The organism is Actinomadura sp. 9N215 (assembly GCF_044326345.1).
Classification (GTDB): Bacteria; Actinomycetota; Actinomycetes; order Streptosporangiales; family Streptosporangiaceae; genus Spirillospora.
This window is the reverse complement of the sequence record NZ_JBIRBA010000034.1, coordinates 1-57671: the sequence shown is the minus strand read 5'-3', so window position 1 is coordinate 57671 and position 57671 is coordinate 1. Positions and strand designations below refer to the sequence as shown.

50 protein-coding genes and 1 tRNA gene are annotated in these 57671 nt (G+C 70.1%); 30 read left to right on the top strand and 21 right to left on the bottom strand.

Annotated features, from left to right (window positions below; all coding sequences use genetic code 11):
* The first annotated feature begins 526 nt into the window (after positions 1–526).
* Entirely contained in the window at positions 527–1120 is a 594-nt protein-coding gene (locus ACH34T_RS38310) for an RDD family protein (RefSeq protein ID WP_396025891.1), read from the top strand.
* A 226-nt stretch (positions 1121–1346) separates the two neighbouring features.
* Here ACH34T_RS38310 and ACH34T_RS38305 read toward each other — a convergent pair.
* The 3 genes from ACH34T_RS38305 to ACH34T_RS38295 all read right to left on the bottom strand — a co-directional run bounded on the left by ACH34T_RS38305 (position 1347) and on the right by ACH34T_RS38295 (position 3009).
* Positions 1347–1420: transfer RNA gene (locus tag ACH34T_RS38305), tRNA-Pro, on the bottom strand.
* A gap of 75 nt (positions 1421–1495) precedes the next feature.
* Positions 1496–2113 (bottom strand): class I SAM-dependent methyltransferase, encoded by a 618-nt coding sequence (locus ACH34T_RS38300; protein ID WP_396025890.1) that lies wholly within the window; start codon positions 2111–2113, stop codon positions 1496–1498.
* Positions 2110–3009 (bottom strand): metallophosphoesterase, encoded by a 900-nt coding sequence (locus ACH34T_RS38295; RefSeq protein ID WP_396025889.1) that lies wholly within the window; start codon positions 3007–3009, stop codon positions 2110–2112. Before ACH34T_RS38295 ends, ACH34T_RS38300 begins: the two co-directional genes overlap by 4 nt.
* A 78-nt stretch (positions 3010–3087) precedes the next feature.
* On the opposite strand from ACH34T_RS38295, the gene ACH34T_RS38290 reads away from it, so the two are divergent.
* Entirely contained in the window at positions 3088–3540 is a 453-nt protein-coding gene (locus ACH34T_RS38290) for a GatB/YqeY domain-containing protein (RefSeq protein ID WP_396025888.1), read from the top strand.
* A 56-nt stretch (positions 3541–3596) separates the two neighbouring features.
* On the opposite strand, the gene ACH34T_RS38285 is transcribed toward ACH34T_RS38290, so the two are convergent.
* Complete coding sequence (locus ACH34T_RS38285; protein WP_396025887.1) at positions 3597–5930, bottom strand: penicillin-binding protein; 2334 nt, start codon at positions 5928–5930, stop codon at positions 3597–3599.
* 328 nt (positions 5931–6258) lie between these two features.
* Between ACH34T_RS38285 and ACH34T_RS38280 the strand changes: the two genes are divergently transcribed.
* Together ACH34T_RS38280 and ACH34T_RS38275 are read left to right on the top strand one after the other, a co-directional pair.
* Positions 6259–6570, top strand: coding sequence for a WhiB family transcriptional regulator (locus ACH34T_RS38280; RefSeq protein WP_396025886.1), 312 nt, complete (start codon positions 6259–6261; stop codon positions 6568–6570).
* A gap of 876 nt (positions 6571–7446) precedes the next feature.
* Complete coding sequence (locus ACH34T_RS38275; RefSeq protein WP_396025885.1) at positions 7447–8448, top strand: DUF418 domain-containing protein; 1002 nt, start codon at positions 7447–7449, stop codon at positions 8446–8448.
* Positions 8449–8477: 29 nt separating this feature from the next.
* On the opposite strand, the gene ACH34T_RS38270 is transcribed toward ACH34T_RS38275, so the two are convergent.
* Both ACH34T_RS38270 and ACH34T_RS38265 read right to left on the bottom strand, forming a co-directional pair.
* The gene (locus ACH34T_RS38270) at positions 8478–9680 is read right to left on the bottom strand and encodes an ArsA family ATPase (protein WP_396025884.1); all 1203 of its coding nucleotides are present in this window, start codon (positions 9678–9680) and stop codon (positions 8478–8480) included.
* A gap of 181 nt (positions 9681–9861) precedes the next feature.
* Complete coding sequence (locus tag ACH34T_RS38265) at positions 9862–10857, bottom strand: ArsA-related P-loop ATPase (RefSeq protein WP_396025883.1); 996 nt, start codon at positions 10855–10857, stop codon at positions 9862–9864.
* 242 nt (positions 10858–11099) lie between these two features.
* Between ACH34T_RS38265 and ACH34T_RS38260 the strand changes: the two genes are divergently transcribed.
* Positions 11100–12242: an SPFH domain-containing protein gene (locus tag ACH34T_RS38260; RefSeq protein ID WP_396025882.1), complete on the top strand. Its 1143-nt coding sequence runs from the start codon at positions 11100–11102 to the stop codon at positions 12240–12242.
* Positions 12243–12380: 138 nt separating this feature from the next.
* Here ACH34T_RS38260 and ACH34T_RS38255 read toward each other — a convergent pair whose 3' ends face one another.
* Positions 12381–13706 carry an MFS transporter gene (locus tag ACH34T_RS38255; protein WP_396025881.1) on the bottom strand — a complete coding sequence of 442 codons (1326 nt, stop codon included), beginning with the start codon at positions 13704–13706 and terminating at the stop codon, positions 12381–12383.
* A gap of 86 nt (positions 13707–13792) precedes the next feature.
* Between ACH34T_RS38255 and ACH34T_RS38250 the strand changes: the two genes are divergently transcribed.
* The 5 genes from ACH34T_RS38250 to ACH34T_RS38230 all read left to right on the top strand — a co-directional run bounded on the left by ACH34T_RS38250 (position 13793) and on the right by ACH34T_RS38230 (position 17149).
* Positions 13793–14293, top strand: a complete 501-nt coding sequence (locus tag ACH34T_RS38250; protein WP_396025880.1) for a MarR family winged helix-turn-helix transcriptional regulator — start codon at positions 13793–13795, stop codon at positions 14291–14293.
* Between the two features lie 136 nt (positions 14294–14429).
* Entirely contained in the window at positions 14430–14588 is a 159-nt protein-coding gene (locus tag ACH34T_RS38245) for a DUF4177 domain-containing protein (RefSeq protein WP_131969724.1), read from the top strand.
* Positions 14589–14640: 52 nt separating this feature from the next.
* Positions 14641–15102: a RidA family protein gene (locus ACH34T_RS38240; protein ID WP_396025879.1), complete on the top strand. Its 462-nt coding sequence runs from the start codon at positions 14641–14643 to the stop codon at positions 15100–15102.
* A 221-nt stretch (positions 15103–15323) separates the two neighbouring features.
* Positions 15324–16169, top strand: coding sequence for an NUDIX hydrolase (locus ACH34T_RS38235; protein ID WP_396025878.1), 846 nt, complete (start codon positions 15324–15326; stop codon positions 16167–16169).
* Between the two features lie 197 nt (positions 16170–16366).
* Complete coding sequence (locus ACH34T_RS38230) at positions 16367–17149, top strand: MBL fold metallo-hydrolase (RefSeq protein ID WP_396025877.1); 783 nt, start codon at positions 16367–16369, stop codon at positions 17147–17149.
* A 95-nt stretch (positions 17150–17244) separates the two neighbouring features.
* Here the strand turns inward: ACH34T_RS38230 and ACH34T_RS38225 are convergent, their stop codons facing one another.
* Positions 17245–17931, bottom strand: coding sequence for a Crp/Fnr family transcriptional regulator (locus ACH34T_RS38225; protein WP_067483689.1), 687 nt, complete (start codon positions 17929–17931; stop codon positions 17245–17247).
* 228 nt (positions 17932–18159) lie between these two features.
* Here ACH34T_RS38225 and ACH34T_RS38220 point away from each other — a divergent pair, with 228 nt between their 5' ends.
* A complete protein-coding gene (locus ACH34T_RS38220) occupies positions 18160–18786 on the top strand; it encodes a TetR/AcrR family transcriptional regulator (protein ID WP_396025876.1) in 627 nt (208 codons plus the stop codon).
* Between the two features lie 84 nt (positions 18787–18870).
* Here ACH34T_RS38220 and ACH34T_RS38215 read toward each other — a convergent pair whose 3' ends face one another.
* Both ACH34T_RS38215 and ACH34T_RS38210 read right to left on the bottom strand, forming a co-directional pair.
* Positions 18871–19428, bottom strand: coding sequence for a carboxymuconolactone decarboxylase family protein (locus ACH34T_RS38215; protein ID WP_396025875.1), 558 nt, complete (start codon positions 19426–19428; stop codon positions 18871–18873).
* The gene (locus tag ACH34T_RS38210) at positions 19425–20309 is read right to left on the bottom strand and encodes an SDR family NAD(P)-dependent oxidoreductase (protein WP_396025874.1); all 885 of its coding nucleotides are present in this window, start codon (positions 20307–20309) and stop codon (positions 19425–19427) included. The genes ACH34T_RS38215 and ACH34T_RS38210 overlap by 4 nt, the downstream gene beginning before the upstream one ends.
* Before the next feature lie 103 nt (positions 20310–20412).
* Here ACH34T_RS38210 and nth point away from each other — a divergent pair, with 103 nt between their 5' ends.
* The 3 genes from nth to ACH34T_RS38195 all read left to right on the top strand — a co-directional run bounded on the left by nth (position 20413) and on the right by ACH34T_RS38195 (position 23438).
* Complete coding sequence (gene nth, locus ACH34T_RS38205) at positions 20413–21153, top strand: endonuclease III (protein ID WP_396025873.1); 741 nt, start codon at positions 20413–20415, stop codon at positions 21151–21153.
* A gap of 64 nt (positions 21154–21217) precedes the next feature.
* The gene (locus tag ACH34T_RS38200) at positions 21218–21895 is read left to right on the top strand and encodes an NUDIX hydrolase (RefSeq protein WP_396025872.1); all 678 of its coding nucleotides are present in this window, start codon (positions 21218–21220) and stop codon (positions 21893–21895) included.
* Positions 21896–22241: 346 nt separating this feature from the next.
* A complete protein-coding gene (locus ACH34T_RS38195; RefSeq protein WP_396025871.1) occupies positions 22242–23438 on the top strand; it encodes a MarP family serine protease in 1197 nt (398 codons plus the stop codon).
* A gap of 17 nt (positions 23439–23455) precedes the next feature.
* On the opposite strand, the gene ACH34T_RS38190 is transcribed toward ACH34T_RS38195, so the two are convergent.
* From ACH34T_RS38190 to acs, 5 genes are all read right to left on the bottom strand, one after another.
* Entirely contained in the window at positions 23456–23827 is a 372-nt protein-coding gene (locus ACH34T_RS38190) for a DUF309 domain-containing protein (protein ID WP_396025870.1), read from the bottom strand.
* 143 nt (positions 23828–23970) lie between these two features.
* Positions 23971–24894 carry an alpha/beta fold hydrolase gene (locus ACH34T_RS38185; RefSeq protein ID WP_396025869.1) on the bottom strand — a complete coding sequence of 308 codons (924 nt, stop codon included), beginning with the start codon at positions 24892–24894 and terminating at the stop codon, positions 23971–23973.
* A 9-nt stretch (positions 24895–24903) separates the two neighbouring features.
* On the bottom strand, positions 24904–25335 hold the full coding sequence (locus ACH34T_RS38180) for a phage holin family protein (RefSeq protein WP_396025868.1): 432 nt from the start codon (positions 25333–25335) through the stop codon (positions 24904–24906).
* Between the two features lie 15 nt (positions 25336–25350).
* Positions 25351–26589, bottom strand: a complete 1239-nt coding sequence (gene nhaA, locus ACH34T_RS38175) for a Na+/H+ antiporter NhaA (protein ID WP_396025867.1) — start codon at positions 26587–26589, stop codon at positions 25351–25353.
* Positions 26590–26903: 314 nt separating this feature from the next.
* Positions 26904–28871 (bottom strand): acetate--CoA ligase, encoded by a 1968-nt coding sequence (acs, locus tag ACH34T_RS38170; protein WP_396025866.1) that lies wholly within the window; start codon positions 28869–28871, stop codon positions 26904–26906.
* 383 nt (positions 28872–29254) lie between these two features.
* Between acs and ACH34T_RS38165 the strand changes: the two genes are divergently transcribed.
* The 11 genes from ACH34T_RS38165 (at position 29255) to ACH34T_RS38115 (ending at position 41574) form a co-directional block, all read left to right on the top strand.
* Complete coding sequence (locus ACH34T_RS38165; RefSeq protein ID WP_396025865.1) at positions 29255–30046, top strand: oxidoreductase; 792 nt, start codon at positions 29255–29257, stop codon at positions 30044–30046.
* Between the two features lie 31 nt (positions 30047–30077).
* Positions 30078–30695: a pentapeptide repeat-containing protein gene (locus ACH34T_RS38160; RefSeq protein ID WP_396025864.1), complete on the top strand. Its 618-nt coding sequence runs from the start codon at positions 30078–30080 to the stop codon at positions 30693–30695.
* Between the two features lie 1123 nt (positions 30696–31818).
* Positions 31819–32901 (top strand): septum site-determining protein Ssd, encoded by a 1083-nt coding sequence (gene ssd / locus ACH34T_RS38155; RefSeq protein ID WP_396025863.1) that lies wholly within the window; start codon positions 31819–31821, stop codon positions 32899–32901.
* Entirely contained in the window at positions 32898–34046 is a 1149-nt protein-coding gene (locus ACH34T_RS38150) for a TadA family conjugal transfer-associated ATPase (protein WP_396025862.1), read from the top strand. The genes ssd and ACH34T_RS38150 overlap by 4 nt, the downstream gene beginning before the upstream one ends.
* Positions 34043–34738, top strand: a complete 696-nt coding sequence (locus ACH34T_RS38145; protein ID WP_396025861.1) for a type II secretion system F family protein — start codon at positions 34043–34045, stop codon at positions 34736–34738. The genes ACH34T_RS38150 and ACH34T_RS38145 overlap by 4 nt, the downstream gene beginning before the upstream one ends.
* 689 nt (positions 34739–35427) lie before the next feature.
* On the top strand, positions 35428–35964 hold the full coding sequence (locus ACH34T_RS38140) for a type II secretion system F family protein (protein WP_396025860.1): 537 nt from the start codon (positions 35428–35430) through the stop codon (positions 35962–35964).
* 108 nt (positions 35965–36072) lie between these two features.
* Entirely contained in the window at positions 36073–36252 is a 180-nt protein-coding gene (locus ACH34T_RS38135; protein WP_396025940.1) for a DUF4244 domain-containing protein, read from the top strand.
* 11 nt (positions 36253–36263) lie between these two features.
* Positions 36264–36623: a TadE family type IV pilus minor pilin gene (locus tag ACH34T_RS38130; protein WP_396025859.1), complete on the top strand. Its 360-nt coding sequence runs from the start codon at positions 36264–36266 to the stop codon at positions 36621–36623.
* 1399 nt (positions 36624–38022) lie between these two features.
* On the top strand, positions 38023–38421 hold the full coding sequence (locus tag ACH34T_RS38125; protein ID WP_396025939.1) for an Rv3654c family TadE-like protein: 399 nt from the start codon (positions 38023–38025) through the stop codon (positions 38419–38421).
* A 211-nt stretch (positions 38422–38632) separates the two neighbouring features.
* The gene (locus ACH34T_RS38120) at positions 38633–39985 is read left to right on the top strand and encodes a hypothetical protein (RefSeq protein WP_396025858.1); all 1353 of its coding nucleotides are present in this window, start codon (positions 38633–38635) and stop codon (positions 39983–39985) included.
* Positions 39986–41202: 1217 nt separating this feature from the next.
* The gene (locus ACH34T_RS38115; protein ID WP_396025857.1) at positions 41203–41574 is read left to right on the top strand and encodes a hypothetical protein; all 372 of its coding nucleotides are present in this window, start codon (positions 41203–41205) and stop codon (positions 41572–41574) included.
* A gap of 451 nt (positions 41575–42025) precedes the next feature.
* Here the strand turns inward: ACH34T_RS38115 and ACH34T_RS38110 are convergent, their stop codons facing one another.
* Positions 42026–42442 carry a VOC family protein gene (locus ACH34T_RS38110; protein WP_396025856.1) on the bottom strand — a complete coding sequence of 139 codons (417 nt, stop codon included), beginning with the start codon at positions 42440–42442 and terminating at the stop codon, positions 42026–42028.
* A gap of 72 nt (positions 42443–42514) precedes the next feature.
* On the opposite strand from ACH34T_RS38110, the gene ACH34T_RS38105 reads away from it, so the two are divergent.
* Positions 42515–43114, top strand: a complete 600-nt coding sequence (locus ACH34T_RS38105) for a TetR/AcrR family transcriptional regulator (RefSeq protein WP_396025855.1) — start codon at positions 42515–42517, stop codon at positions 43112–43114.
* A 209-nt stretch (positions 43115–43323) separates the two neighbouring features.
* On the opposite strand, the gene ACH34T_RS38100 is transcribed toward ACH34T_RS38105, so the two are convergent.
* Positions 43324–45645, bottom strand: a complete 2322-nt coding sequence (locus ACH34T_RS38100; protein ID WP_396025854.1) for a DEAD/DEAH box helicase — start codon at positions 45643–45645, stop codon at positions 43324–43326.
* A gap of 250 nt (positions 45646–45895) precedes the next feature.
* Between ACH34T_RS38100 and ACH34T_RS38095 the strand changes: the two genes are divergently transcribed.
* The 4 genes from ACH34T_RS38095 (at position 45896) to ACH34T_RS38080 (ending at position 51346) form a co-directional block, all read left to right on the top strand.
* Positions 45896–46249, top strand: a complete 354-nt coding sequence (locus ACH34T_RS38095) for an STAS domain-containing protein (protein WP_026402937.1) — start codon at positions 45896–45898, stop codon at positions 46247–46249.
* A gap of 16 nt (positions 46250–46265) precedes the next feature.
* Positions 46266–46706 (top strand): ATP-binding protein, encoded by a 441-nt coding sequence (locus tag ACH34T_RS38090; protein ID WP_396025853.1) that lies wholly within the window; start codon positions 46266–46268, stop codon positions 46704–46706.
* An 828-nt stretch (positions 46707–47534) separates the two neighbouring features.
* Positions 47535–49994 (top strand): sodium-translocating pyrophosphatase, encoded by a 2460-nt coding sequence (locus tag ACH34T_RS38085; RefSeq protein WP_396025852.1) that lies wholly within the window; start codon positions 47535–47537, stop codon positions 49992–49994.
* 884 nt (positions 49995–50878) lie between these two features.
* The gene (locus ACH34T_RS38080) at positions 50879–51346 is read left to right on the top strand and encodes a SixA phosphatase family protein (protein ID WP_396025851.1); all 468 of its coding nucleotides are present in this window, start codon (positions 50879–50881) and stop codon (positions 51344–51346) included.
* Between the two features lie 29 nt (positions 51347–51375).
* Here the strand turns inward: ACH34T_RS38080 and ACH34T_RS38075 are convergent, their stop codons facing one another.
* The 4 genes from ACH34T_RS38075 to ACH34T_RS38060 form a co-directional block, all read right to left on the bottom strand.
* A complete protein-coding gene (locus ACH34T_RS38075) occupies positions 51376–53622 on the bottom strand; it encodes an FUSC family protein (protein WP_396025850.1) in 2247 nt (748 codons plus the stop codon).
* A gap of 448 nt (positions 53623–54070) precedes the next feature.
* Positions 54071–55324, bottom strand: coding sequence for a phosphoserine phosphatase SerB (gene serB, locus ACH34T_RS38070; protein ID WP_396025849.1), 1254 nt, complete (start codon positions 55322–55324; stop codon positions 54071–54073).
* A 62-nt stretch (positions 55325–55386) separates the two neighbouring features.
* A complete protein-coding gene (locus ACH34T_RS38065) occupies positions 55387–56406 on the bottom strand; it encodes an S-adenosylmethionine:tRNA ribosyltransferase-isomerase (RefSeq protein WP_396025848.1) in 1020 nt (339 codons plus the stop codon).
* Positions 56403–57671: MFS transporter (locus ACH34T_RS38060; RefSeq protein ID WP_396025847.1), on the bottom strand; the 1269-nt coding region annotated here is incomplete at its 5' end. The genes ACH34T_RS38060 and ACH34T_RS38065, both read right to left, overlap by 4 nt.

The following is a 57671-nucleotide window of genomic DNA, read 5'->3' as shown; positions in this document are numbered from 1 at the left end:
ACCCTCCCGACACTCCAATCACCCACTGCATAGTCTCCTTGCCGAACGGACCGGATGAACAGTACGACCGAAGGGTCGGCGAAAGACTTCCGGACACGACTTACCCTGTTAATGACAACCCGCCTCCAAGAGCCTGTCGGGAAACCTGATTCACTCGCCGGACCCTGGCCACTGAGGTGTACGGTGGGAACGTGATCTGAGTCACCAAAGACCAAAGCGCTGCCAGTGCTGATGGCTCGATTCTCCATCAGGCGAGCCCGGGCCATGGTTCGAGTGGTTTCCTGGCGGACAACGTCGGGCGGTGGGCCAGACTTCACTCGACAAAGGTGCGCTTGGCCGACGACGTGAGTGGCGCGAGAATGGTTAGTTGGCTGAAGCGAAAGTGTTCAGTGAAACCGGCGAACAGATATCTCTGCGGCACTGGACCGAACAACACGGAGATATCGGGGAGGATTAACCTTCTCACGACTCATCTCAGGCCCGACGCGTTGACTCTTCAGACCGGTCTGGCTCTGACGGAGGCAGAATGACCGACACACCCCACCCTCAATGGCATGCTCCAGTGACGGCACCCGCCGGCCTCTCGATGCAGGGCCCTGGAGGAACTACCGTCGTCCCGGCCGACGCTGGACTTCGCCTTGGCGCCCGGTTCCTCGACGGGATCGTCACCCTGTTCATCACCCTCGCCAGCGGACTGGTGGTAACCGGTGTCTTCGCCGCGATCAATGGCGGGAACATGGACAATGTGGGGCCGGAGTACGGCGTCCCGATGCTGGTGGTCATCATAGGGACGCCGTTCCTCTACGAGTGGCTTCAGATTTCGCGGTGGGGGGCGACCCTGGGAAAACGCGCCGTCGGGATCAAGGTCGTCCGCGCTGCGGACGGCGGTCCTGTACCGAAGGGACGAGCCGTGCTAAGGGCCCTCTGCTTCTCCCCGGGCATCTACTACGCGCCGAACTATCTGCCTGTTCTTGGCCAGTTGAACATACTGTGGCTGCTCTGGGACCGTCCTCTTCGCCAATGCCTGCACGACAAGGCCGCCAAGACGATGGTGGTGCGTGGTCGAGTGACGCAAAAGGCTCCCGTCCAACTGCCAGGCTCGACAGCGTTCACCAGATAATCTCGCGGACGGTGCACCCGGATCCGCGACGACCCCAAGCCCCGCACCGCGCGCCGGACGCGCACACGCAGGCCCGCAGGCCGCTGGCGCGGCGACGTGTGCAGAGAACGAATTCCGCGCTGAGCGCACGGGGCGCGCGCATACTCACGCGCGTGAGACGCGCACGAACGATTCAGAGGCCCGGCCCCTGAACCGGAGTCGAGCCTCTGACCTGGTATTTCATCTGTCGGGGTGGCGGGATTTGAACCCACGACCTCTTCGTCCCGAACGAAGCGCGCTGCCAAGCTGCGCTACACCCCGGTGGTGGCTGCCCGGGAGTCGTACGGTCTCCCGGCGCCTAGTCCACCCTAGCGGATGTCAGGGGGTGGTGCGTCCCTATTTACCTGGCCCCCGGCGGGCGGTGAAGCCGGCCATGGCGCCGTTGGGGGACAGGTGGACGTCGGTGAGGCCGGCGGACGTCAGCCAGGAGCGGAGGTCGGCGAGGGTGCCTGAGGGGCCGAAGATGCCCTGGCGGCGCATGAAGGCGTAGAGGGCTTCGGTGCGGCGGCCCGTGTTTCGGACGAGGGTCGTGCCGCGGAGGGTGCCGCCTGGGCGGAGGACGCGGGCCAGTTCGGCGACGGCCGGGGCCGGGTCGGGGAGGCAGTGCAGGCCGTTGTAGGTGACGCAGAGGTCGAAGGTCGATGTGGGGAAGGGGAGGGCGTAGATGTCTGCCTGGAGGAGGGTCTTCGTCTTGCGGCGGGCGCGGTTGAGCATCGTCCGGGAGAGGTCGACGCCGACGTGGCGGGGGTTGTCGCGGACGGCGATGCCGCCGCCGCAGGGGATGTCGAGGGTGAGGGCGGACGGGTCCTGCGCGGCGATCGCCTGGTGGAGGTGGCGGATGTCGTAGTTCCAGAGGAGGCGCGCCGCGATGCGGCCGAGGACCGGGTTCTGGACGGCGTAGTCGTAGCCCGTGACGGAGAGGTGGCCGGTCTTCCAGCGGTCGCCGTCGGTCACGAGCGGGGGACGAGGGTGAGGAGGGACGCCTCGGGCGGGCAGCAGAAGCGCATGGGGGCCTTGGGGGACGTGCCGAGTCCGGCGGAGACGTGGAGCCAGGAGCCGCGGTGCCGGTGCAGGCCCTTGACGCGTGGACGGTCGATGCCGCAGTTGGTGGCGAGGGCGCCGTAGAACGGGACGCAGACCTGGCCGCCGTGGGTGTGCCCGGCGAGGAGGAGGTCGTAGCCGTCGGCGGTGAAGCGGTCAAGGTTGCGGGGTTCCGGGGAGTGCAGGACGCCGAGGTGGACGTCCGCCTGCGGGTCGACCGGACCGGCGATCTTGTCGTAGTGGTCGCGGTCGATGTGCGAGTCGTCGATGCCGCCGAACTCGACGTCCAGCTCGCCGACCTTGAGACGGCCGATGCGGTTGTTGAGGTCGAGCCAGCCGGCGGCCTGGAGGGACGAGCCGAGCTCGCGGTACGGGAGGTCGGGTTCGCGGCGGTGCCGGCCGTAGTCGGACTTGCTGGTCCGCCAGATGTAGCGGAGGGGGTTCTTGAAGATCGGGGAGAAGAGGTCGTTCGAGCCGTAGACGAAGACGCCGGGACGGTCGAGGAGGGGGCCGAGCGCGTCCAGGAAGGGGCCGATCGTGTCGCGGTGCGAGATGGAGTCGCCGGTGTTGACGACGAGGTCCGGTTCGAGGGCGTCCAGGGAGCGGACCCAGCTGATGAGGCGGGACCGGCCGGGCGTGAGGTGCGCGTCGGAGATGTGCAGGATCTTCACCGGCGGGCGGCCGGGCGGCAGCACGGGCACGTCCATGCGGCGGAGGCGGAACCAGTTCCGCTCGATCACCGAGGCGTACCCGAAGGTCGCGGCGCCCGCGCCCAGGAGTGCCAGGGGCACGGCGTAGAACTTTCGCACGCCTCCATGGTTCCAGAGAATTGCACCGCACGGTAATCCCGATGAGGCTTCCGGTACCGGGCGGGCATGATGTGGTGCATGACCTTGAAGGAGAAGCTGGAGACCGACCTTTCGGCTGCGATGAAGGCGCGTGACGAGGTGCGTACGCGCACCTTGCGGATGGCGCTGACGGCGGTGAAGACCGAGGAGGTCGCCGGCAAGAAGTCACGGGAGCTGTCGGACGACGACGTCGTCCGGGTGCTCACGCGGGAGGCGAAGAAGCGGCGCGAGGCGGCGGCCGCGTTCGGTGACGCCGGACGCGAGGAGCAGGCCCAGGCGGAGCGGGACGAGGGCGAGGTGCTGGAGGACTACCTGCCCGCGCAGCTCGCCGACGAGGAGCTGACGGCGTTGGTCGCGGACGCGATCGCCGAGTCGGGTGCGGCGGGCCCGCGCGCGATGGGGCAGGTCATGAAGGTCGTGAACCCGAAGGTGGCGGGACGCGCCGAGGGCGGACGCGTCGCCGCCGAGGTCAAGCGTCAACTCGCCCAATGAGCGAGACCGTCGGCGGTTAGCGGCTGGGCTGGGCTTTCGGTGGCGTGCGCGGGGGGTTAGTCGCCGCCCCAGGGGGGCCAGCCGTCGCCGGGGCCTCCGTCTCCGCCGCCTCTACCGCGGCCCTTGCCGTTGCTCACGTAGAGGATGACGGTGGTTCCGGGCGGGACCTGGCTGCCCGCGGCCGGTGAGGTGGACACGACCGTCCCCTTGGGCTGGTTCGAGCGGACCGAACCGGGCGCGACGCGGGCCTGCAGGTCGGCGCCCTGGAGCTTGGCGGTGGCGGCGGCGACCGTCGTGCCCTTCACCTGCGGGACGCGGGCGGTGTCGCCGAAGTCGCGGGTCGGGGTCCGGAAGCCGGGTGCGGGCTCGCCGGCGAGGGCGCTCCGCATGCTCTGCTGCCAGATGCCGCCGGGGATGCCCGCGCCGAACACGCCGTACACCTTGTACTGCCAGGGGCCGCGGAAGTCCCAGTAGGCGGTGGCGGCGGCGAGGTTCGGGGTGAAGCCGGCGAACACGGCGCAGGTGTGGGCCTCGCAGGTGCCGGTCTTGCCCGCGGCCGGCCGGCCGATGCCGCGTCCCGCCGCCGTCCCCTTGCTGAGGACGCCCTGCAGGATCGAGTTGACCTTGTCGGCGACGTCCACGTCGAGGGCCTGGTGGCAGTCCTGCTTGGGCAGCTTGACGTGCTTGCCCTCGGGGTCGACGACCTCCGTCACCGAGACCGGCGCGCAGTACTTGCCGCGGGCGGCGAAGCCGGCGTACGCGGCGGCGAGGTGCACCATGTCGATGTCGTTCACGCCGAGGACCTGGGACGGGAGCGGCAGCAGCGGGTTCCCGTTGCCCCGCTTCATGCCGAACTTCTCGGCCATCTTCACCGCGTTGCAGACGCCGACGCGCTTCTCCAGATGGGCGTAGAACGTGTTGACCGAGTGCCAGGTGCCGGTCTTGAGGTTGAAGTTGCCCGCTTCGCTGTCGCCGGCGTTGGACAGCGTCCAGGTGCCGCCGCCGAGCGTCGCGTCCTCGACCTTCTTGCCCTGGTACATCCCGGTGTACTTGCACGGCTGGAAGCCGCCCACGGTCGTCGTCTGCGGCGAGTTGATCGTGGTGCTGACCGGGATGCCCTGGTCGATGGCGGCGGCCAGCGTGAAGATCTTGAACGTCGAGCCCGCGGACACGCCGTTGCCGCCGCCGTGGCGCGAGTCGGCCGGGAGGTTGATGGTCGTCTTGCCCTTGCCGGGGCCGAACCGCTTGCTCAGCCCGATCGCCCTGACCTTGCCGGTGCCGGGCTCGACCATCGCCTCCGCGGCGACGCGGTTCCCGCCGGGCGGGACGGTCGAGCGGAGCGTCCTGTCGACGGCGCGCTGGTCCTGCATGTCGAGGGTGGTGCGGATCGTGTAGCCGCCCCGGTTCAGCTTGTTGACGACGTTCTGCTGCTCTTTCGCTTCGAGCTGCCAGTACTTGCCGTCCGACAGGATGTTCAGCAGGTCGTACTTCACGTATTCGCAGAAGTACGGCACGGAGCTGGTCTCGCAGCCGCCGACCGGGTCGGTGCGGTTCAGCTCGATCGGCTTCCTGGCCTCCTGGTCGGCCTGGGCCTTGCTGATGTGCCCGAGCTGCGCCATCCGGTAGAGGACGACGTCGCGCCGCTTCCGCGCGTCCTTCGGGTTGCGGATGGGGTCGAAGGCCGTCGGGTTCTGCGTGATGCCGGACAGCAGCGCGGCCTGCCCGAGCGTGAGCTCGGACGCCGGCACGCTGAAGTACCGCTTGGCCGCGGCCTGGACGCCGTACGCGCCCGCGCCGAAGTACGAGATGTTGAGGTAGCCCTCAAGGATCTGGTCCTTCGTCATGCGCTTCTCGATGTCGAGCGCGTAGCGGAGCTCGCGGAGCTTGCGGCCGACTGTGGGCGCGGTGGCCTCCTTGTACTCCTCCGGCGTCTTGGCGGCGTCGACCAGGAGGTTCTTGACGTACTGCTGGGTGAGCGTCGAGCCGCCCTGCGTCTGCTCGGACTCCACGTTGGACGCCAGCGCGCGGATCGTGCCCTTCAGGTCGAGGGCGCCGTGCTCGTAGAAGCGCGAGTCCTCGATGTCGATGATCGACTGCCGCATGATGGGCGCGACCTGGTCGAGCCGGACGGACTCGCGGTACTTGTCGAAGAACGTGGCTATCTGCTTGCCGTCCGAGTCGTACACGACCGTCTTCTCCGACGGTGGTGTCGTCTTCAGTTGGCTGTCCATGTCCTCGAAGTTGTTCGCGGCGTCGCGTGCCGTCAGGCCGGCGCTGCCGACGGCGGGCAGCGCGATGAACGCGATGAGGATCCCCGCGACGATCCCCGCGCCGAGGAGCCTGAACAGCGTGGATGCCGCCTTCACCCGATCCGTATTCGCAACGCGCACGGGGTCTAGAGTACGCGGGACGACCAGTGCATTCGGGACAGGGCTCCCGTCCCCGTACGTTCCGGGCCCCGATGACCGGGACGTTCGTCCGTTATGCCCTCAAGATGACAACCTGCGCCGTGTCTGGCGCGTCAACTACAGGTAACTAGTCCGTTCCGGTGATATGGCCCTGGTGGGCTATATCGAGAATGGGCCCATCGGGGGCTGTTGAAACGTCCCTCGCTTCCGTAAGTTCTTCCCCACGGCTTTCGTTTGGCGGCCTGACGTCCGCGCCCGTCCGGCCAAGGAGCGCAAATCGACACACAGACCCTAGGGGAGTGGGGCCAAGATGTGGATCACGGATTGGACCGCCCGCGCCGCCTGCCGTAACGCGGATCCGGACGCCCTGTTCGTGCAGGGAGCGGCGCAGAACCGGGCCAAGATGATCTGTCGCGGTTGCCCGGTACGCACGGAGTGTCTCGCCGACGCCCTCGACAACCGGATCGAATTCGGTGTTTGGGGCGGTATGACCGAGCGCGAGCGCCGTGCACTGCTACGGCGGCGGCCGGACGTACGATCATGGCGCGACCTGCTGGAGACCGCGAAGGAGGAGTACGAGCGGTCGGTCGACTTGGACGAACAGGAACTCGTCGCGAGCTGACCCGATCCGCCGGAAGGTGATCGTCCGGTTGTCACGGGCTTTGGAGAGCGGCCCGTACGGCAGAGGTCCAAAGGACCAGCACTGTTGAATAAAGCGTTGCAGCAGGCCCGTACCCGGTGGGTGCGGGCCTGTTGACGTGCTCCTGATCGTCCTCGGGCCTTTCGGCTGCTTGCGCCGCCGTCGGCGCGTGCCGCGGCGCGCGTGTGCCCCAGTGATCACGCGGCCGTTCGGCAATCCGTGATCAGCTGATCACGCATGGCGAATGTGCAGGTTGCGTGGGGCGTGGGTTTGAAGCGAGGAGACGGCACCCGCCGTCCGTGCGCGATTCCCATTCGCACGATCACCCGTCACCCATCATTTCCGCAGGTCAAGCCCATCTTCTCCCATCGACCGCCGACCGCTGCGACTCCGACCGCTGCGCTCAGAGCCGCTGCGACTCCGACCGCAGCGGCTCCGACAGTGGGGCTCCGACAGTGGGGGCCGCGACAGTGCGGGCTGCGGCAGTGGGGGCTCCGACCGCAGGGGGTGCGGCCGTGGTGGCTCCGACAGTGGGGGGCTGCGACAGTGCGGGCTGCAACCGCAGCGGCTGCGAGGGTGGGGCGGCGGCGGTGGGGCTCTGACCGCAGGGGCCTCTGAGCGCAGGGGGTGCGACCGCAGGCGTCAGGCCGTAGGGGTTATGCGGGTGGGGTTATGCCTCTGTGTGGAGGGCTGGTGGGACGGCGTTTTGGTGTTGGGCGGGGTGGGTGGCGGTCGGGCGTGGTGAGGGTCGGGCTGTTGACGTTGCGGGTCGTCTGGTCGGGCTGGACGTGATGTGGTGGGTTCTGCTGGCCCGGCTCCGAGAGGGGAGTAGTGCCGACCTCACCGCAGCCCTCCACGGTGACGTTCAAGGGGACGTCCGGGACGCGTTCACGCATTGTCGAGGTGGACGTCCTCCGTGCGGTAGCGCTCTTCGGTATTTCGATCGTGAACACCGTCGGGGTCAGCGGAATGCCTACCGTCGAGGCTGGGGGAGATCCTGGCCCGGCGTACTGGGTGTACGAGACGTTCCTGCATCAGAGATTCTTCCCGATCTTCTCGTTCCTGTTCGGGGTGAGTTTCGGGTTGTTCCTGGACGCCGCCGGGGAGAGGACGAACAATCCGCGGCTGGTCATGCTGGCCCGGCTCGGCTTCCTGGTGCCCTTTGGTGCGCTGCATCGCCTGCTCCAGCCGGACGAGGTGCTGTTGAGTTACGCGGTCGTCGGGATCGTCGTCCTGCTGCCCGCGTCGTTTCTTTCGGGACGCGCCGTCCTCGGGCTCGGCGCGGTGGCCTTGGCGGCTGCCGTGCTGGTGACGGGGGGTGGGAGCATGCTGATACCGGGGCTGTTCCTGCTCGGCTATGCGGTGCAGCGCTACGGGATAGAGAAGGTTCTGAGTCTGCCGGTGCGTCGTGTGGCCGTTGCGTGCGTGGTCGGTTTTCTGTTCGCCGTCGTGCTGAATGGTTGGCAGGTCGGTAGCGGCTCGGAGAGCGGCTCGCGATTGGCGGCGGTGGCGGGTCTGGTGACCGCCGCGACCTACATGGCTTTCATCGTGCTGCTATTGCGCTCGCGCGCTCGGGGTGCGCTGGGCGTGCTGGCGCCACTCGGAAGGATGGCGCTGACCGGGTATGTCGGCGCCACGTTGATGATCGTGGTTGCCGGTCGTTTCATGAGCCTGGAGGAGGCGCCTGAATACGGGGCGGCGGTTTCTTTGGGTGTAGGCGTGTTCGTGGTCGAGTTGGCATTCAGCTCATTGTGGCTGCGTCATGCCCGGTACGGGCCCTTGGAATGGGTGTGGCGCTGCCTGACCTGGTGGAAGGTCCTGCCGATGAGACGTAGGCGTGATCGGCCCGCTGAACGGTGACCCTGACCTTTCCTGCTCCGCGGGGTGTTTCAGGCGGCGGTCGGTGGTGAGGTGGGGGCGGCGAGGTCTTCGCCTACCTGGCGCAGGCCGTCCAGGTCGTGGACGTCCTCCGCCTGCGCGGGCACGGCCGTGACCGGCACCGTCGGGTGGGCCGACGCGAAGCTGTCGCGGAGGCGGTGTTCGCGGGCGGCGAGTTGCATGCGGTCGGTGTGGAGGCGGAGCAGCGCCGCGGTGAGCGTGTGCTCGCCGCGTTCCTCCAGCGTTTCGGCGGCGGCCTGGCTGCGGGCGGCGGACAGCGAGTCGTTCCGGGGGGTGTGTGGGGTCGTCCCCCCGCGAGAGAGCGTGTCCGCCGCGGACTCGTGGACGCGGTTGACCACGAGCCCGGCGAGCGGCATGCGCTCTTCTGCGAGGCGTTCGACGAAGTAGGACGCCTCGCGGAGCGCGTCCGGCTCGGGCGCGGCGACGACGAGGAACGCGGTGCCGGGAGTCTGCAACAGCCTGAACGTTTTCTCGGCCCGCTCCCGGAACCCGCCGAACATCGTGTCGAACGCGGCGACGAACGTCTGCACGTCCCGGAGGAGCTGGACGCCGATGACCTTGTTGATGACGCCGGTGAACATGCCGAACCCGGCGCTGATCACCTTGACGCCGAAGCGGCCGCCGGTCTTGGCCGGGGCGGCGAGGATCTTCATGAAGCGGCCGTCGAGGAAGCGTCCCATCCGCTCGGGCGCGTCCAGGAAGTCGAGCGCGTTGCGGGACGGCGGGGTGTCCACGACGATCAGGTCCCAGGCGCCGGAGCGGTGCAGCTGGCCTAGCTTCTCCATCGCCATGTACTCCTGCGTGCCCGACAGGCTGGACGACAGCGACTGGTAGAACGGGTTGGCGAGGATCTGCTTGGCCCGGTCGGGGTCGGCGTGCGCCTCGACGATCTCGTCGAACGTCCGCTTCATGTCGAGCATCATGGCGTGCAGCTCGCCGTCGCCGTCGATGTCGATCTTGCGGGGGTTGTTGTCCAGCTCGGACAGGCCCATCGACTGGGCGAGCCGGCGGGCCGGGTCCACGGTGAGGACGACCACGTCCCGGCCGCGTTCCGCCGCGCGGACACCGAGGGCCGCCGCCGTCGTCGTCTTGCCGACGCCGCCGGAGCCGCAGCACACGATGATCTTCGTGCGGGGGTCGTCGAGGAGCGCGTCGACGTCGAGCGCGGGCGGGATCTTGCTGGTCGGGCTCATCGGTTCGCCTCTCCCGTCCTGGATCCGCTCTGCTGGGAGCGGGAGCGTCCCACGGGGCTGTGGTTTCGCGCACCTCGGTGATCAGGGGCCGGGGGCTCAGCTCCCGTGGGGCTGGCTTCTTGGTGCGGGAGGCGTCCTCGTGTGGGGGTGCTGCGGGCTTGTGTGGGGGTGCTGCGAGCGGTCATGCGGCGCCTTGGGTGCGCAGGGCGGCGGCGAGGTCGTACAGGCCGGCGAGGTCCATGCCGTCCGACAGGAGCGGGAGGGTGTAGCGGGGACGGTCGATCGACTCCAGGCGCTCTTTCTCGCGGCGTTGGAGGGCGGTGCGGCGGGCGTGGTCGCCGGCCTCGGCGGCGAGTTCCGCGGCGATGGACTCGGCGTCGTGCTCCAGGCCGGCGGCTTTCACGCCCCGGACGATCTCGTCCATGTCCAGCGCGCCGGCGGCGGCCGCGGCGAGGTCGTCCTCGGTGAGGACGGGCTGGTGCTCCATGTTGACGACGACGCCGCCGATGGGCAGTCCGACTTCGGTGAGGTCGCGGATTCCGTCCATCGTTTCCTGGACGGGCATCTCTTCCAGGAGGGTCACGAAATGCACGGCCGTCTCTGGGCTGCGCAGGACTTTCATCACGGTGTCGGCGTGGTTGCGCACCGGCCCGACCTTGGCGAGCCCCGAGACCTCGTTGTTGACGTTCAGGAACTTCGTGATGCGGCCCGTCGGCGGTGCGTCCATGACGACGGCGTCGTAGATGAACGAGCCGTCCTTCTTCTTGCGGCGCACCGATTCGCTGGTCTTGCCGGTGAGGATCACGTCGCGCAGCCCGGGCGCGATGGTGGTGACGAAGTCGACGATGCCGAGCTTGGTCATCGCCTTACCGGCGCGCTTGAGGTTGTAGAACATTTCGAGGTACTCGATGAGCGCCTCTTCGGTGTCGATGGCGAGCGCGTAGACGTCGCCGCCGTCCGGTGCGACGGCGACGCGCCGCTCCCCGTACGGCAGCGGCGGGCAGTCGAACAGCTGGGCGATGCCCTGCCGCCCCTCGACCTCGACGAGCAGGACCTTGCGGCCTCCGGCTGCGAGGGCAAGGGCGAACGCGGCGGCGACGGTCGTCTTCCCGGTTCCGCCCTTGCCGGTGACCACGTGGAGGCGTACGCCGTCCCAGTCGGTGTCTCTCGCGCTCACCCGATCGACCATATCGTTCACTCGGCAAACACTTCAGAGTGCGCCCGTCCTCATGCAAGTGATCCCTGACACGGTTCGTCCAAGATCGTTTGTGCGGGCACTGTCATTCGGCGTGCCCGCGCGGTTAGCTGGGAAACGTGAACCGTCCTCCGGGTGGTTCCGTCTGAGCCTGCCAGGGTTCGGAAACGCCGGGGCGGGGGAGTTTTCGCGGCCCCGCCCACCACGCGAGAAAGGTGCCCGTGATGGAAGCGGTGGCCCTTGTAATCTTGCTGATCGTCCTCGTCGGCGGGCTGATGGTCCTGGCGTCGGCGATCCGTGTCGTGCAGCAGTACGAGCACGGCATCGTGTTCCGGTTCGGCCAGGTGCAGCGGGGCGGGCAGTTGCGTCCCGGCGCTGTCCGGGCGCCCGGCATCACGGCGATCGTGCCGATCGTCGAACGGATGCAGAAGGTCAGCCGGCAGACCGTCACGATGGGCGTCCCAGGGCAGGACGGCATCACCCAGGACAACGTGAGCGTCCGCGTCGACGCCGTCGTGTACTTCCGGGTGATCGACCCGGTGAAGGCGATCGTGAACGTCCAGAACTACGGCTACGCGGTGTCCCAGGTGGCGCAGACGTCGCTGCGGTCGGTCATCGGCCAGGCCGACATGCAGGAGCTTCTCGGCGAACGCGCAAAGATCAACACGCGGCTGCGGTCGATCATCGACGAGATCACCGAGGGGCCGTGGGGCATCCGGATCGAGATGGTCGAGATCAAGGACGTCTCGCTGCCCGAAGGCATGAAGCGGTCGATGGCCCGGCAGGCCGAGGCGGAGCGCGAGCGCCGCGCCCGCATCATCACCGCGGACGGCGAGTTCCAGGCGTCCAAGCGGCTGGCCGCCGCCGCGGAGATCATGTCGCAGGACCCGGCGGCCCTCCAGCTCCGGCTGCTCCAGACGGTCGTGGAGGTCTCCGCGGAGAAGAACAGCACGCTGGTCATGCCGCTGCCGGTCGAGATCCTGCGGTTCTTCGAGCGTGCGGCGGGCGGTTCGGCGTCGTCCGGCGGGGGCGCGCGCGACGGCGAGGGCGAGAAGAGCAGGCTCGACCTCGGAGAACGCCTGGCCAGGGCCGAGGCGGAACTGGCGAAGGCGGCGGAGGCGACGTCCGCGCTGGAGTCCGCCGAGGACGTCCCGCCGGTCATCGGACTGGACGAGCCGAAGCGGCGCGACGAGCCGGAGGCCGTGGAGCCGTCGTCCGGCGAGCGGCACGGCATCACGAGCGGGAGCCCCCAGCCGGGCGACGAAGCGCAGCCCGGCGAAGCGCAGCCCGGCGAAGCGCAGCCCGGCGAAGCGCAGCCCGGTGAGGCGCGGCCCGGCGGCTGGCCGCAGGGTCAGCCGCCCAGCTGAACCAGGGCACGCCCATCGTCCGCGCCTGGGCGCAGCCCTCAGTCGCCGTCCGTCCGGTTGCTCGGCCCCGATGGCGACACTGGCCGGGGCGTGTTCGGCTCGGGGCGGCGGGTGTTGGGGTTGGGGCGGTCGGCGTTGTCATTGTGCGGGCTCGGTGCCGGGGAGAGGCGTTGATGGCGTTTCGGTGGTGGGCATGGTCAGGTGCCGGACGCCGGGTACCGCCGCCGTCGCGAGGCATGAGGTGCCGACCAGGGCGGCCGCGACCATCAGCGGAGCGGACGTCCCCCAAGTGGACGCGGCCCACGGCGCGAGCGCGTAGCCGAGGGGCGCGGCGCCCAGGGAGAGCAGCCAGTCGTACGAGGTCACCCGGGCCAGGGCGTGCTGCGGAACGGTCATCTGGACGACCGTCGACCAGGTCGGGTTGAGGACGCCCAACCCGACGCCCGCCAGCCCGTACGCGCCGATGGTCAGCGGCGCGGGCGCGGCGACGGCGAACAGGGTGAGGGGCAGGGCGAAGACGGCGAGGCCGAGGTTCGCGAAGAGGACGGGCCTCCGGGGCCGCAGGCGGGCGGCCAGCAGAGCCCCGGTGACGAGTCCGACGGCGCCGACCTGGACGGTCGCGATCCACGTCCCCTCGCCGCCGAGCCGGTCGATCGCGATGGCGGGTCCGAGGGTGAGCAGGACGGCGGACGCGCCGTTCCACATGGCGTGCGCGATCAGGCTCGTCCAGTACCAGTCGCGCGAGCGGACCTCCGTCCAGCCTTCCGTCAGGTCGCCGACGAGCCGTCCGAGCGGCCCAGACCTCCGGGCTTCGCCCGGCCGCGCCGGGATCGGGGTGTGCCGGACGCGCGTCATGGCGAGGAGCGCGGCGCTGGCGCCGAACGAGGCGGAGTCGAGGACGAACGTCCAGCCGGGGCCGACGGTCAGCACGAACGTCCCGGCGAGGGCGGGCCCGGCGAGCCGTGTGGCGCCGTTGGCCGCGCCGAGCAGCGAGTTGGCCTTCTGCAGGCCGGACGGTTCGACGGTCCCGGCGACCAGCGGCGAAATGGTCGGGGTCTGGAAGGCCGAGGCGGTGCCGCCGATCGCCTGGGCGACGGCGAGGTGCCAGAGCTGCGGGTGTCCGCCGAGGAGCTCGATCCCGGCGAAGAGTTGGGCGCCGCAGGCGACGAGGTCGGTGGCCAGCGCGACGCCTCGCGCGTTGAGGCGGTCCGCGACGACGCCGCCGATCGGCAGCAGGAGCAGGCGCGGCACCATCGCGCAGCCGAGCACCAGGGCCAGCGCGGACGTGGAGCCGGTCGCGCGCAGGACGGCGAGGGCGAGCGCCGCCGGCACCGCGGCGTCACCGGTCAGGGACAGGACGCGGGCGCCGAACAGCAACCGGAAGTCCCGACCACGGAAGGGATGAGCCGAGCGAAGCTCGTCGGTTGATTGGTGGTGGGTGGGGGCTGGCGGACGGCGGGCCATGCGGTAAACCTAATTCGGCAGGGAATTATTCGTCAACGAATTATTCGGTAGCGAAGTTGCGCAGGTCGGCCGCTACGATCGCGGTCATGCGCGGCGAGACGACACGGGACCGGACGGACGATCACGTGGCGCGGTGGACGCCGATCCTGCCCGACCTCGATCCGGACATCGAGGGCGCGGTCACCCGGATGGTCTACCTCGTGGAGCACCTCAAGCACGTCCGCGACCAGTCCCTGGTGGCCTCCGACCTGCAACGACACGAGTACGACACGCTGCACGCCCTCGCCGGGCGGCACGGCTCCGCCGCGCCTTCGCAGCTCGCCGCCGACCTCGGCATGGCGCCGAACTCGATCACCGGACGGCTGGACGCCCTGGAACGCCGCGGGTTCGTCCGCCGGACGCCGTCCGCCACCGACCGCCGCCGGGTCGTCGTCGAGCTCACCGACGAGGGACGCGCCGCCTGGCTGGGCGCCATGGGCGGCGTGGGCCACGAGGAGTACCGGCTGCTCGGCGTCCTCAGCGCGGACGAGCGCCGCACCCTCTCCGACCTCCTCCGCCGCATCATGATCCGCGCCGAACACCCCTGATCCGCGCCGAACACCCTGATCCGCGCCAAACGCCTCCTGGTCCCCGACCTGGTGGGGCGCGGGGGCGTGGCCGATGGCGCTTTGAACGGGTGGGTTCGGAGCGGGTTCGGGTGGGCCGATCGCTAGTGTGAGGCGCATGAAGAAGTGGGAGTACGCGACCGTTCCGCTGCTGGTGCACGCGACCAAGCAGATTCTCGACAATTGGGGTCAGGACGGATGGGAGCTCGTCACCGTCCTGCCCGGGCCGAACCCGGAGAACCTCGTGGCCTACTTCAAGCGCGAAGTGCGGTCCTAGAGCGTCCTGTAGCCCCCTGTACGAGCTTGCGCCTCAACGAGGAGGAATGGCCATGAGCACGCCCGAAGAACGGATCCGCGAGCTGGGCATGGAACTGCCGGAGGCCGTCCCGCCGGTCGCCTCCTACGTCCCCACGGCCCGGACGGGTTCGCTCGTCTACACGGCCGGGCAGATCCCGCTGGTCAAGGGTGAGCTGGGGCCCACAGGGAAGGTGGGCGCGGAGGTCAGCGCGGAGGAGGCCGCCCGGCAGGCGCGGATCTGCGCGCTGAACGCGATCGCGGCGCTCAAGGCCGAGGTCGGCGAACTGTCCCGCGTCGCGCGGATCGTCAAGGTCGTCGGCTTCGTCGCCAGCGCCCCGGACTTCCACGGACAGCCGCAGGTGATCAACGGGGCGAGCGATCTGCTGGTCGAGGTCTTCGGGGACGCGGGCAAGCACGCCCGCAGCGCCGTGGGCGTCGCCGTCCTCCCCCGCGACGTCCCGGTCGAGGTCGAACTGATCGCCGAGATCGCCTAGCGGCCACCCGCCACTCGCAAACCGCTCGCAAACCGCTCGCAAACCGCCCGCAAACCGCCCGCAAACCGCCCGCGAACCGCCCGCGAACCGCCCGCAGGCCGGCCGTTCGCAGGCGGCTTGCAGGCCGTTCGCGGGTCAGGGTCGAGGTATGGCGAGGTTGACGGAATGGCATTCGGTGTGTCCGAATTGGCCGTCATGAGGGTTGCGCGTTCGGTGGGACGATGGTGAACGGGCTCAAGCTGCCCGAGTCGTTCCGCGACCGGGTCGAGGACATCCGGTCCGGCAGGGCGGAGCCCGTTCCCGCACGTGACGCGGCCACGGTCGTCGTGCTTCGTGATCATGAAAGGCGGGGGCTTGAGGCGTTCCTGCTTCGCCGCGTCCGGTCCATGGAGTTCGCGCCTGGCGCGTACGTGTTCCCCGGCGGTGGCGTCGACCCGCGCGACGGGGACGCGGACGTGGCGTGGTCAGGCCCGTCGCCCGCCGAGTGGGGGCGGGCGTTCAACGCCGATGAGACGCTGGCCCGCGAGCTGGTGTGCGCGGCCGTCCGGGAGACGTTCGAGGAGACCCTCGTCCTGCTCGCGGGCCCGACGGCGGAGACCGTGGTGGACGACACCCGTGGCGACGACTGGGAGGACGACCGGCAGGCACTGCTGAACCGGGACCGGTCGTTCGGCGGGTTCCTCGACCGGCGCGGCCTCGTCCTCCGCTCGGACCTGCTCCGCCCGTGGGCGCACTGGATCACCCCGAAGGTCGAGCCGAAGCGCTACGACACCCGCTTCTTCGTCGCGGCGATGCCGGAGGGGCAGCGGGCCAGGGACGTCAGCACCGAGGCGGACCAGGTGGCCTGGGTGCGTCCGGCGGAGGCGGCTGAGCGCGGGAGCAGCGGCGAGTGGCTGATGCTTCCGCCGACGATCGCGACGCTCGCCGAGCTCGCCGAGTTCGAGACGGTCGCGGACGTGCTGGCCGCGCCCCGCGAGATCGTCGTCCACGAGCCGACGGCCGAGATCATCGACGGCGAGGCGTACCTCGTCCTGCCGGAGTCCGTCGCCAGGCACTATCGGTACTAGCGGCGATGTGCGCGGCGGGAGTGGGACGGAAGATTCCGTAGAGCGGGGGTGACTGTGTGGTGACGGGGCGGCGGCGGGACGCGGTGTCCAAGGCGGTCATGTACCGGCTGGCGGGGACCTCGGTGTTGCGGCATCTTGACCGGCTCGGATGGAACCCGGTCCGTCATCCGGATCGGGCCTCGGGCAGGATGGGGGACATGTCGGAGATCGACGGGATGGGCACCGAGCGGGCGACCTGTGTGCTGGCTCCGAACCCGTCCGCCATGACCCTGGACGGCACCAACACCTGGATCATCGCGGAGCCCGGCTCCGACGAGGCCGTCGTCGTCGATCCCGGGCCCAAGGACGGCAAGCACCTCAGGCGCGTCCTGGAGACGGTCGAGGCGCAGGGGCGCCGTGTCGGACTGGTCCTGCTCACGCACGGCCATCCCGATCACTCCGCCGGGGCGGGGAAGTTCGCGAGGCTGGCCGGGGGCTCGGTCAAGGTGCGGGCGCTCGACCCCAGGCATCGGCTCGGGGACGAGGGGTTGGGCGAGGGCGACGTGGTCACCACGGGCGGCCTGGAGTTGCGGATCATGGAGACGCCCGGCCACAGCGACGACTCGCTCACGTTCTGGCTTCCGGCGGACGGCGCCGTCCTCACCGGCGACACCGTCCTCGGGTACGGGACGACCGTCCTGGCGGGCAGTCTCGGCGACTATCTCGGCTCGCTCGACCGGCTCCGCGCGTTCTCCGCCGAGGTCGAGGCCGCGACGATCCTGCCGGGTCACGGGCCGAAGCTGGACGATCCGATCGCCGTCCTCGACCACTACATCGACCACCGGCGGGAGCGTCTCGCGCAGGTGGAGGCCGCCGTGGCCGCGGGCGCGCGCACGGCGCGGGAGGTCGTCGAGCGGGTGTACGCGGACGTCGACAAGTCCCTTTGGCCGGCGGCTGAATTGTCCGTCCAGGCTCAACTCGACTACCTGAACGGTCGCTGAACTCTGGGTTCGTTGTCCGGGGTCCGCACGGCGTTGTGCGGACGCCCGCTCGGTTCACCCGCCGTCGTCGTCGCCCGACGAGGGTGACCCAGTGGTCACTTGGAGCGCTTGCGGAGGCGTTCGATGTCGAGGATCACGACCGCGCGGGCCTCGATGCGCAGCCAGTTCCGCTGGGCGAAGTCGGCGAGCGCCTTGTTGACCGTCTCGCGGGACGCGCCGACGAGCTGCGCCAGCTCCTCCTGCGTGAGGTCGTGATGCACGTGCAGCCCGGCCTCGGACGGCTGGCCGAACCGTTCCGCCAGGTCGAGCAGCGCCTTGGCGACACGGCCCGGCACGTCGGTGAACACCAGGTCGGCCATGACGTCGTTGGTCTTGCGCAGCCGCTGCGCCAGGGCGCGCAGGAGCTGGACGGCCACTTCAGGGTGTCCCGTCAGCCACGGTCTCAGGTCGTCGTGGCCGAGCCCGGCGAGGCGGCACTCGGTCACCGCGATGGCGCTCGCGGTCCGCGGACGCGGATCGAACAGCGACAGCTCGCCGAACATCTCGCTCGGGCCGAGCACGCTCAGCAGGTTCTCCCGGCCGTCCGGCGCCGTCCTGGTCAGCTTGATCTTGCCTTCGAGGACGACGTACAGCCGGTCCCCGGTCTCCCCCTCGTTGAACAGCGTCTGACCGCGTGCGAGGCGCACCTCGGTCACGTTGGCGCGCAGCGCCTTGGCGCCCTGCTCGTCGAGGGCCTCGAAGAGCGGGGCTCTGCTCAGAACGTCCACGTCGCGATCCGTCACGCTTCTCCTCCTCGAACACCGACATGCCTAGTGTGACGTACGTCCCACCGCGTACGTGAAGGCAGGGTCACGGCGCGCCGAAACGGAGGACCTGGCTTTCCGTCCTCCCAGGCCGCCGCGGTCCCGTTCGCCCAGTGTACGGACCATTGGGTGAATGCCATCACACCGGTCTCATCACCCGTTATCGGGCGTTCAGGAGGGGTACCGGCCGTGCCTTAATCTGATCGGATGTCCCAGGCTTCGCCGCGCCGCCTGCCCCGCGGACGGCACGCGCTGTCCCGCTCGGAGGTCGAGCGGGTGCATCGCGACCGCCTCTGCGCGGCCATGGCGGCGGCGATGACCGAGAAGGGGTACGTGGGTACGTCGGTCGAGGACGTCTTGAAGCGGGCAAAGGTGTCCCGGCAGAGCTTCTATGGGCTGTTCTCGTCCAAGCTCGACTGCTTCATGGCCGCGTTCGACAAGGCGATCGAAGTGCTTCGCCGTCGATTGGAAGGCGCCGCGGAGGGTGGAGGCGACCCGGCGGAACGGTTCGAGCGTGCCTTCACCGCCTATTTGGAGGCGCTGGCGTCCGAACCTGGGTACGCGCGGTTGTTCCTTGTGGAGGTGTACGCGGCCGGGCCGGAGGCCGTCCAGCGGCGGTCCGAGATACAGCACGACCTGGCAGCGGGTCTTGCCGAGATGATGGGCGCGACCGGGGAGCCGGCCCGGTTCGCCTGCCAGGTCGTCGTTTCGGCGGTCGGCGCCATGGTGACGCCGGCGGTCGCTGCGGGCGACATGGCGGCGCTGCGCGCGCTCGGCCCACCGGTCGTCGAGCACGTCCGCCTTCTCCTGCGCTCCGGGGCCCTGAACAGCTGAAACGCGCTGATCAGGGTGTGGTGATACTCACGTCGCCGCCTTGGTCCGGCCGTCGCCGCCTTGGTCCGGCCGTCACCGCCTTGGTCAGGACGGGCCCGGCGGGGTCGAATGGTCGGGTTGGACGCGGAGTGTCGTGATCACAGTGGCGAGCATCTCGTAGTGGGCGGCGAGCATGGTCAGCTCGACGCACTGTGCTTCGGACAGGTGGGTGCGGAGCCGGGTCCAGGTCTCGTCGTCCAGGTCGCGCAGGTCATGGAGTTGGTCGGCGGCGGTGAGGATAGCACGCTCGCGCGGGGTCCAGCCGACCGCGTCCGGTCCTTGCCTGAGGCGTTGGACGTCCCGTTCCCCGACGCCCGCGCGGCGGCCGATGCGCACGTGGTGGTCGAACTCGTAGCGGCAGCCGCGCAGGTGGGCGACGCGGAGGATCACCAGTTCGGTGTCCCGGCGCGACAGGGTGCCGCCGGGCATGAGCCGTCCCGCGAACCACAGCCAGCCGCGGAACAGGCCGCGACGGCGGGCCAGGGTCAGGAACAGGTTCGGCGGGCCCGTCCCGGTGGCCCGGCCCGCGACCCGGCAGACGAGCCAGTTCACGACGCCCACGTCGCGGACCCCACCCGGAGTGGCGCGAGGCGCGGCCGTCACCGGTGAGGCTCCGGTTGCGGCGTGGTCAGCTCCACCTGCTCTTTCCGCGCGATGTCCAGGGTTTCGCGCAGCCTTCGCTGGACGACGCGGTCGACGACGGGTTGCGCGACCATCCTGACCGGCAGGATCCCGCCGACCCACCAGGGTGCGACGACGCGCTTCGAGCGGCGGGCGATTCCGCGTTCCAGCGCGTCGATTCCTACGTGCAGCGGGGTCACGGCGGAGACGAGGCTGCTGGCGCGCCCTGAGTTCACCAGAGCGTTCGCCGCCCGGGTGTCGAATCCTCGTCGCGTCATGTCGGTGTCGAGTTCGGCGAAGTACGCGACGCCTGCCTTGGCGCCCCACGGCCGTAGTTCGACCCTTAGCGTGTTGCCCAGTGCCTCAACGGCGGCCTTGGACGCGCTATAGGCACCCAGCAGAGGCGCGTGGACGGCCGCCGCCAAGGACGCTATAGCCAGCGCATAACCGCGCTCATGGCAGATGTAAGGCCCGGCTGCCCGGAGCGTGTTGTGGACACCCAGCACGTTCACCCGAAGGCTCTGCTCCAAGACAGACGGATCACCGCCCACGATCGGCATCTGCGCGGCTACTCCGGCGTTGGCGACGACGACGTCCAGGCCGCCGCCCAGCGCGTCCGCGGCGCCGTCCACGACCTCGGTGACCCTGTCGCGGTCGGTCACGTCGCACGTCCACCAGGGGGCGCCTCCGCAGTTCGCCGCGACGGTGGCGAGGAGGTCGGGCTCCAGCCCGGCGAGCGCCACCCGGGCGCCGCGCTCGTGCAGCCTGGCGGCCAGGGCCGCGCCGATGCCGCGCGCGGCGCCCGTGATCAGGACGCGCCGTCCGGCGAGCGTAGCGGCCCACCGGGAGGAGTCGAGGATCATGCGCGCGAGCGTAACACAAAAGAACATAGCCGTCTTTTTAAGATTCGCCGCCAAGATTCCGCACCGGGCGAGCGGCGGGCGCCGAGGCTTTAGGCTGGCCGGTATGGCGACGGAGGCGTCCAGAAGGCCGCGATCCCGGAAATGGCAGAACGAGACACGGCTCGGGCTCGTCCGGCGGGCGCGCCGGATCAACCGGATCCTGGCCGAGACGTACCCGGACGCGCACTGCGAACTGAACTTCGGGACGCCCTTCCAGCTCCTCGTCGCGACCGTGCTGTCCGCGCAGACCACCGACATGCGGGTGAACCTGACCACGCCCGGCCTTTTTGCGAAATACCCGACGCCGGAGGACCTGGCCGCCGCGAACCCCGAGGACGTCGAGCAGATCCTCAAACCCACCGGGTTCTTCCGCGCCAAGACGAAGTCGGTCATGGGATTGTCCGCCGCGCTGCGCGACCGGTTCGACGGAGAGGTCCCAGGGAAGCTCGAAGACCTGGTCACCCTCCCTGGCGTCGGACGTAAGACGGCCAACGTCGTCCTAGGCAACGCGTTCGACGTCCCGGGAATCACCGTCGACACCCATTTCGGCCGCCTGGCCCGCCGTTTCGCCTGGACGACCGAAGACGACCCAGTGAAGGTCGAACAGGAGATCGGCGAGCTGATCCCGCGCAAAGACTGGACGATGCTCTCCCACAGGCTGATCTGGCACGGGCGCCGTATCTGCCATGCTCGCCGTCCAGCGTGCGGTGCATGCCCGCTCGTCCAGCTCTGCCCGTCGTTCGGCGAAGGACCGACCGACGAGGAGACCGCGCGCAAACTCGTCAAACCCGGCCCCTTCTCATGACCCACGCGCCCGGCTCGAAAAGGAGTCCGGGAAGGAAGAGGAACGCACGGGAGTTGGGACGGAAGTGACCGACATCGCCCCCACCGGCCCACCATGGCTCGACCGCTTCTGCACCGAAGGCCCGCGGATGACGGTGGCGCCTATGTTCCGGCCCGTGCCGGGCGCGCGCGCCGCCGCCGTCCTGATCCTCTTCGGCGAGGGACCGGACGGCCCCGACGTGCTGCTCACCGAGCGCGCGGCCACGCTGAACAGCCACGCCGGACAGCCCGCGTTCCCCGGCGGCCGCATCGACCCGGGTGACCGCATCGGGCCCGACGACGACGGCGCGGTCGCCGCGGCACTGCGCGAGGCGTGGGAGGAGGCCGGTGTCGAGCCGTCCGGTGTGGACGTCCTCTGCACGCTGCCCGAGCTGTACCTGTCGCACAGTCGGCACCGGGTCACGCCCGTCGCCGGCTGGTGGCGGGAGCCATCGGACATCGCGCCCGGCCATCCCGGCGAGGTCGCGACGGTCGCGCGCGTCCCGATCGCAGAGCTGGTCGAACCGGCGAACCGGTTGATGATCCGGCACCCGTCCGGGGTCAGGATGGGGCCCGCGTTCCGTGTCCGCGACATGCTCGTGTGGGGGTTCACAGCGGCACTGCTCACCCGGGTCCTGGACGCGGGCGGCTGGAGCCGTCCCTGGGACGCCGACCGCGTCGAGGACCTACCCCCTGAGGCCCTGAACCTCGCAGCCCGCGACTGACCGTCGTGCGCACCTGACCGTCGTGCAGGCACCTGAAGGTCGTGCGCGCGCGCCTGAAGGTTGTGTACGCGGCTGAAAGTCGTGCACGAGGTTGAACGTCGTGCGCACGCGGCTGAAGGTTGTGTGCGCGGTTGAACGTCGTGCACGTGGTTGAAAGTCCGCGTCGAACGTCCGTAGCGGCCTGTCACATTTCCCTGCGGTGGGCGTGGCCGCAGGTCAGGCGGCGGTTGTCATTCCGGTCGGCGACGGAGGCGGACGCGCGTCACCCGGGACGGCTACCCAACGCACCCGAATCTGGTACATCGAGCGGACGTTAACCAGCGGTGCGGCACTATACGGTGAAGCGGTGCTGGACGACCACGTACTCGATCTCATCCTGCTCGTGCTCGTCGTGCTGTTCGGAGTCTCGGGCTACCGGCAGGGCTTCATCGTGAGCCTGCTGAGCTTCGTCGGCTTCGTCGGCGGCGGCGTCGTCGGGGTGCTGATCGCGCCGCCGATCGCCGAGGCGGCGGTGGACGGCGCCGCCCAGCAGGCGCTCCTCGCCATCGTGATCGCGTTCCTGGCCGCCACGACGGGGCAGCTCGTCGCGTCCTCGCTCGGGGCCGTCCTGCGCAACCGGGTGACCGGCATGAACGCCCGCACGGCGGACGCGGTCGGCGGCACCCTCGTCAGCGCGCTGTCGCTGCTGATCGTCGCCTGGTTCTTCGGGAGCCTGGTCGCCAACTCCGAGTTCAAGCCCGTCCGGACGCAGGTCAAGGGCTCCTCGATCATCAACGGCATCAACGACGTGATGCCGCCGCAGGCGCAGACCTGGTTCACGTCCTTCCAGGGCTTCGTGAAGAGCAGCGAGTTCCCGCAGGTCTTCAACGGGCTCGGCGGCGAGTCGGTGGTGCAGGTGCCGCCGCCGGACGAGTCCGTGCTGAACACCAGGGGGCTGCGGGCCGCCCGCGACAGCATCGTGAAGATCGTCAGCACGGCGCCGCAGTGCCAGCGCCGGATCGAGGGCACCGGGTTCGTGTTCGCGCCGAAGCACATCATGACCAACGCGCACGTCGTCGCGGGCGCCCGCGGCTCGTCCGCCGTGGCGACCGTGAACGGCGAGACCGCGCGTGGACGGGTCGTCCTGTACGACCCGAAGCGCGACGTCGCCGTCCTGTACGTGCCCGGCCTTGAGGCGCCGCCGCTGAAGTTCGCCGGGGACGCCCGCGTCCGCGACAGCGCGATCATCGCCGGGTTCCCGAAGAACCAGCCGTTCACGCCGGGCGCCGCCCGCATCCGCGCCCGGCAGACCGCCCGCGGCCCGGACATCTACCACTCCGGCCAGGTCACCCGCGAGATCTACGCCATCCGCGGCAAGGTCGAGCCCGGTAACTCGGGTGGGCCGCTGCTGTCCACCGACGGCCGCGTCTACGGCGTCATCTTCGCCGCGGCCCTGGACACGCCGTCCACCGGCTACGCGCTCACCGCGGACGAGGTCGCCCCGGACGTGCGCGCGAGCGCGAACGCGACCACCCCGGTGTCGACGGAGAGGTGCTCCGACTAGTTCACGCCTACGTGCGTTCACGCATGAGTGGGCTTTGTGAGCCGCAGGGTTATGGGGCCGTCCTGGGGACGGTCGGCGTCGGCCAGGTGGCGCGCGCGCTGAACGATCCCTTGGACGTCGATCCCGTGCGGAGGGGCAGCCTCATACGGGACGAGACGTTCCGCGGCGCGACTGAGGAGCGCATCGGCGCCGCGCGTGTTTCCACGGCGAAGATGGGTTATCCCTACGGCGACCTGTGCGAGACCTCTCCACAGTTCCCGTTCGGCTTCTGGCGCGGCCTTCCACACCGCTTCCAGGACCTCGTGCGCATGGAACGGACGGTCGGCGTCCAAGAGGCGTTGTGCTTCGACCAATGCTTCGGCGGGTGGCATGTCGAGGTCGTCCGGCATCGTGGGTATGCCGGTCGCGTCGTGGGGCAGGGGGCGTCCGTAGGCGTCGCGTGGGCGTGCGTTGCGTGGCCGTCCAGACTCGTCCCGATCCCGCATGTCTCCACGCTACGCCCGTCCGTCACATGGCAATTCGCTGGGAGTGGTCAGTGTTCGGGTTCGGGGTCGGCGAGCCAGCCGAGGAGCTGCGTGTCGAACGCGCGGGGACGTTCCTCGTGCGGGAAATGACCGGCGCCGTCGATGAGCTTCCAGCGGTAGGGGGCCGTCACGTAGCGGCCGGAGCCCTGTGCGCTGCCGGGGAGGGTGCATGTGTCGAGCGCCCCGTGCAACTGGAGCGTCGGTACCTGGATGGGTGCGCGCATACGGTGCGCGTAGCGGATGCCGTCCGGACGGGCCTGCGACCGGATGAGCCAACGGTGATACTCCAGCGCGCTGTGCGCCGCCCCAGGAATCTGTACCGCTCTCCGGACGAGATGCTCAGTGCGTTCGTCCGGCCAACCCGGGCTCGACCACTCGTGCAGAAGCTTCCCGACAAGCGCCGCGTCGTCGCGCACAAGGCGCCGTTCGGGCCACAGCGGCAGCTGGAAGCCGAACGTGTGGCGCGTCGCCCAGCCCTGTCCGCGCGGGTCACCGGCGACGGCCTGGCGTAGGCGCAGTGGATGCGGCGCGCTCACCACCGACAGCCGCTGGACGACCTTCGGGTGGTAGACGCCCATCGTCCAGGCGAGGAGCCCGCCCCAGTCGTGCCCGACGACGATCGCGTTGGCCTCACCGAGCGCCCGGACGAGCCCTGCGGCGTCACCGGCCAGCGTGACCAGGTCGTAGCCGCGCGGTGGCTTGTCGCTCCCGCCGTACCCGCGCAGATCCACCGCGGCCGCGCGGTAGCCCGCCGCGGGCAGCGACACCAGCTGGTTGTGCCACGACCACCAGAACTCGGGAAAACCGTGCAGCAGCAGGACGAGCGGCCCGTCACCGGCCTCGGCGACATGGAACCGCGTCCCTCCGGCGCTGATCTGCCGGTGGGTCCACGGCCCGTCGACCTCGACCAGGGACGCGTCGTGCCCGGACATGGCGATCGGTCAGCCCGTCAGCTCTGGCGTGTCGGAGTCGCCGCGGCGGCGCAGCTTCGACAGGTCGCTCTTCAGGGACTTGCGGGTCCGCTTCGCCCCTTCGATCTTCTTGATGAACCGCTTGGCGACGAGCATCAGCACGCCCGCGAGCACCACGTACACGACCGCGACGATGAGGAACGCCAGCCAGCGCCAGAGGCCCAGTCCGATCAGCCCGTACGCGAACGAGATCGACAGCAGGATGACGACGATCCCGCCCATCACGGCGGCGATGGTGAACATCACGCTGCTGATGGCCGCCTTCTTGGCGTCGGCCTTGAGCTCGACCCTGGCGAGCTCCATCTCCAGCCTGATGATGTCCGACATCTCGCTCAACGCCGTGGTGGCCAGATCGCCGAGCGACTTGTCCTCGACGCGATCGCCCGGTAGTGCCTCGGACATATAGCAGATTCTCCTTCAGTCCGGGCGCGCGCGCAGACGCACCCTTCTCCGGAAGACGACGGCCGCGGCCGCCGAGGCGAGGACGCTCGCGATCAGGACCGCAGTCGTCACTCTCTCGAATTGTGACGGGTCGGTATAGGCCAAACCGCCGATCAGCAGCGAAACGGTGAAACCCACCCCGGCGAGCAAAGCGACCCCTGCGATCTCATGCCAGTGCAGATCCTCGCTTAGGCTCGCCAAGCCGAGCCGGACGGCCGCCCAAGCGCCGCCGAAGACGCCCACGAACTTACCGATCACCAATCCGGCGATGACACCGAGGGCCACCCGGTCGGTGAACACCGCACCCAGTTGCGACGTGCCGAGCCCCACGCCCGCCGAAACGAACGCGAAAACCGGTACGCACACGCCCGCCGAGAACGGACGCAGCGCATGGTCGGCACGTTCCGCGTTCGTCGGCCGTCCGTCCGGGGTCTGCTTCGGGCTGGTGAGCATTCCCAGGGCCACACCGGCGACGGTGGCGTGCACGCCGCTCCGCTGTAGGCAGTACCAGGCGAGGACGGCGAGCGGCACGTACACCCACGGCGATCGCACATTCCTGTACTGCAGCCACCCGTACGCGCCGATCAGGACCACTCCGAGACCGAGAGGCGTCCAGTGCATCTCGTTGGTGTAGAACAACGCGATGATGGTGATGGCGATCAGGTCGTCCACCACGGCCAGCGTCAGCAGGAAAGCGCGCAGCGGCGCCGGGCAGGCCGTGAACGTCACCGCGAGCACCGCCAGCGCGAACGCGATGTCCGTCGCCGTCGGAACCGCCCAGCCGCTGGACGCTCCAGGCTCGCCCGCGCTCACCGCCAGGAAGATCAGTGCCGGGACCGCCACCCCCGCGACGGCGGCGAGCACCGGCAGAGCCGCGTCCCGCGGATTGCGTAGCACTCCGTGCGTCAGTTCCTCGCGCAACTCAAGACCGGCGATGAAGAAGAACACCGCGAGCAGGCCGCTGGACGCCCAATGCTGCACGTCCATATGCCCGAGGTGCAGCCAGTGGGGGCTGATCTCGAATGTCTGCAGGCTCTCGTAGGCGCCGTCCCACGGCGTGTTGGCCCACACAAGCGCGGCCACCGCCGCCAGCAGCATGACCACGCCGCCGATCGTCTCCGTCCGCAACGCCACGGCGACCTGTGTCCCGTAGCGGACGGTCGGACGGAACGGCCACGTCGCAGCAACGCGGCGCCGGACGGGTGGGCGCGCCATGGAGACTCCCGGGAAAGCGGCGAACGGTCTGGTCTAGCCCCGACCCGCCATGCGCAACAGGCCGTGACATTGCCGACCAGACTTCCCGGCGCACCACAAACGACCTTACCTGCACAACCGCAACTCCCCTGACACCGCTGCACTGGACACCGCAACCCCTGACAGAACGGCCGCTTGGCCAAGCGCTGCCAGAGCGGCCGTTGGGGAAGCCTTCTCGGTGCCGTCGCCGTCGCCGTCGCTTGAGCAGAACGGCCCGCGTCCGATGGTGTGCATCGGGCGCGGGCCGTTCTCGTAGGGACGGTCTTTGCAGAGGCTCAGTCCTCGGACTTGGCGCTCGGAAGCTTCTCCGAGATCAGGTCCATGACCGTGCTGTCGGCGAGCGTCGTCACGTCGCCGATGCTGCGGTTCTCGGCGACGTCCCGCAGCAGCCGCCGCATGATCTTGCCGGAGCGGGTCTTCGGCAGCTCCGGCACCATCATGATCTGCCGGGGCTTGGCGATCGGGCCGAGCACCTTGGACACGTGGTCGCGCAGCTCCCGCAGGAACTCCTCGCCCTCCACGTCCCCACCCGCGTCCCCGCGCGGGATGACGAACGCGACGATGGCCTGCCCGGTGACCGGGTCCGTCGCGCCGACGACCGCCGACTCGGCGACCTTCGGGTGCGAGACCAGCGCCGACTCCACCTCCGTCGTGGAGATGTTGTGGCCGGACACGAGCATGACGTCGTCCACGCGGCCGAGCAGCCACATGTCGCCGTCCGTGTCCTTCTTCGCGCCGTCACCGGCGAAGTACAGGCCCTCGAAACGCGACCAGTACGTCTTGACGTAGCGTTCGTCGTCGCCCCAGATCGTCCGGAGCATGCTCGGCCACGGCTCCCTGACCACCATGAACCCGCCGCCGCCGTTCGGCACGGACTGGCCCTGGTCGTCCACCACGTCCGCGGCGATGCCCGGCAGCGGGCGCATCGCCGCGCCCGGCTTCCCGTGCGTGATCCCCGGCAGCGGGCTGATCATGATGGCGCCGGTCTCCGTCTGCCACCACGTGTCGACGACCGGGGCCTTGTCGCCGCCGATGTGCTTGCGGTACCAGACGTACGCCTCCGGGTTGATCGGCTCACCGACCGACCCCAGGACGCGCAGTGACGACAGGTCGTACTGCGCGGGGATGTCGTCGCCCCACTTCATGAACGTACGGATCGCCGTAGGCGCGGTGTAGAAGATGGTCACCTTGTACTTCTGGATGACGTCCCACCAGCGTCCGCGGTTGGGGGTGTCCGGGGTTCCCTCGTAGATGACGCTGGTCGCGCCGTTGGCGAGCGGGCCGTACACGATGTACGAGTGACCGGTCACCCAGCCGATGTCGGCGGAGCACCAGTAGACGTCCGTTTCCGGCTTCAGGTCGAACACCGCGTGGTGCGTGTACGCGCACTGGGTCAGGTAACCGCCCGTGGTGTGCAGGATGCCCTTCGGCTTACCCGTCGTACCGGACGTGTACAGGATGTACAGCGGGTGCTCCGCGTCCATGGGCTCGGGCGTGTGCTGGTCACTCTGCCGTTCGACGACGTCATGCCACCACAGGTCGCGCTCGTTCTCGGCCACCGGCTCCCCGGTGCGGCGCACGACGAGCACGTTCTCGATCGTCGGTGTCTGCGCGACGGCCTCGTCGACGATGCCCTTCAGGTCGGACGGCTTACCGCGGCGGAACCCGCCGTCCGACGTGATGACCAGCTTGGCCTGCGCGTCGTCGATGCGGGTCCGCAGCGCCTCCGCCGAGAACCCGCCGAACACGACCGAGTGGGTCGCGCCTATGCGCGCGCACGCCAGCATCGAGATCGGCAGTTCCGGAATCATCGGCAGGTAGATCGCGACCCGATCGCCCTTGCGGACGCCCAGTTCCAGCAGCGCGTTGGCGGCCCTGTTCACCTCGCGCTGGAGGTCGGCGTAGGTGAGCGTACGGCTGTCGCCCGGCTCACCCTCCCAGTGGAACGCGACCTTCGCGCCCCGTCCCGCCTCGACGTGCCGGTCGACGCAGTTGTAGGCGACGTTCAACTCGCCGCCCACGAACCACTTCGCGAACGGTGGGTTGCTCCAGTCGAGGACGTCGTCCCAGCGCTTCGTCCAGGACAGCCGATCCGCCTGCTCCGCCCAGAACCCCAGGCGGTCCTCGGCCGCCCGCTCGTACGCGTCGGCCTTGACATTGGCCGACGCGGCGAGTTCTGCGGGCGGGGAGAAGCGGCGCGTCTCCTGCAGAAGGTTCGACAGTGTCTCTTGGCTCTGGCTCAACGCGAAACTCCTTGCTAGCTGAAGCGGGGTCGCCCGGTATCCCCACTTCACCAGGTAGGTCCTCGGTCCCACAAGGCCGCCATCCTGGAGGTCGTGGATGAGCGCCACTTGCGCTCATGGTTTCGGATGGTCTGGTGTGATACCAGACACACCGGGCCTTCCCGTCTGCGATCAGGGAATCGCTTCCGTTCTACGCGCACCCGTACCCTTGCGTCCACGAGCGTCCAGCATGCGGACGCCCCGCATGCGCATCGTGCGCCCGCCTTACCTGCGCCTCCAGCGCCCGCCTTACCTGCGCCTCCAGCGCCCGCCTTACCTGCGCCTCCAGCGCCCGCCTTACCTGCGCCTCCAGCGCCCGCCCTACGTGCGCATAAGGTCGGGCCGTGACCGATGCCCTTGCTGACGTAGCGAACCTGCCCGGTGTTGCGGGCGCCGTCGACGACGCGCGCTCCGCGGTGGACCGGCTCTTGGGCCACCGCATACTGCGGCGGCGCAGCGCAGAGGTGTCCACCGAGTCCGCGTTGCGGGGCGCCCGGGCCTCGGCCGTCCTCGATGGGGCCTCCGTCACGCTGGACGAGCTCCGCACCACGGAGAATCCGTCCGACCCGGTCGTCCAGGGAGCGCTTCGTGTGTCGGCCGAATTGGGGACGCTGACGGAGACGTGGCGGAACGCGCCCCGGCAGGCCCTCGCACGGCTCCACGTACTCGCCGCAGCCGATGCGGTCGAGAGCGCCGATCTCGGACGTCCGCGCACAGCAGACAGGCCCGTGGAGGACGCATTCGACCTCGGCGACGCGCCTTCGCCGTCCGAGGTGGCCCTTCGCCTAGACGCGCTCAGCGGCTTGCTGACGGAGTCGACGAAAGCGCCCGCGCTGGTGGTCGCGGCGGTCGTGCACGGCGAGCTGCTGACTCTGCGTCCGTTCGGCTGGGGGGACGGGCTCGTCGCCCGTGCCGCACAGCGGCTCACCCTCGTCGCCCGTGGACTCGACCCCAAATCGCTGGTCGCGCCAGAGGTCGGGCACCTGGAACTCGCCGCCGACTACACCGAAGCGCTCCGCGCCTACTCGTCCGGCACTTCAGAGGGCGTTGCCCAGTGGATCGGGCACTGCTCCGCCGCCGTCGCCGCCGCGGCACGGGACTCGCAGGCCATCTGCGAAGCGTTCATGCGCGGCTGATCTTGTCAGTGGGCTAGTCCATGCTGGGCGTATGGCCGAACGCATGTATGGACGACCAGCGGCTCCCACCGACACCACCATCTCGTCAGCGGACTGGGACTCGCGCGACCTGACGGGCGAGAACCATGCGAACGTCTTGTTCGTGGACGTCGACATGACCGAGGCCACGGGAGTCGGTGCCGTGTTCACCGACTGCACGTTCCGTGGTGTGCGCTTCAACGCGTCCACCCACACCGACGCCGCGTTCGTGAACTGCACGTTCGTTCGCAGTGGATTCTTCGACGCCACCTTCACGGGATGCAAGTTCGTTGGCAGCATGTTCGACGGCTGCACCTATGACCTGTTGAAGGTCAAGGGCGGCGACTGGTCTTTCATCGGCCTGCCCGGTGCCGACTTGCGGCGCGCCTCGTTCACGGACGTGCGCATGCGTGAGGCCGATCTCACTGGTGCGAGGTGTGCCGGGGCCGTGATTCGCGGTGTCGACTTCTCGGGCTCGATGCTCCACAAGACCGACTTTTCCGGCTGCGATCTACGCGGAAGCGACATCTCGGCGATAGACCCCTTCACCGTCGAACTTCGGCGCGCGGTGATCGATCCGTTTCAGGCGGTCGTCCTGGCAACTGCACTCGGGCTGGACGTCCGCGACTAACGGGCTCGACGTCCGCGACTAACGGGCTGGACGTGCGCGACTAACGGCTTACTCGCAAAGCGAACGGCGCCCCTCTCCGGGACGCCGCCGCCAAGCACGTCACACCGGGTTACCAAGCGTGCACCTCATATCCGTCGGATCGGGTCAAGCCCGTCTCGACGCGCCTCCCGCGGCTGGTCGCGCGTGGGTGCCCGGCTGCCGTGCGCGGACACTCGGTCCGTAAGACCTGTGTACGCCCTATTTGCCCAGTTGACAAGCCCCCGTTCAGAAACTCGTCCGCGCTGGTGAGAGCCGTGCCGACGGCGGTGAGGGCGCGCTATAAGGCCAACGTGGGGTGGAGTGCCCTATTCCGGACTAACCGGAACTCTGCGACGGCGCCGAAATTGATCACTCACTGTGATCGTTTCCATTGTGAACGGTCGATCCGGCCGGGCCGCCGGAAAGATCTTTAGTTCTCCTGTACGCTCCCACTCCCGTCCCTATGCACTCCTTGTGCAGGGGCTTGGGGTGTCCTGTCGGGGGCGGGACGGCGCCTTGCGGCACCGCGTCGCCACCAGCCGAGGGGATCGTCCCAACCAGGTGAGAAAAATCGTCACCTGTCGGACGAGTTTGCGCCTCGACGCAACTCTCAACGATCGGGCAGCATATGTTGTATCTGCCTAGACTGGAGTCAGTGAGTTTGCCTCACCTATAGAGCGAACTTGCGTCGGCTTAGGCCGAACTCCCCCGAGACTTTCTTGGGAAAGCGGGCCGGCTCTACCCCCCCGGAGCCGGACCGCCCGGCGACCCCCGCTCTCCCCCCCGGCGGGGGTCGCCCAGTCGTCAGCGGTCGGGCGGTGGCGCAGGACACAACTCCAGCGCCACCGCCCACCGCGTGTACCTGGCCACCCGCGTAGGCTCCGGCCGCAACCGTGCCCCGCCGGCCTGCTTTTTCCTCGCTGACCTGGGCTGGCCCGCATCCACGTGCGGAGCGGCGGCCGGGTCGGGCGACCGGGTCGGACGTCCGCCGTTCGCGCTTCGGAGCCGGACACGCGACGAAGTTATCCACAGTTCGCGGAAGGTCTTCATCGCCGCCTCCCGGGCCCGCAAGGTGGATGTCTCCGAACGTTTGAAGGGGCATCCGATGAATCTCGCGGCACTGATCGTCACGGCCGACCCCGCCCTCACCGACGGCCTGCTCCGCCTCGCGGCCGCCGCCGACGCCCATGCCGAGGTCGCCTACGGCGCCGACGAGGCCAGAGCCGTCTGGACGTGGCCGGCCCTCATCCTCGTGGGCGCCGACGTGGCCGAGGACGTGGCGTCCGCCGGGCTCCAGCGCAGGCCCGGCCTCGTCCTGGTCACCGGTGACGGCGCCACGTCCGAGGCTTACCGCCTGGCTGTCGAGGTCGGCGCGCAGGACGTCGCCGCACTGCCCGACCATGAAGACTGGCTGATCAGCGCGTTCGCCGCGGCCAGCGAGCCCGAAGGCGGCTGGGCCACCACCCTCTGCGTCGTCGGGTCCCGCGGCGGCGCGGGCGCCAGCGTGCTCGCGACCGCGCTCGGGCTCGCGGCGGCGGGCCAGGGTCTCCGCACGCTGCTCGTGGACGCCGACCCGTTCGGCGGCGGCGTCGATCTCATGCTCGGGCTGGAGGAGCACGAGGGCGTCCGCTGGCACGACCTCGCCGAACGCCGAGGCCGACTGAACACCGCCACCCTGCGCGAGACGCTGCCGCAGTCGGGCGACCTGTCCGTCCTGTCGTGGCGGCGCGGCGAGCCGGTGCCCGTCTCCGACGAGGCGATCCGGTCCCTGTTCGACGCGGCCGTGCGCGGCTTCGACCTGGTCGTCGTGGACGTCCCCCGCTATCCGGGCGACGTCGGCCGCGCGGCCCTGCGCTCCGCCGACGTGACGTTCCTGCTCGTCCCGGCCGAGGTCCGCGCGACCGTCGCCGCCGACGGCCTCGCCGCCGCGCTTCGCCGCCTCACCACCGACGTGCGGCTCGTCGTCCAGGGCCCGGCGCCGGGCGGGCTGACGCCCGACGCGGTCGCGTACGCCCTCGACCTCCCGTCCGCCGGCTCCTTCGAGCGCGACCGCCGCCTCCCCGCCGCCGTCGACGAGGGCGGCTTGGAGCGGGCCTGCCGCCGGGGCCCGCTCACCGATTTCTGCGCCGGCGTCCTCGCCGACCTCGCCCTCCAGCCGTACGCGTACCGGGAGGAGGCCGCCGCATGACCAGGTTGTCCGACGCCGTCCGCGACCGGCTGGCCGACACCGGCGGCGAACCGACCACCGGCCGGGTCGCCGCGGCGCTCCGGGCCGAGGAACGACTGCTCGGCGACCGCGAGATCCTGACGCTGGCCGACGAGTTACGCGCCGAGTTCGTGGGCGCCGGGCCGCTGGAGCCGCTGCTGCGCTCCCCGGACGTCACCGACGTCCTGGTGAACGGCCCGGACGAGGTCTGGGTCGACACGGGCACCGGCCTTGTCCGCACGGCCTTGCGTTTCCCAGACGAGCAGACCGTCCGGCGCCTGGCCCAGCGCCTCACCGCCGCCGCAGGCCGACGTCTCGACGACGCCTCCCCGTATGCCGACGCCAGGCTCCCGGGCGGAGTGCGCCTGCACGCCGTCCTCCCGCCCGTCGCCGCCACCGGGACGTGCATCTCCCTGCGCCTCCCCCGACGCCGCGCCTTCACCTTGGACGAGCTGACCGCGGCACGCACCATCCCGCCCGAAGGCGCCGGACTGCTCGCCGCCCTGATCGAGTCCCGCGCCGCCTTCCTGATCACCGGTGGCACCGGCACCGGCAAGACGACCTTGCTGAGCAGCTTGCTCTCGCTGGTCGATCCCGCCGAACGGATCGTCCTGGTGGAAGACTCCGCCGAGCTGAGACCGTCCCACCCGCACGTGGTCCGGTTGGAGGCCCGCCCGCCCAACATGGAGGGGGCCGGAGGCGTGACCTTGAACGACCTGGTCCGCCAAGCCCTCCGCATGCGCCCCGACCGTCTGGTGGTAGGTGAGGTCCGAGGCTCTGAAGTAGTGGTTCTCCTCCAGGCGATGAACACGGGCCACGAGGGAGGGTGCGGCACGCTCCACGCGAACACGGCCGCCGACGTCCCGGCGCGCCTCGAAGCCCTGGCGTGCGCTGCGGGCCTGACGCGAGAGGCCGTCCACAGCCAGCTGGCCGCCGCCCTGGACATCGTGGTCCACCTGGTCCGCGACCCGGGCGGAGGCCGCCGGCGGGTGGCCGAGATCTGCCTCGTCCGCCGGGTCTCCGACGGCCTGGTCGGCGTTGTCCCCGCGGTGTCGTTCACCGCGTCCGGCGAGATCATCCCCGGCCCCGGCGCCGCTGCCCTCTCCACCCGGCTGGCCCGTGCATGATCAACGTGCTCGCGGCCCTCTGCTCGGCCGTCGCCGTCTGGACGTTCTTGACCCCGCCCACCGCCGTCCGTCGCCTGGACGGCCTCGTCAAACGTTCACCCGGCAATCCGCTCCCCACAATCAAGACCAGGGCCCTCGCCCTACGCGAACGCCAGACCCTTCCGGACCGCCGACGCGCATCCGTCATCGAACTCTGCGACGCCATGGCCGCCGAACTCGCCGCCGGCCGAACGCCCGACGAGGCGTTCACGGCGGCCACCACCGTCCTTGACCCGCACATCGCCAAGGAGTTCGTCGGCCTCCCTGATCCACCTTCCGACCACCTGGCGGAACTGGCGGACCGGCCAGGCGCCGAGGGGCTTCGCCTACTCGCGGCCTGCTGGCGCGTGGGCGCCGAACGCGGCGGCACGCTCGCCACCGTCCTGGACGGCCTGGCGACCGCATTACGAGACGAGGAGTCCCAACGCCAGGACGTGTCCGTCCAACTCGCGGGCCCTCGCGCGACAGCCCGCCTCCTCGCCGCTCTTCCCCTCCTGGGCCTGGCCATGGCCGCGGCCATGGGCGCGCACCCGCTCCCTTTCCTCTTAGGGACGCTCCCGGGCCTGGTCTGCCTGATCACGGGCGTGTCCCTCAACCTGACCGGCCTCTTCTGGACCAGATACCTGGCCAAATCCGCTGAATCCCTCCACTGACCCACCCAAGGTTCTGACAGGCAGGTGAATCGATGACCGACCTGATGGCCATGCTCTGCGCGGCGGCATCGGCCTTCCTCCTCGCGAGGGGGACGACCCAGGCCACAAAGCGACTTTTGGATCAGTTCCCGCCCCCATCCCGAGCGCGCACACCAACCATCTGGCCCCTGGTCCCCGCCCGCACCCGGGCAGCACCCCACCCCCAACACCCGAACGCCCTCACAACACGTTCGTCGAACCTCACTTCCCAGGGCACGCAGGCAGCTGAGCTCCGAGGTCCCGGTTGGGGCCGGGTCGCATCCCGTCCCCAGGACCTGGGCGCCCTCGCAACAGGTTCGTCGAGCCTGGCTTCCCAGCGCACGCAGGCTGCAGAGTCCCGAGATCCCGGCTGGGGCCGGGCAGTGCCCGGGCGCGATCACCAGGACGCCTCAACGACACACCGAAACTTCACGCTCCAGGGCGCGCAGACCACATGGCGTGCAGCCACCGACGCTGGCCGGGAGAACCCCCAGGGCGCAAACGAACAAAACGAAAGACCAAGTCACGCCACCCACGCGACGCAACTCGGAAGACAAGGACGCGACCGGGCACGGTCGCGACGACCGGAATACGCCCAGCGGCGCGACGTCCTCCTCCGGTGCCTGGCCGCAGGCACAGCAGGAGTGCTTTGCGTAGTGATGCTGGGCGGGATGGTCGGCGGAGTGGTCGGCGTCCTCGTCGCGGCCGCCGTCTGGTGGTCATTCGGCCGCCTCGGGAACGCAGACCGCAGACGCAGACGGGCACGCCTCATCGCCGACCTGCCCGTGGCAGTGGATCTTCTCGCCGCCTGCCTGCGCGGCGGCGCCCCCTGGCACGAGGCCGTTGCCGCGGTAGCGGACGCGGTGGGCGGTCCGCTCGGAGACGAGCTAGCGGCCGTGTCCGTCCAGATCCGGCTGGGAGCCGATCCGGCCGAGGCTTGGTTAGCGCTCACGAAAGAGCCGATGCTCGCTCCCCTGGCGCGCACCGCCGTCCGTGGCGTGTCCACCGGCGCCGCGCTCGCCCCATCCCTGAGCCGCCTGGCACGAGACCAACGACGCGTGGCGCGCACGTCCGCCGCCGCCAGGGCCCGAGCAGCGGGCATCCATGCGCTCGCTCCGCTGGGCCTGTGCTTCCTGCCCGCCTTCGTCCTGCTCGGCGTCGTTCCGGCCATCGTCGGCATCGCGTCCACGATCCTCCTGCCACAGTGACGACTCCCTGGTTTTCCACAGGTTGGCAATCACCCGCGACCCAACCTCCTGACCTAGCAGCCTTGAGAGGAACCACGAACGAAAGGGGCCCGTATGCGGCCGATACAGATGGCGGTGCGGCGATGGTCCAGAATCTGCGGAGACCGAGGGATGTCCACCGCCGAATACGCGGTCGGCACCATCGCCGCCGCTGCCTTCGCCGGCGTGCTATTCAAGATCGTGACCAGCGCGCAGGTGAAGTCGCTGCTCTTACAGATCATCGAGAAGGCCCTCAAGGTCGCCGGCTGAACGACCGCGGGATGGCCACGGCGGAGGTCGCCGTGGCACTCCCCACCCTGGTCCTGATCACCGCGATCGCGCTTTGGGGATTGACAGTCGCCTCCGTCCAGCTCACGTGCACGGACGCGGCCCGAACCGGTGCCCGCGCCGCGGCGAGAGGCGAGTCCCTCACCGCCGTGCGCGAACACGTGGTGAAGGCCGTCCCACCAGGAGCGACGGTAAGGGTGAGCCGAGACGAAGCCACCGTCGAGGTGGACGTCTCAGCATCCGTCAAGCCGCCTGCGGCCGCGGGCCTGCCGGGCCTGACCGTCCACGCCCACGCGACCGCCGCCACAGAACCAGGCGTCCCGCCCGACGAGGCTGAGCTGGCCGGCCGGTAACGAGCCTCACCAGCCGTGCACGCACCGTCCGGCCAGACACAGGCAATGCGGCTAGCGACACCCCGGCGACCGATCGAGCGCCAGCGCCCGCCTCGGCAGGGTCCGCGTCCGCACCGAGTCCGGACGACTGCGTGGGCGGCGGATGACCGGTGCAGCACAAGCGGATAAGCACGAGACGGGAGGTGGCCACGACCTTGGACGCACTGGCGACACAGGCCGACGCGTACGTCGAGAGATTTCGAAAGAGATCGGAAGACGTTGCGCTTCGGACTCTGCTTGTGGCCTGGTCGCCGCGGACGCGGACGCGGACGCGGACGGGGACGCGGACGGGGACGGGGACGGGGACGCGGACGGGGACGGGGGTGGAGGGATGAGGACGAGGATGAGGGATGGAGATCGGATGAGGATGGACGGGGATGGGGCCGGGGCCGCGGGTTTGGGGGTTGGGGCTGGTTCGAGTGCGTTGCGGGCTCGCTCTGGGGCTCCTTCGCACCGCGGGTGGTCGGGCCGCTCTGGGGCTCCTCCTCACTGCGGTAGTCGGGCCGCTCTGGTGCTGTCCCTTGCCGCGGTCTCGGGCGCTCTGGGGTTTCTCCCTCGCCGCGGTGGTCAGGAGCCCGGTGTGATCCCGACCGTTGGCGAGATCCCGATCGTTCAGGGGCTCACGCTGCTCGGCGGGAGTGCGGGCGTGGGCGTGAGCACCGGCGTGGGAGCGCGCCGCCGGTGCGCTGCTGATCGCGCTGCCCGCGCTGGGTCTGTGCGGCGCAACTTGTGGACGATCAGCTGGACCGTCGTCCCGCAGGTGTACTGCATGGCCAGGGGCATCGCCGTCCAGCCGGCGCGGGTGCTGCTCGGGCCAGCCGACCGAGATCACGGCGCTGGGTGCGGCGAGGTCCGCGGCGATGCAGTGATGCTGCGGTTGATGTGGACCGCTGTTGATCGTCGTGGTGGGATGTGGGTTACACGCTGGTCCGGGTGTTGATTGGGCGCCGCTAGTTCGTCGCAACTCGTCGTTCGGGGACGTGACGTGGGCACGGGGCTGCGTCTCCGCCTGGCGGCGCTTTGCTCGTCGGGTCGTCCTGTCCGGGACCGTCCCCCACGTCGCTCAGCGCTGACAAACAGGCAAGGGTGGAGCATGCCGAGATGGTGATCATCGCCGTGCACCCGTCACCCCGTGCACCCGTCACCCCGTGCAGCCGTGCACCCGTCACCCCGTGGAGCCGTACAGCCGTGCAGCCCGTGCAGCCGTGCAGCCCCATGGGACCGGGTTGGCGGTGCTGGTGGTGCAGCGGGGTGATGTGAGTCTTGGCGCGCTTCTCGGAGGGGGTGGTGTTTGGGGAACGGAGGTGTGTTTCTGGTCGGAGTGAGGTGGGGCCTTGGGGTCGTGTCGTGTCCGGTCGGGATGCGGGAATGGAGGGGGCCTGTGATGGATGTTGGTGCTCGGGGGAGGGTGTTCGGGTCGGATCGAGGGTCGGGGACGATCTGGGTGGTGGCCTTCGCCGCTGTCATCTGGGTCGGTGGGGTCGCCGCTGTTGCGGTGGGCGGAGTGCGGGGCGCCCGTCATCGGGCGAACGCCGCGGCTGATCTGGCGGCGTTGGCGGGGGCCGCCCGGGTGGCGGAGGGCGGTGGAGTCGCATGCGGGAGGGCGGAGAGCATCGCGGCTGAGTCCGGGGCCCGGGTGGCGCACTGTCGGGTGCGGGGGGACGTCGTGGAGGTCTCGGTGACCGTCGACGTGGTGGTGCCGATGGGGGTCGGCGCGATGAAGGTGGCGTCGCGGGCAAGGGCTGGTCCTGTGGGGTGAAACGGCGTAGCCTGGCGCGGCAGAGCTCGTTGCACACAGTGTCAATAGGGCGCGGAGGATGAAAACCGGCCTCTTTGTCATCTCTCCGTGACTCTTGCTACCGGGTGGTACGTTACTCTGCCGTAAGCGCATAGTTATCACTCGGCACGTGTGTCCCGCGAGGCCCTCGGCGGGACGAGACGAGCAGGACGTTGTCGAAGGGAATGAGGCCGTGACCATCGCTCGCAGGATCGGTGCGGTCGCTCTAGCGGCACCACTTGCGATGGGTGTTCCGGTACTCGCCACCGTTCCGGCGCAGGCCGCCACAACGGACGTCATCGCTCCCGCGGATGGCGCGGTCATCACGAGCGGGTCCGAGCTGACCGCCAGGGCCCACTTCGACATCGCGCTGACGATGCAGTTGTGGGTCAAGGGGCCTGGGATCGGCAACAAGTTCCTGCAGGAACGATTCCTCACGGGCAACCTGTCCGGTACGTTCCCGATCCGCCGGAACGGCAGCTACACGGTCTGGTTGAGGGGCAAGCAAACCGGTGTCAACTATGGCGACAGCGTCTTCCGCGTGAGCATTGCGCCGGCCGCGCCCACCGGGGTGTCGGCACGGGTGTCCGGAAGCAAGCTTGTCGTGAAGTGGAACCGCGGTCAGGAGGACGACCTCAGCGGCTACGCGTTGTCGGGTTCCGGCGTCCGTTCCACGTCTGGTTCGGTCGGCTCGCTCTGCCGGGGGACGAACTGCTCCGCCAGCCTCGCGATGACCCGGTCGAGCGGGCCGGTGTCCGTGGGAGTACGGGCGCGGCGTCCGGGCGGGTCGGGCGGGTCGCTGTACTCGGGCACTGCTACCGCGAACGCCATGGCCGCAGGTGGTTCCGCGGCGTTGCCGGCGGGCGCCGCGCCGTCCCTCCCCTCGGGCAGCGAAGTGCCGGGGACTGGAACCCCCCTGACGCCGTTCAACGAGGAGTCGCCGGTCACCCTCCCGTCCGTCCAGCCGTACGGTTCGACGCCCGGCTTCACCTACCCGGCGCCCCAGATCGCCACAGACTCGCCGAGGGCTCAGAACGTCGCGGCGACCGACCGGCTCCAGTGGGGCAAGAGTGTGGGCATCGCGCTGATCCTGCTGATCGCCGCCGCGCATCTCGGGACCTGGACGCGCCGTGTGCGCGTCGCCCAAGCGGGGACGAGCAGCAGCGGCATGGCGGCACGCATCGCGCGCGGCGGGAGCGGCCGCAAGCGGGTAAGCCGGGCCCGCCGGCAAATCGCACGTGCTGAAGCTCTCGCCAAGACGGCCCCGGTCGTACTCGTCGACGACAATGCCAAGGACGGGCCAGGCGAGAACCCCGCCAACTCCGCCGGTTCCGCCAACCTTGCTGGTTCCGCCAATCCCGCCAATCCCGCCGATTCCGCTGATCCTGCGGACTCCGATGATGCGAAGTCCGTCGATTCGTCGTCGGGCAAGGTGAAGAGTTCGCGTCGTCCCGCGACGCTTGGCAAGCGTTCCAGTGGCGTGAACGTCCGCATCGCCCAGCCGGCCGCTATCGGTAGGTCTAAGCGCGGCCACCGCCGTAAGTAGTCGCCTTGCTGAGGTGGCGTTGCCTGGGACGACGCAGCGCGGCGCTGGCGCAGCCAGCCGACTCGCCTGGGCGAAGACGACGTGCGGCGCTTCCTAGCCTGATTGCGACGTAGGTGGGTGTGAAGGGGGCGAGCGCTGGGATCGGCCCGGTCGGGTGGTGGGCGTCCCAACTCGCGAGCGCGTGCCGTGGCGGTGCACGTCCCGCGGCCCTGTGGAGCACGTGTGCCGAGGCGGTACACGTCACGGCCTGCCGGGCGCGTGCCGTGGCTCGCCCTCGGGATCGATGTGGTCGCCAGGTCCGAGGCGGTGGACGACGAACGGATCCCGAGCCCGGCCACGTCCAGTCGATGAAGGCGGCAGCGGGGAGCCCGGCTGCTCGACACCGCTGCTGCGATGCGATGTCGCCCGAGACGTTGTGGTGGACGTCGCCAACCGGCCGCTGAGTTGTGAACGGGCGGGCCGCTGCAGGGCACGTCCCAGCGGTGCTGCACGCCGCGGCGCTCGGCGACGAACGCGCCGAAGTGCGGGAAGGATTCGCGCACCGCCGTCGTCGGCCGGACGAGCCGCGGCGCCTGGAGAAGATCGCGATACCTCCTGGACGTTAGGCGGGCAGGTCGGGGTGGACCTGGACCTTGGGCCAGGACGGCCGGGCCGTAGAACTCGCCCAAGGGTGCCCCCAGCGGCGGGTGAGCTGTGGTGGGAGGCCCGACGTGGCGGCTGCCGAATTCTGGTCGGCGACGTGGGCTCTTGCCTCAGCGCGGCGGCGGCGTCGGTGTCGCCGGGCAACTCGCGGTTGGGGCCGCGGACGTCGGTGTGGTGCGGGGCGGTGATGCGGTTGGCGCTGGTGCCCGCTCAGATTGTCGCTGACACTGCTGACTTCGTAGTGCCGACTCGTTGGTGGCGCGATCCTTCCGTTGAGCTTGCTGATTGCGTGGTGTGCGTGTCGGGTTGGGTGTGTTGATGGTCGGCTGGTGGGTTGCTGCTGGAGGTGGGTTTTCAGGGTGTTTTTGTGGGGTGTGAGGGTGTGTTGGGTGGGGATGGGGCGTCTGGTGGTGCGGTCCGGAGGTTGATCAGGAAGGGCTGGCGGCTGGTTTGGGGCAGGGTCTAGGCTGCCTTGCCAGTCGGACCGCCCGGATCGTTCGGCAATGCGTGTCTGTCGTCCGAGACTTCGGCCCTGTCCCGTTCGGGAAGGGCCCGACGGAGAGGAGACCCTCCGCATGATCTTCTTGGGGCTGATCGTGGTCCTCGCCGCCATCGCGGCGGCCGTCGTGGTGGTGCTGGACAACTCGGGCGATGCCCAGCTGACCGCGTTCGGGGACGAGATTCCCGGGATCACGGATCAGTGGCATGTGTTCATGGCCGGAGCCGTGGTCGCGATCGTGTTCATGGTGGGCGTGATGATCGTGGCGCTGGGGCTCAAGCGCGCGCTCGGCATGCGGCGGGAGTTGCGAGACCTGCGGGACGAGCACGAGGAGTCCCTGCAGACGCTGGAGATGGAGCGGCGGAAGCTGCAGCAGGCGCTGGCTCAGGCGCGGCGCGGTATGGACGATCAGCCGTCGGTGCCGGCGCAGCGGGTCGCTCCGAACTGACCGCTAGCGTGCGAGCAGACCGACCGCCAGGAGACCACCGCCAGGAGACCACCGCTAGGAGACCACCGCCAGGAGACCGACCGCCAGGCGACTGCCAGGCGTGCCGGTAGCCGCGCGAGCTGAACGGGCCGGGAGCTGGCCGATCGGGCTGGTAACTGATTGAGCCGGGGAGCTGAGCGGGCCGGGTGGGCTGTGGGACCTGGTGGGCTGTGTGCGGTTGTTGTTGGGCGGGTTGTGTGAGCCGATTGAGTTGGCCGGGCTGCGTGAGCTGGTCGGGTGGGGTATGAGCTGGTCGAGCTGGGTGGGTGCGTGAGCTGATCGATTTGCGTGGGTTGTGTGAGCCCGGTGGGCTGGACGAGCTTGTGACGTTGTTGGGCGGGTTGTGTTAACCGGCCGAGCTGGGTGGACTGGGTGCGTGAGACGGTGGGTGGGGGTTGTTGGGTGGGTTGGGTTATGGGGTTGTGTACTGGGCGGCGCAGGTCTGTGTTGGGGCTATGGGTGTGATGACGTCGATTAGGACGCCGTTCGGGTCGCTGACGATGAAGTGGCGCTGGCCGAAGTCCTCGTCGCGTAGGTGGAGTTCGGGGTGCAGGCCGGCCTGGTGGACGAGCCGTTCCCACTCGGTGTCCACGTCCTCTACCTCGAAGTTCAGGAGGAGCCCCTGGACAGGGGTGCGGTAGGCCTCTGGCAGCGTCGGGTGGGTGTGGTCGAGCAGGGCCAGTTCGTATGGGGACGTCCCAGGGCGGCGCAGGCTCACGTACCAGTCGGCCTCGAACGTCGTCTCGAAGCCCAGCAGTTCGGTGTAGAAGCGGTGGGATTCCTGGAGCCGGCTGGTGCAGATCACCGGGTAGAAGCTCGTCAGTCGCATGGGTTCTCCTTTCGCATACCGTCGGTATGTCAAGCTATAGTTCACGTACCGCTGGTATGTCAAGGAGGGTGCGTGAACGTCAGAGACCGGCAGCGGGAACGGACGCGTGCGGCGCTGTTGCGTGAGAGCAGGCGGTTGTTCGCCACGCGGGGGTACGGCGAGGTGAGCCTCGCGGAGATCGTCGGTGCGGCCGGGGTCACCAAGGGGGCGCTGTACCACCTGTTCCAGAGCAAGATCGAACTGTTCAGGGCCGTCCTGGAGCAGGTACAGGCGGAGGTGGCTCAGACGGTGGCGCAGACCGCCGACGCGGAGGACGACGTCTGGGCGCGGTTCACGGCGGGCTGCCGAGCGTTCCTCACCGCCAGCACCGCGCCGGACGTCCAGCGGATCATGCTCGTCGACGGTCCGGCGGTGCTGGGCTGGAACGAGTGGCGGGCGATGGACGAGTCCGGCTCGGCCCGGCATCTCGGCGATGCGATCGATGAGTTGATCGTGGAGGGCCTGATCGCTCTCCAGCCGGTCGCTCCGTTGTCCCATCTGCTGTCCGGCGCGATGAACGAGGGGGCGCTGTGGCTGGCCGCGTCCGGTGATCCCGAGGCCGGGCTGGACGACGTCTGGCCGCCCCTGGCGCGGATGCTCGACGCGTTGCGCGTTGATCGAGCGACTGGGTAATTCGGGTGGCGGGCACCGTGCCCAGGTGGTGTTTGCCCGGGTTTGCGCTGCGGGTTTGGGGCTGGGGGCTCACGGCTATCCGGCGGCATGGTGCGAGAGCCCCGTGTTTAGGCGGGATGGTGCGAGAAGCCTGTGTTTTGGGCGGGGCGTTCGAGCGTGAGCGGGTGCTTAGAGGGCTTGTGGAGCGGACGAGGCGGTTTCGCCTCCGTCTAGGGGGTGGGGGCTTCGGATAGGAGGACGGCTAGGAGAGTTAGAGCGCCTTGCTTGTCCAGGGGGTCGTTGCCGTTGCCACACTTGGGGGACTGGATGCAGGACGGGCAGCCGGTGTCGCATTCGCAGGACGCGATCGCGTCGCGGGTCGCGCGGAGCCAGGTGGGAGCGTCGGCGTAGCCGCGTTCGGCGAAGCCCGCTCCGCCCTCATGGCCGTCGTACACGAACACGGTGAGGAGCCCGGTGTCCGGGTGGACGGCCGTGGACACGCCTCCGATGTCCCAGCGGTCGCAGGTGGCGAACAGGGGGAGCAGGCCGATGGCGGCGTGTTCGGCGGCGTGGGCGGCGCCGGTGAGGTCGAGGTCGGTTTCGGTGGCGTCCAGGTGGGCGATCTGGGCTTCGGAGAGCGTCCACCAGACGGCGCGGGTGCGGAGCGTGCGGGGTGGGAGGTCGAGGGGTTTCTCGCCGAGCATCTCGCCTGTTTGCAGGCGGCGCATCTGGTAGCCGACGACCTGGCGGGTCACCTCCACGGTGCCGAAGCAGAGGGTGGCGTCGCCCCAGGAGAGGGAGCGGAGCCGTTCGACGATGGCGATGTCGGTGACGTCGCGGGCGGTGGTCGAGTAGTCGGGGTCGGCGGCCTCGACGAGTGCGACGGAGTCGTCCAGGTCGAGGTTCTGGACGATGAACGAGTCACCCTGGTGGATGTAGACGGCGCCGTCGTGGACGGTGGTGTGCGAGGACGCCTCGTCGACGGTGCCGAGCAGGCGTCCGGTGCCCGATTCGACGACCTGGACGGGATCGCCGCCCGCACCCCTGATGTCGGCGAGGCCGGCGGCCTTGTCGCGGCGCGTCCAGTACCAGCCGGCGGGACGGCGGCGGAGGAAGCCGCGGCGGACGAGGTCGGGCAGCAGGTCGGCGGTGGCCGGGCCGAACAGCGGGAGGTCGTCCTCGGTGAGGGGCATCTCGGACGCTGCCGCGCAAAGGTGCGGTTCCAGGACGTACGGGTTGTCGGGGTCGAGCACGGTGGCCTCGACCGGCGTCCCGAAGATCGCCTCGGGGTGGTGGACGAGGAACGTGTCGAGCGGATCGTCCCGGGCCACGAGGACGGAAAGGGACGCTTGTCCGGAGCGTCCGGCCCGTCCGGCCTGCTGCCAGAGGGACGCGCGGGTGCCGGGCCAGCCGCAGACGAGGACGGCGTCGAGCCCGGACACGTCCACCCCGAGTTCTAGGGCGTTCGTGCTCGCCAGGCCGATGAGCGAGCGGGAGCGCAATGCGGCTTCCAACGCGCGTCGTTCCTCGGGGAGGTAACCGGCGCGGTAGGCGGCGACCTGTTCGGCCAAGGGGGGAGCGACTTCGTGCAGAGCGCGCTTGGCGCCGAGTGCCACCGACTCTGCACCGCGCCTAGAACGGACGAACGCGAGCGTCTGAACGCCTTCTACGACGAGGTCGGCCAGAAGGTCGCCTGCCTCAGCGGTGGCGGTGCGCCGGATGGGTGCGCCGTGCTCGCCGCGCAGTTCCGTCAGCGGCGGCTCCCAGAGCGCGAACGTCGCGGGGCCGCGTGGTGAGGCGTCGTCGTCGACGGCGACGACGTCCAGTCCGGTGAGGCGGGACGCGGTCGTCGCGGGCTCGGACGTGGTGGCGGACGCGAAGACGAACGTCGGGTTGGCGTGGTAGCGGGCGCACAACCGGCGCAACCGGCGCAGGACGTGCGCGACGTGCGATCCGAAGACGCCCCGGTATCCGTGCGCTTCGTCGACCACGACGTACCGGAGGCGGCGCAGGAAAGACGACCAGCGGGAGTGGCTCGGCAGGATCGACCGGTGCAGCATGTCCGGGTTGGTCAGGACGTAATTCGCGTGCTGCCGGATCCACGTACGTTCGTCCTGTGGTGTGTCGCCGTCGTACGTCGCCGCCCGCACGCGCGTGAGGTGCAGCGAGCGGAGCGCCCGGAGCTGGTCGGCCGCCAGCGCCTTCGTCGGCGACAGGTAGAGAATCGTCCCCTCGTGGCGAGGATTCTCCTCCTTGTAGATCGCCTCGACGGCCGGCAGCAGGTAGGCCAGGGACTTCCCGGACGCGGTCCCTGTGGCGATGATCACAGAGCGTCCGGCGCGGGCGTGCTCGGCCGCGGCGGCCTGGTGTTCCCAGGGGGCCTCGATGCCCGCCGCGGCCAGCCGTTCGACCAGCAGCGGCGGTGACCAGTCCGGCCATCCGGTGCGGCGGCCCTGACGTGCGGGAACGTTCTCCACATGGGTGATGCGTTCGCGTCGCGTGGGGTCGGCGAGGAGCCGGTCGAGTGGGGGTGCGGATCTTTGGACGCCCATCAGGTTTTCAGTTTGCCAGCCGGGGCAGACATACGGGAACGCCCCGGCGCCGGTGGGCCGGTCCCCCCTGCCTTGGCCATGAGATCAGCAGGTCAGACGGGACGGCGCGAACTTTCGCCCGTGTGGGCGATAACGTGCGTGCACGACGTCGGAGCGTGGTTGAATCACGGCGGAGTCTCGACGGACGGCCACCTCCCGGGGGCTGGGAAAATCGAGATCGGATAGTGCTGCACGGCGCGCTGGAGGATCTGTGGACCTGAAGGTGAACGACTACACCACCGACGATGGCCTCACCGTCATCAACGTGGAGGGCGAGATCGACGTCTACACGGCGCCGAAGCTTCGCGAGAAGCTCATCGACCTGGTCAACAAGGGGAAGTTCCACCTGCTCGTGGACATGGAGAAGGTGGAGTTCCTCGACTCCACCGGGCTCGGGGTCCTCGTCGGCGGGCTGAAGCGGGTGCGCGCCCACGACGGGTCGCTTGAACTGGTGTGCACCCAGGAGCGCATCCTCAAGATCTTCCGGATCACGGGGCTGACCAAGGTCTTCGGCATCCACGACTCGATCGCCGATGCCGAGGAGAAGCGCAAGGGCGCCAAGTAGGCGGCCTGTAGCTGAGATGGCGACCGTTGAACTGTCCTTCAGTGCGCTGCCCGTCCATGTCCGGACCGCCCGGCTGATCGTGACCGCCGTGGCCCGTCGCAGCGGGGTCGCGGAGCCGCTGCTCGACGAGGTCAGGCTCGCGGTCGGCGAGGCGTGCTCGCGTGCCGTGGAGGCGCACCGCCGGCACTGCCCGGACGAGCCCGTCCGCCTGGAGTTGAGCGGCGCCGACCGCCGCTTCGAGGTGACCGTGAGCGACACCGTCCCCGGTGACGACGCGACGGGGGGCCTCCCCACGCCCCCGGACGCGGCGGAGTTCGAGTACGGCCTGGGCGAGGGCACCGCCGAGCTGGGACTGGCCGTCATCGCCGGCCTCGCCGACGACGTGGAGATCGCCGCCACGCCCAAGGGGGTCCAGATCCGGATGAGCTGGCCGGCCGAAGCCGAGGCGACCATCTGACGCGCCCACCCGCAAACCACCGAAGGCCCCGTCCACCCGACGGGGCCTTCGCCGTCCCCGACCCAAATCGCGCTGCCGTCGACCGCGCCCGCGGCCCTGCCCGCACCTGTGACCGCGCCCGTGCCGACGCCCCGTGTGTGCCGACGCCCCGTGTGTGCCGACGCCCCGTGTGCGCCGACGCCTCGTCTGTGTCGACGCCTCGTCTGTGTCGACGCCCGCGTCTGTGCCTGTGCCCGTGTCCACGCCCGCGTCTGTGCCTGTGCCCGTGTCCACGCCCGCGTCTGTGCCTGTGCCCGTGTCCACGCCCGCGTCTGTGCCTGCGTCCGCGCCCACGCCCCGTGCCCGTATCCGCGCCGCGCCCGCGCCCGCGTTGGGGGTCTGTGAGGTGGGCTGGGGTGGGGCAGGTGGGGGTAGTGGGGTGGGAGTTGTGAGAATCTCGGTGAGTTGATCAAGGTTCTGGCGGATTTGGGTCTGGACATATTCCGTGTTAATGCCTAGCTTGAATAGGGCACCGGCGGGGTCGTCGATGTGTCCGCAGTGGTGCGCGCGTGCCGATGTGGCCGCGGGGTAATAGTGGGCTAACCCCTGTTGACCTGCGGAGATGCCGCGTGGAGCGGGTTATGCGGCAAATTCCGGCGTATCGTCTGTTGCAATTCGGCGACATCCTCTTGAAGGGCCGTGCGGCCTTAACATTCGACGGTCGCGTGCGTAGACTCCCGGGACCCGCGCTGCCGTGCGAGGCGTTCGAAATCATGACTCGCGGGGTAACGCGGTAAAGATCGTCTTTTGGGACGGTCGAGATCGCAACACCCCTGTCGAGGAGGACGGATGTCTGCTGGGCTTTCCCTGTCAAGCCCGGCCAGCGCAGAAGTGGATCTCGGCGGCGGCGACCTCTCCCTGGTCGTCGTCGTCGCTGTGATCGCACTGTTGGCACTGGCCGTCGCCGCGGGTCTCGTGCGCGATGTCCTGGCCGCGGGCCAGGGCACCGACAAAATGCAGGAGATCGCGCGAGCCGTTCAGGTAGGTGCGAGCGCCTATCTGAAACGCCAGTTCCGAACGGTCGCGGTCTTCGTCGTCCTGATCCCGCTCGTGCTGCTGCTGCTCCCCGCCGATTCGACCGGTGAGCGGATCGGACGCTCGGTCTTCTTCGTCATCGGCGCGCTGTTCTCGGCCGTCACCGGCTTCACCGGCATGTGGCTGGCGGTCCGCGGGAACGTCCGCGTCGCCGCGGCGGCACGGGAAGAGGGCGGCGAGAAGACGGCGATGCGGATCGCGTTCCGCACCGGCGGCGTGGCCGGCATGTTCACCGTCGGGCTCGGACTGTTCGGCGCGGCCGTCGTCGTCCTCGCCTATCAGGGGGACGCGCCGAAGGTCCTGGAGGGCTTCGGCTTCGGTGCCGCGCTGCTCGCCATGTTCATGCGGGTCGGCGGCGGCATCTTCACCAAGGCCGCCGACGTCGGCGCCGACCTGGTCGGCAAGGTCGAGCAGGGCATCCCGGAGGACGACCCGCGCAACGCGGCGACCATCGCCGACAACGTGGGCGACAACGTCGGCGACTGCGCCGGCATGGCCGCCGACCTGTTCGAGTCGTACGCGGTGATGCTCGTCGCGGCGCTCATCCTCGGCACCGCGGCGTTCGGCACCGAGGGCCTGGTGTTCCCGCTGATCGTCCCGATGATCGGCGTCATCACCGCGGTGATCGGGATCTTCGCCGTGGCGCCCCGCGACGGCGACCGTTCCGGCATGACCGCGATCAACCGCGGCTTCTTCATCTCCGCGGGGATCTCCGCGGTCCTGGTCGCGATCGCCGCGTTCGCGTACCTGCCGTCGTCGTTCGCCGACCTGAGCGGCGTCACCGACCCTGAGATCAGGGGCCTGGACGCCGATCCGCGCCTGGTGGCGCTCGGGGCCGTCGTCATCGGCATCGTGCTGGCCAGCGCGATCCAGCTGCTCACCGGCTACTTCACCGAGACGAACCGCAAGCCCGTCCAGGAGGTCACGAACAGCGCCCGAACGGGCCCCGCGACCGTCATCCTGTCCGGTATCTCGCTCGGCCTGGAGTCGGCCGTCTACACTGCGCTCGTCATCGGCGGCGCCGTGTACGGGGCGTTCCTGCTCGGCTTCGGCAACACCACCGTCGCGCTGTTCGCGGTAGCGATGGCCGGGACCGGGCTGCTGACCACGGTCGGCGTGATCGTGTCGATGGACACGTTCGGTCCCGTCTCCGACAACGCCCAGGGCATCGCCGAGATGTCCGGGGACGTCCAGGGCGAGGCCGCGTCCATCCTGGAGCGGCTGGACGCCGTCGGCAACACCACCAAGGCGATCACCAAGGGCATCGCGATCGCGACGGCGGTCCTCGCCGCGACCGCGCTGTTCGGCTCGTTCCGGACGACGGTGATCTCCGCGCTGAACGACGCGTCCGCCGACGCCAAGGACGCGCTCGGCGACTTCAGCGTGTTCAGCCTGTCGATCGACCAGCCGAACGTGCTGATCGGGCTGATCATCGGCGCCGCGGTCGTGTTCCTGTTCTCCGGTCTGGCGATCTCGGCGGTGGGCCGCGCGGCCGGACGCGTCGTGGTCGAGGTGCGCGAGCAGTTCCGCACCAAGCCCGGGATCATGGACTACACCGAGAAGCCCGACTACGACCGGGTCGTGGACATCTGCACCAGGGACGCGCAGCGCGAGCTCGCCACCCCCGGGCTGCTGGCCATCATGACCCCGATCGCGGTCGGCTTCGCGCTCGGCTACGCGCCGCTCGGCGCGTACCTGGGCGGCGCGATCGCGGCGGGCGTCCTGATGGCGGTGTTCCTCGCCAACTCCGGCGGCGCCTGGGACAACGCCAAGAAGCTCGTCGAGGAGGGCCACCTCGGCGGCAAGGGCAGCCCCGCGCACGAGGCCACCGTCATCGGCGACACGGTCGGCGACCCGTTCAAGGACACCGCGGGCCCCGCCATCAACCCGCTGATCAAGGTGATGAACCTGGTCGCGCTGCTGATCGCGGACGCGGTCGTGACGTACGCGGGCAACACCGCCCTGCGCATCGTCGTGACCGCGTTCTCCGTGGGCGTCGTGGTGGCCGCCATCGTGATCTCCAAGCGGCGCGCCGACCCGATCGCCGAGCCCGCCCTCGCGGGCGGCGCTCCGGCACCGTCCGCCACGGAGAGCGGCGAGGCCGAGGGCGGCGCCATCGAGGAGGGCGCTCCCGAGGAGGCGGCGGTCGGCGCCGACTCCAACGGCGCCCCGGCCGAGTCGGGCAGCGAGGAATCGTCCGCCAACAAGGCCTGACCCGTCCAACCAGAGGGGCCGGTGGCAATCCGCCACCGGCCCCTGTTTATTGCGTTTCTCTCCTCCTTCGGGCCTTGGCGGCCCTCCATCGTCGAGAAACGCTGTGCGATCGCTGCTGTGTTTGTTGCGGCGCACTCCTCCTTCGGGCCTTGAGGGCCCTCCATCGTCGTGCACCGCGCGCGATCGCTGCATCGCTCCGGCTCGCCTGGCGGCTCGCTGCGCGATCAGGTTTCTCGCAGGCTCGAAACCTGCCTTCGGTCGCGATCGCAGGCGTTGAGGCTGTCGCGGGGTTGCTGTGGTGGCTGGGGTGGTCAGGGGGCGACCAGGGCGGCGAGGCCCCAGATGGCGAGGAGGATGGCGAGCATCGCGCCGAGCATGATCGCGAAGCCCTTCGGCCCCGACATCGTCGACTTGCCGCCGCTCGTCACAGCGCCTCCCGCTTTCCCTGCTTCCGCGTCCGGTCGCCGGACGCCGTGTCGGGTACAGGGTATGGCCGGGTCCGCGCAGCCACGACAGCGCACCGGGCGTTGAGCGGCATCCCGTTTCGCGGCGGCAGCGACCACCGCCGCAACTACGCGACAGCCCAGACCGTCGCGGCGGCATCCCGTTTCGCGGTGGCAGCGACCACCGCCGCAACCATGCGACAACCTGAACCGTCGCGGTCGCGTCCGAAGGCAGGCTTCGAGCGAAGCGAGAAACCTGATCGCGCAGCGAGCCGCCAGACGAGACGAAGCGATGCAGCGATCGCGCGCGGTGCACGACGATGGAGGGCCGCCAAGGCCCGAAGGAGGAGTGCGCCGCAACAAACACAGCAGCGATCGCACGTGTTTCTCGACGATGGAGGGCCGCCAGGGCCCGAAGGAGGAGAGAAATACAATTGAATAATGCCGACGCTCATCGTGCTCCGTCATGCCAAGGCCGTCGCGGGGCTGGGGATTCCCGATATCGACCGCACCCTCAACGACCGCGGGCGGCGCGACGCCGCGGCGACCGGGGCGTGGCTTCGGGTGAACGACCTGGTCCCCGATCTGGTGCTGTGCTCGACCGCCGCGCGGACGCGGGAGACGCTCGCGCTGCTGGACGTCGACGCCGAGGTGAGCTTCGAGTCCGGGATCTACGACAACGATCCGGACGGGCTTCTCGATCTGGTGAGCCGGTCCTCGGACGATGCAGGACGCGTGCTGCTGGTCGGGCACAACCCGTCGGTGCACCAGCTCGTCCACGATCTGACCGGGGAGGCGCCGGACGCCTTCCCGACCTGCGCGCTCGCGGTGATCGACCTGCCGGGCGCGTGGACGGACGTCCGTCCCGGCACCGGAACCCTCCGCACCGTCCGCAACCCGAAGGACTGACACCGGCCCCGCATCCGGCTGAGAGTGCGTTAGGGGGGCGGTTCGGCGGATGTGAGGGCTGACTCGATGAGGGTGCCGGTGTCGCGGCGCAGTTCCCTGATCGTGTAGCGGGTCCCTGACACCTGGAAGAGGGCGTGCTGGACGGGAGTGAAGTCGTCCCCGGTGGCGCCCGACTTGATCTCGGCGCGGCGGCGGCGGGTGAGCGTGGACAGGTGGGTGTCGAGGTCGGCCAGTTCCTCGCTGAGCTCCTCGGCGGGCATGGCGGCGGCCTTCGGATCGAGGTTCTCCACGTCCTCCAGCTCCTCGGCGGCCTCTTCGAGCTCGTCGGCGAGCCGGTCGAGGATCTCGGGGATCGGGCCGGTGTCCACGGCCTCCTCGCGGGACAGCCGCGCGACGGCGATGAGGTGGTCGCGGGTGCGGTGCGCGGCGTCCACGGCGGTGCCCAGTTCGGCGATCAGCTCGGTGTCGGGGAGCCGCTCCTGGCGGAGCCGGGTCCGGGTCTGGGCGACGGCGTCCGCCGACCGGTCCGCCGCGGTGATCGTCTCGTTCGGCAGCCGGACGATCTCCCCGGCGAGGACGTCCGCCGTCGTCCGGACGAGCCGGGCGTGCGTGCCGAGGAGGCGTCCGAGCTGGACGGGCAGGCGTTCGAGGTGCCCGGCGGGCCACAGCAGCCGGACGGCGAGGTACGTCATGAGCGCCCCGGCGAAGGTCAGCACGATCCGCTCGCCGGCGGTCAGCCAGTCGGCGGGGGTGGAGAAGTCGAGGAGCATCATCGCCAGTGGCGTCCCGAACAGCGCCCAGTACGTGTAGTTCACGGCGCGCATCGTGAATCCGGCCAGCGCGGAACAGAAGATGATCACGGCGACGGCGGGCTCGTCGGGGGCGAGCGTCAGGATGACGGCCGCGACGACCGACCCTGCCGCGGTGCCGCCGACGCGCTGGACGACGTGCTCGACCGTCTCGCCGTAAGTGGCGCGCAGGCTCAGCATCGCGGTGATCGTCATCCAGTGCCCGTGCGAGAGGCCGAGCGCGGCGGCCAGCGCCATCGACGCGACGGCGATCACGAAGACGCGCGCCACCTGCCGGAACATCGGCGAGCGGGTGCGGACGGCGCGGCGCACGCGGGCCCAGACCGGCAGCGGGTCGAGCGTCTCCGGCATCCTGGGCGCGCCGAACCCGAACCGCAGCCCGCCCGCGACGACGCGCCGCGTGGACGCGACCTCGCCCGCGATGCGCTCGATCGACCGGCGCACCTGGCCGATCAGCGAGACCGCGACGAGGTCCTCGTCCCCGGCGAGCCCGGCGCGCCTGATGTGCTCGGCGGCCCGTCCCATCCGCCGGACGGCCGCGGACTCCTCCCTGCCGAGCGGCGCCTCGCCCGAGGTGGCGACCGCGCCGGACAGCAGCCGCAGCCGCGCCGCGAGCGCCGAGATCGCGGTCTGGGTCTCCAGCTCCCAGTCGCGGTCCGGCGGATAGTTCTTGGCGGCCTCGACGACGGCCTGGAGCGTGACGGTCTCGTGCAGGACGCGTCCCAGCGCGTCGATCAGCCGCTCGGGCCGGGTGGGGTCGCCGCCTCCGGACCGGTACAGGCCGTAGGTGGTGCGGGCGGCGGCGAGCGCCTCGGACGCCGCGCGCCGCTTGACCTCCCAGTCCGGGAGGCGGGTGACGGCGAGCAGGTCGGGGTTGGTGAGGTCGACCGCGTCCAGGGGGGTGCTGTCGGGTGCGGCGACGTCCTGCGCGACCGCGTCCAGCGCCTCCGCGACCGCATCGGCGGCCTCGCTCAGCGCCGCCCGCAGCGGACGCAGCCGCCGCGCCGGCCAGGGCGCCAGCAGCAGACCGGCGGTGAGCAGCCCGCCGATCAGCTCCAGCAGTCCGATGGCGACGACGTCGGCGGACGGCGGCCGGACCGCGCTGAGCAGCACCGCCAGCCCCGCCGTCGGCCCGATCCGAGGGACGGCGACGCCGAGCGCGATCAGCGGCGGCACGACGATCACGGACGGCCACGTGTGCCCGGCCAGCAGCCCGCCCACCGTCGACCCGACCGTCACCACCAGGACCCCGACGGCAAGATCCCGCGCCCGCGCCCCGTAAGGCCCTTCCGGCGTACGAAGCGCGACCAGGTACGCGCCCAGCGCGATCATGGAGCCCTGCGCCCCGTGCCCGGTCAGCGCCCCAACGAACAGCGGCACGGCCATGGCGAGCGCGGCGGCCACCCCGTACATGGGCGCCGCGGGCCCGCCCACCCGGGCATAAGCCCCCCGCGCCCGCCTGAACATGATCAGTGTCTACCCAGGGGGGCGACCCCCTGGAACCCCCGTCACCGGCCGGCGAACCGTTTCCCGAGCCGCTGGCGCGTCTCGTGAAACGGCGCTTCCAACCCAGGGGGACGACCCCCTGGAACCCCCGTCACCGGCCGGTGAACCGTTTCCCGAGCCGCTGGCGCGTCTCGGGAAACGGCCCCCCGGCCGTCGGGCCGTGCGACCTCCGGCGCTGGGCGCCTCCGGCCGCACGACCCGTGGGCCCGGCTTGGGTCTTGTCCAGAGAGGGTGTTGTGGCTCGTCCTAGGGCTGCGTTCTTGGATGTGCACCGTTTGGCGTTCTTGGGGCGGACCTTGGCCGGGGTCACGGGCAGGCGCGCGGAGCGAGGGCTGCGAGCGCAGCGCGCATGCCCGTCGAGCCGGGCGACCGCAGCGCCACGTCACACACCCGCACGGTCGCGACGACCTCAGCCGTGGCGTGAGGATCGACCGGCTCGTGACGGGGGTTCCAGGGGGTCGTCCCCCTGGGCGTCAAGCGCGTCGGCGGCTTCCACTTCCTCGTGGGAGATGCCGAGGAGGAAGACGATCGTGTCGAGGTAGGGGACGTTGACGGCGGTGTCGGCGGCCTCGCGGACGACGGGCTTGGCGTTGTAGGCGATGCCGAGGCCGGCGGCCTGGAGCATGTCCAGGTCGTTGGCGCCGTCGCCGATCGCGACGGTCTGGCTGATCGGGACGCCGGCCTCGCGGGCGAAGCGTTCGAGGGCGGCGGCCTTGCCCGCGCGGTCGATCACCGGTCCGTCGATCCGGCCGGTGATCTTGCCGTTGTGGATCTCCAGGGTGTTGGCGGCGGAGTAGTCGATGCCGAGATCGTCGACGAGCGCGTCCGTGACCTGGGTGAAGCCGCCGCTGACGATGGCGAACTTGTAGTCGAGGCGCTTCAGCGTCCGGACCATCGTGCGGGCCCCGGCGGCGAGCTGCAGCTTGTCGCGGACGTCGTCGATGGCGGACGCGTCCAGCCCCGCGAGGAGCGCGACCCGTTCGCGGAGGGAGCCCTCGAAGTCGAGCTCGCCGCGCATGGCGGCCTCGGTGACCTTGGCGACCTCGTCGAGGCAGCCGGCGTGCTGGGCGAGCAGCTCGATGACCTCGCCCTGGATGAGGGTGGAGTCGACGTCCATGACGATGAGGCGCTTGGCGCGGCGGTGCAGGCCGCTCTGCTGGACGGCGACGTCCACCTGCTGCTGCGCGGCCTCGGCGGCGAGACCGGCGCGGAGGGCGTCCGGGTCGGCGCCGGACACGTCCATCTCGATGCAGGTGACGGGCGTGTGCGCGAGCCGCTCGATGCGGTCGATGTTGGCGCCGTGGGCGGAGATCCGGCCGGAGATCCCGGCCATGGCGGCGGGCTTCAGCGGCGCGCCGAGGACGCTGACGTGCAGCCGTCCGCTGCGTTTCGGCGTCCGCTTGTTGCGGCCCGTGGAGAGCTCGATCTCCATGTCGAGGTCGTTCGCGACGCGTTCGGCGGCGTTCCACACGCGGCCGATGTCGGCGCCCTCGGCGTAGGCGAGCAGGACGCCGAGGACGAGCCTGCCCCTGATCACGACCTGCTCCACGTCGGCGACGGTGAGCGGGAACTCGGCGAGTGTGGTGAAGAGGCGCGACGTCACGCCGGGGCGGTCGCGTCCGGTGAGCGTGATGAGCAGCGTGCGCTGCGCTGACCCGTCCATAACTGCTCTCAACGGTACCGGCCGAGAAACGCGCCCCGTGCGCCCGGCCCCACCCGTAGCCTTCAGGGCAGGATCAGGTTCGAGTCGCCGAACTCGTGCCACAGGTAGCGCTCGGCGAGGGCGGCCTCGTAGGTGGCGTTCAGCAGTTCGCCGCCCGCGATGGCGGTGAGCATCATCAGGTGGGACGACTTGGGTTCGTGCAGGCCGGTGATGAGGCCGTCCACGGCCTGGACGCCGTGTTCGGGCGTCACGATGTGCTCCGTCCAGCCTTCGGACGCCTGGACGTGTCCAGAGGCGTCCACGGACGTCTCCAGCGCGCGGACGGCGGTCGTGCCTACGGCGATCACCCGTCCGCCGCGCGAGCGGACGTGCCTGACCAGCGCGGCCGTCGGTTCCGGCACCTCGTACCGCTCCGCGTACGGCGGTTCGTGCGCCTCGGGGGACGCGACGCCGGTGTGCAGCGTGATCGGCGCCATGAGGACGCCCCGCGACACCAGGCGCGTCACCAGTTCGGGCGTGAACGGGCGGGCGGCGCTCGGCATCTCGGCGCTGCCCGTCGACCGGTCGGTGGCGAAGACCGTCTGGTAGGCGGCGGGCGGCCAGTCGCGGCGGACGTACCCGTACCGGATCGGCACGCCGTGACGCCGCAGGTAGGGGACGACGTCGGTGCTCAACCGCGCCTGCCAGAGCCGGTCTGTGTGCCGTCCGACCAGGGTGAGCGTGGCGCCGCCTGGCAGCGGGATCCATTCGCCTGGACAGCCGCCCGTGTAGGGGTGGCTGGCCTTGCCGGTGAGGCGGCGGAGCTCGGTTATCCACAGGCGGTCGTCCGCGCCCGGGACGGGGGTCGAGAAGTGGACACTGATTCTGTCGAGCCGGACGGCGGCGGGCAGCGTGGACGACGTGTTGACGACCAGCAGATCCCCGGGGGTGAGCAGTGCGGGCAGATCGCGGAACTCGTGATGGGAGACCTCGCCGGTGGCGCGGCGCGAGACCAGGAGGCGGACGCCGTCGCGGGTCCGGCCGCGGGCCTCGGGGGGCTCGTGGGCCTCCAGGGCGGTGGGAAGGGTGAATTCGACGGTCATTTCGTGACCTCCAGCCGGAGAGCGGCGATCACGCCGAACGCGGCGATCGCGGCGAACAGCGCTCCGGCGGCGGCGAGGCCCGTGCCGAGCCTGTCGGCGCCGAAGCCGGCGACCAGCGCGCCCGCGACCCCGACCACGAGGGACGAGCCGAGCGTGTCGCTGATCTGCAGCGAGGACGAGTTGACGCCCTGCTCGTCCGCGGCCGACAGGTCGAGGAGCAGGACGGAGAGGCTGCCGATGGCGAAGCCCATCCCGGCGCCGCCGATGATCCACGCGGGTGCGGCCAGCCAGCCGGACACCTGGAGCGCGACGGCGGCGGCGACGATCCCGGCGGTGACGAACCCGGCGCCGAGCAGCGCGTAGAACTCGCGCGACCGCTTCGACCTGGCCTGGATCTGGGACGCCGCCGACCAGCCGAGCGCCCCGACCGTCAGGACGACCCCTGCCTGCGTGGCGCTGAAGTCGTGCAGCCGGGTCAGCGCGAGCGGGATGAACACGTCGGTGCCGAAGAACGCCCCGGACAGCAGGCCCCGGACGAGGATGACGCTCGGCAGTCCGCGGCGGAGCCGCAGCGTCCCGGCGGGCAGGAGCCTCGGCAGCCCGAACGCGAGGCCCGCGAGGCCAGCGACGGCGGCGAGCGCCATCGTCCAGCCTGGCCTGTCCAGACCGTAAAGGAGGATTCCGGCCCCGGCCGCCACGGCGACGGCGGCCACGTAGCGGGCCTTGCCGGTCGGCGGGGCGGCGTCCACCGCCTTGATGCCGCGCAGCGCGGGCACCAGCAGCAGCGTCGGAGGGATCACCAGCGGGACGAGTCCGAGGAACACCCACCGCCAGTCGACCTGCTCGGCGACGAGCCCGCCGACCGCCGGGCCGATCAACGACGGGAGCACCCATGCCGCCGACAGCGCCGCGAACACCCGGGACCGGAGCTCCTCCGGATAGACGCGGGCGATCACGACGTACATCGCGACCAGCGAGACGCCCGTGCCGAGGCCCTGCACGGCGCGTCCGGCGACGAACAGCCACATGGACGGCGCGGCGCCCGCGATCAGCAACCCCGCGACGAACGTGCCGAGCCCGATCATGAACGGCCGGACGGGCCCGGACCGATCGATCCACCCGCCCGCCAGCACGGTCGACAGCAGGCTCATGATCAGCGTGGCGCTGAAGCCCCACGCGTACAACGCCAGACCGTCCAGGTCGCTCGCGACCACCGGCATCACGGTCCCGACGGCCATGCTCTCGAACGCCAGCAGCGTGACGAC

Coding starts and splice junctions, on each gene's coding strand:
- ACH34T_RS38235 (WP_396025878.1), top strand. CDS start 15,324: ATGGTGAACGGGCTCAAGCTGCCCGAGTCGTTCCGCGACCGGGTCGAG.
- ACH34T_RS38250 (WP_396025880.1), top strand. CDS start 13,793: ATGCGCGGCGAGACGACACGGGACCGGACGGACGATCACGTGGCGCGG.
- ACH34T_RS38180 (WP_396025868.1), bottom strand. CDS start 25,335: ATGTCCGAGGCACTACCGGGCGATCGCGTCGAGGACAAGTCGCTCGGC.
- ACH34T_RS38245 (WP_131969724.1), top strand. CDS start 14,430: ATGAAGAAGTGGGAGTACGCGACCGTTCCGCTGCTGGTGCACGCGACC.
- ACH34T_RS38115 (WP_396025857.1), top strand. CDS start 41,203: ATGATCTTCTTGGGGCTGATCGTGGTCCTCGCCGCCATCGCGGCGGCC.
- serB (WP_396025849.1), bottom strand. CDS start 55,324: ATGGACGGGTCAGCGCAGCGCACGCTGCTCATCACGCTCACCGGACGC.
- ACH34T_RS38240 (WP_396025879.1), top strand. CDS start 14,641: ATGAGCACGCCCGAAGAACGGATCCGCGAGCTGGGCATGGAACTGCCG.
- ACH34T_RS38255 (WP_396025881.1), bottom strand. CDS start 13,706: ATGGCCCGCCGTCCGCCAGCCCCCACCCACCACCAATCAACCGACGAG.
- ACH34T_RS38125 (WP_396025939.1), top strand. CDS start 38,023: ATGCGGGAATGGAGGGGGCCTGTGATGGATGTTGGTGCTCGGGGGAGG.
- ACH34T_RS38150 (WP_396025862.1), top strand. CDS start 32,898: ATGACCAGGTTGTCCGACGCCGTCCGCGACCGGCTGGCCGACACCGGC.
- ACH34T_RS38220 (WP_396025876.1), top strand. CDS start 18,160: ATGTCCCAGGCTTCGCCGCGCCGCCTGCCCCGCGGACGGCACGCGCTG.
- ACH34T_RS38130 (WP_396025859.1), top strand. CDS start 36,264: ATGGCCACGGCGGAGGTCGCCGTGGCACTCCCCACCCTGGTCCTGATC.
- ACH34T_RS38110 (WP_396025856.1), bottom strand. CDS start 42,442: ATGCGACTGACGAGCTTCTACCCGGTGATCTGCACCAGCCGGCTCCAG.
- ACH34T_RS38310 (WP_396025891.1), top strand. CDS start 527: ATGACCGACACACCCCACCCTCAATGGCATGCTCCAGTGACGGCACCC.
- ACH34T_RS38190 (WP_396025870.1), bottom strand. CDS start 23,827: ATGCCGGACGACCTCGACATGCCACCCGCCGAAGCATTGGTCGAAGCA.
- ACH34T_RS38160 (WP_396025864.1), top strand. CDS start 30,078: ATGGCCGAACGCATGTATGGACGACCAGCGGCTCCCACCGACACCACC.
- ACH34T_RS38100 (WP_396025854.1), bottom strand. CDS start 45,645: ATGGGCGTCCAAAGATCCGCACCCCCACTCGACCGGCTCCTCGCCGAC.
- ACH34T_RS38080 (WP_396025851.1), top strand. CDS start 50,879: ATGCCGACGCTCATCGTGCTCCGTCATGCCAAGGCCGTCGCGGGGCTG.
- ACH34T_RS38270 (WP_396025884.1), bottom strand. CDS start 9,680: ATGAGCCCGACCAGCAAGATCCCGCCCGCGCTCGACGTCGACGCGCTC.
- ACH34T_RS38260 (WP_396025882.1), top strand. CDS start 11,100: ATGGAAGCGGTGGCCCTTGTAATCTTGCTGATCGTCCTCGTCGGCGGG.
- ACH34T_RS38065 (WP_396025848.1), bottom strand. CDS start 56,406: ATGACCGTCGAATTCACCCTTCCCACCGCCCTGGAGGCCCACGAGCCC.
- ACH34T_RS38145 (WP_396025861.1), top strand. CDS start 34,043: ATGATCAACGTGCTCGCGGCCCTCTGCTCGGCCGTCGCCGTCTGGACG.
- ACH34T_RS38185 (WP_396025869.1), bottom strand. CDS start 24,894: ATGTCCGGGCACGACGCGTCCCTGGTCGAGGTCGACGGGCCGTGGACC.
- nth (WP_396025873.1), top strand. CDS start 20,413: ATGGCGACGGAGGCGTCCAGAAGGCCGCGATCCCGGAAATGGCAGAAC.
- ACH34T_RS38210 (WP_396025874.1), bottom strand. CDS start 20,309: ATGATCCTCGACTCCTCCCGGTGGGCCGCTACGCTCGCCGGACGGCGC.
- ACH34T_RS38140 (WP_396025860.1), top strand. CDS start 35,428: ATGGTCGGCGGAGTGGTCGGCGTCCTCGTCGCGGCCGCCGTCTGGTGG.
- nhaA (WP_396025867.1), bottom strand. CDS start 26,589: ATGGCGCGCCCACCCGTCCGGCGCCGCGTTGCTGCGACGTGGCCGTTC.
- ACH34T_RS38085 (WP_396025852.1), top strand. CDS start 47,535: ATGTCTGCTGGGCTTTCCCTGTCAAGCCCGGCCAGCGCAGAAGTGGAT.
- ACH34T_RS38230 (WP_396025877.1), top strand. CDS start 16,367: ATGTCGGAGATCGACGGGATGGGCACCGAGCGGGCGACCTGTGTGCTG.
- ACH34T_RS38090 (WP_396025853.1), top strand. CDS start 46,266: ATGGCGACCGTTGAACTGTCCTTCAGTGCGCTGCCCGTCCATGTCCGG.
- ACH34T_RS38135 (WP_396025940.1), top strand. CDS start 36,073: ATGGCGGTGCGGCGATGGTCCAGAATCTGCGGAGACCGAGGGATGTCC.
- ACH34T_RS38075 (WP_396025850.1), bottom strand. CDS start 53,622: ATGTTCAGGCGGGCGCGGGGGGCTTATGCCCGGGTGGGCGGGCCCGCG.
- ACH34T_RS38280 (WP_396025886.1), top strand. CDS start 6,259: ATGTGGATCACGGATTGGACCGCCCGCGCCGCCTGCCGTAACGCGGAT.
- ACH34T_RS38290 (WP_396025888.1), top strand. CDS start 3,088: ATGACCTTGAAGGAGAAGCTGGAGACCGACCTTTCGGCTGCGATGAAG.
- ssd (WP_396025863.1), top strand. CDS start 31,819: ATGAATCTCGCGGCACTGATCGTCACGGCCGACCCCGCCCTCACCGAC.